This window comes from Paracoccus sp. NBH48 (genome assembly GCF_015390265.1).
Classification (GTDB): domain Bacteria; phylum Pseudomonadota; class Alphaproteobacteria; order Rhodobacterales; family Rhodobacteraceae; genus Paracoccus; species Paracoccus marcusii.
On the sequence record NZ_VUOJ01000011.1, the window covers coordinates 110,006 to 166,836 of the forward strand.

Annotated in this window: 55 protein-coding genes and 5 pseudogenes; 33 read left to right on the forward strand and 27 right to left on the reverse strand. The window is 57.8% G+C overall.

The window, feature by feature from the left end; all coding sequences use genetic code 11:
* Positions 1-84: 84 nt before the first annotated feature.
* From F1642_RS14435 to F1642_RS14470, 8 genes are all read right to left on the reverse strand, one after another.
* Positions 85-249 (reverse strand): hypothetical protein, encoded by a 165-nt coding sequence (locus F1642_RS14435; protein ID WP_194886555.1) that lies wholly within the window; start codon positions 247-249, stop codon positions 85-87.
* 104 nt (positions 250-353) lie between these two features.
* A complete protein-coding gene (gene phoB / locus F1642_RS14440; RefSeq protein ID WP_045982986.1) occupies positions 354-1,043 on the reverse strand; it encodes a phosphate regulon transcriptional regulator PhoB in 690 nt (229 codons plus the stop codon).
* A gap of 3 nt (positions 1,044-1,046) precedes the next feature.
* Positions 1,047-1,760, reverse strand: a complete 714-nt coding sequence (gene phoU, locus F1642_RS14445; protein ID WP_045982987.1) for a phosphate signaling complex protein PhoU — start codon at positions 1,758-1,760, stop codon at positions 1,047-1,049.
* Between the two features lie 15 nt (positions 1,761-1,775).
* A complete protein-coding gene (pstB, locus tag F1642_RS14450) occupies positions 1,776-2,573 on the reverse strand; it encodes a phosphate ABC transporter ATP-binding protein PstB (RefSeq protein WP_045982988.1) in 798 nt (265 codons plus the stop codon).
* A gap of 21 nt (positions 2,574-2,594) precedes the next feature.
* Positions 2,595-3,932 (reverse strand): phosphate ABC transporter permease PstA, encoded by a 1,338-nt coding sequence (gene pstA, locus F1642_RS14455; RefSeq protein WP_045982989.1) that lies wholly within the window; start codon positions 3,930-3,932, stop codon positions 2,595-2,597.
* Positions 3,929-5,134, reverse strand: a complete 1,206-nt coding sequence (pstC, locus tag F1642_RS14460) for a phosphate ABC transporter permease subunit PstC (RefSeq protein WP_045999716.1) — start codon at positions 5,132-5,134, stop codon at positions 3,929-3,931. The genes pstA and pstC overlap by 4 nt, the downstream gene beginning before the upstream one ends.
* Before the next feature lie 101 nt (positions 5,135-5,235).
* Positions 5,236-6,267, reverse strand: coding sequence for a substrate-binding domain-containing protein (locus tag F1642_RS14465; protein WP_045999715.1), 1,032 nt, complete (start codon positions 6,265-6,267; stop codon positions 5,236-5,238).
* Positions 6,268-6,699: 432 nt separating this feature from the next.
* Entirely contained in the window at positions 6,700-7,386 is a 687-nt protein-coding gene (locus F1642_RS14470; protein WP_084693709.1) for a ferritin-like domain-containing protein, read from the reverse strand.
* Here F1642_RS14470 and F1642_RS14475 point away from each other — a divergent pair.
* Together F1642_RS14475 and F1642_RS14480 are read left to right on the forward strand one after the other, a co-directional pair.
* Entirely contained in the window at positions 7,385-7,705 is a 321-nt protein-coding gene (locus F1642_RS14475) for a hypothetical protein (protein WP_194886556.1), read from the forward strand. The genes F1642_RS14470 and F1642_RS14475 overlap by 2 nt on opposite strands.
* Before the next feature lie 230 nt (positions 7,706-7,935).
* Positions 7,936-8,481: a hypothetical protein gene (locus F1642_RS14480; protein ID WP_194886557.1), complete on the forward strand. Its 546-nt coding sequence runs from the start codon at positions 7,936-7,938 to the stop codon at positions 8,479-8,481.
* Positions 8,482-9,534: 1,053 nt separating this feature from the next.
* Here F1642_RS14480 and F1642_RS14485 read toward each other — a convergent pair.
* Complete coding sequence (locus F1642_RS14485) at positions 9,535-10,116, reverse strand: histidine phosphatase family protein (protein ID WP_194886558.1); 582 nt, start codon at positions 10,114-10,116, stop codon at positions 9,535-9,537.
* 148 nt (positions 10,117-10,264) lie between these two features.
* Positions 10,265-10,894 (reverse strand): TetR/AcrR family transcriptional regulator, encoded by a 630-nt coding sequence (locus tag F1642_RS14490; protein WP_255522480.1) that lies wholly within the window; start codon positions 10,892-10,894, stop codon positions 10,265-10,267.
* A gap of 145 nt (positions 10,895-11,039) precedes the next feature.
* Here F1642_RS14490 and F1642_RS14495 point away from each other — a divergent pair, with 145 nt between their 5' ends.
* The gene (locus F1642_RS14495; protein ID WP_194886560.1) at positions 11,040-11,540 is read left to right on the forward strand and encodes a GAF domain-containing protein; all 501 of its coding nucleotides are present in this window, start codon (positions 11,040-11,042) and stop codon (positions 11,538-11,540) included.
* A gap of 835 nt (positions 11,541-12,375) precedes the next feature.
* On the forward strand, positions 12,376-13,110 hold the full coding sequence (locus tag F1642_RS14500; RefSeq protein WP_370582887.1) for a sugar transferase: 735 nt from the start codon (positions 12,376-12,378) through the stop codon (positions 13,108-13,110).
* A gap of 885 nt (positions 13,111-13,995) precedes the next feature.
* Here the strand turns inward: F1642_RS14500 and F1642_RS14505 are convergent.
* The 5 genes from F1642_RS14505 to F1642_RS14525 form a co-directional block, all read right to left on the reverse strand.
* A complete protein-coding gene (locus F1642_RS14505) occupies positions 13,996-15,975 on the reverse strand; it encodes a PhoX family phosphatase (RefSeq protein ID WP_194886561.1) in 1,980 nt (659 codons plus the stop codon).
* Positions 15,976-16,476: 501 nt separating this feature from the next.
* Positions 16,477-17,283 (reverse strand): IS3 family transposase, encoded by an 807-nt coding sequence (locus F1642_RS14510; protein ID WP_245008546.1) that lies wholly within the window; start codon positions 17,281-17,283, stop codon positions 16,477-16,479.
* Positions 17,168-17,485 (reverse strand): transposase, encoded by a 318-nt coding sequence (locus tag F1642_RS14515; RefSeq protein ID WP_194886563.1) that lies wholly within the window; start codon positions 17,483-17,485, stop codon positions 17,168-17,170. Before F1642_RS14515 ends, F1642_RS14510 begins: the two co-directional genes overlap by 116 nt.
* A gap of 550 nt (positions 17,486-18,035) precedes the next feature.
* A complete protein-coding gene (locus tag F1642_RS14520; protein WP_194886564.1) occupies positions 18,036-19,508 on the reverse strand; it encodes an ATP-binding protein in 1,473 nt (490 codons plus the stop codon).
* A gap of 234 nt (positions 19,509-19,742) precedes the next feature.
* A complete protein-coding gene (locus F1642_RS14525; RefSeq protein ID WP_194886565.1) occupies positions 19,743-20,954 on the reverse strand; it encodes a helix-turn-helix domain-containing protein in 1,212 nt (403 codons plus the stop codon).
* A 578-nt stretch (positions 20,955-21,532) separates the two neighbouring features.
* Here F1642_RS14525 and repA point away from each other — a divergent pair.
* From repA to F1642_RS14545, 4 genes and pseudogenes are all read left to right on the forward strand, one after another.
* Positions 21,533-22,726, forward strand: a complete 1,194-nt coding sequence (gene repA / locus F1642_RS14530) for a plasmid partitioning protein RepA (protein ID WP_194886566.1) — start codon at positions 21,533-21,535, stop codon at positions 22,724-22,726.
* Positions 22,710-23,642 carry a ParB/RepB/Spo0J family partition protein gene (locus F1642_RS14535; protein ID WP_194886567.1) on the forward strand — a complete coding sequence of 311 codons (933 nt, stop codon included), beginning with the start codon at positions 22,710-22,712 and terminating at the stop codon, positions 23,640-23,642. The genes repA and F1642_RS14535 overlap by 17 nt, the downstream gene beginning before the upstream one ends.
* Before the next feature lie 211 nt (positions 23,643-23,853).
* Entirely contained in the window at positions 23,854-25,071 is a 1,218-nt protein-coding gene (gene repC, locus F1642_RS14540; RefSeq protein ID WP_194886607.1) for a plasmid replication protein RepC, read from the forward strand.
* Positions 25,072-25,192: 121 nt separating this feature from the next.
* Positions 25,193-25,416, forward strand: a pseudogene (locus F1642_RS14545) (transposase); the annotation flags it as partial.
* A gap of 142 nt (positions 25,417-25,558) precedes the next feature.
* On the opposite strand, the gene F1642_RS14550 reads toward F1642_RS14545, so the two are convergent.
* The 3 genes from F1642_RS14550 to F1642_RS14560 all read right to left on the reverse strand — a co-directional run bounded on the left by F1642_RS14550 (position 25,559) and on the right by F1642_RS14560 (position 27,170).
* Positions 25,559-25,978, reverse strand: coding sequence for a hypothetical protein (locus tag F1642_RS14550; RefSeq protein ID WP_194886568.1), 420 nt, complete (start codon positions 25,976-25,978; stop codon positions 25,559-25,561).
* Positions 25,968-26,315, reverse strand: a complete 348-nt coding sequence (locus tag F1642_RS14555) for a type II toxin-antitoxin system Phd/YefM family antitoxin (protein WP_240542582.1) — start codon at positions 26,313-26,315, stop codon at positions 25,968-25,970. The genes F1642_RS14550 and F1642_RS14555 overlap by 11 nt, the downstream gene beginning before the upstream one ends.
* A 366-nt stretch (positions 26,316-26,681) precedes the next feature.
* Positions 26,682-27,170, reverse strand: a complete 489-nt coding sequence (locus F1642_RS14560) for a metallophosphoesterase family protein (protein ID WP_194886569.1) — start codon at positions 27,168-27,170, stop codon at positions 26,682-26,684.
* 455 nt (positions 27,171-27,625) lie between these two features.
* Between F1642_RS14560 and F1642_RS14565 the strand changes: the two genes are divergently transcribed.
* Together F1642_RS14565 and F1642_RS14570 are read left to right on the forward strand one after the other, a co-directional pair.
* Complete coding sequence (locus F1642_RS14565; protein WP_194886570.1) at positions 27,626-29,617, forward strand: HWE histidine kinase domain-containing protein; 1,992 nt, start codon at positions 27,626-27,628, stop codon at positions 29,615-29,617.
* Positions 29,618-29,631: 14 nt separating this feature from the next.
* A complete protein-coding gene (locus tag F1642_RS14570; RefSeq protein ID WP_194886571.1) occupies positions 29,632-30,015 on the forward strand; it encodes a response regulator in 384 nt (127 codons plus the stop codon).
* 101 nt (positions 30,016-30,116) lie between these two features.
* On the opposite strand, the gene F1642_RS14575 is transcribed toward F1642_RS14570, so the two are convergent.
* Positions 30,117-31,306, reverse strand: a protein-coding gene (locus F1642_RS14575; protein ID WP_194886572.1) for an IS3 family transposase whose coding sequence is annotated in 2 segments (ribosomal slippage) — positions 30,117-31,054 and positions 31,054-31,306 — 1,191 coding nt in all. Because the reading frame shifts where the segments join, the coding sequence is not laid out codon by codon here.
* 159 nt (positions 31,307-31,465) lie between these two features.
* A complete protein-coding gene (gene dps / locus F1642_RS14580) occupies positions 31,466-31,939 on the reverse strand; it encodes a DNA starvation/stationary phase protection protein Dps (protein WP_194886573.1) in 474 nt (157 codons plus the stop codon).
* 232 nt (positions 31,940-32,171) lie between these two features.
* On the opposite strand from dps, the pseudogene F1642_RS14585 reads away from it, so the two are divergent.
* Positions 32,172-32,904 (forward strand): annotated as a pseudogene (locus tag F1642_RS14585) (DDE-type integrase/transposase/recombinase); the annotation flags it as partial.
* 262 nt (positions 32,905-33,166) lie between these two features.
* Here F1642_RS14585 and F1642_RS14590 read toward each other — a convergent pair.
* On the reverse strand, positions 33,167-34,171 hold the full coding sequence (locus F1642_RS14590) for an IS110 family transposase (RefSeq protein WP_194886574.1): 1,005 nt from the start codon (positions 34,169-34,171) through the stop codon (positions 33,167-33,169).
* 89 nt (positions 34,172-34,260) lie between these two features.
* Here F1642_RS14590 and F1642_RS14595 point away from each other — a divergent pair.
* Together F1642_RS14595 and aqpZ are read left to right on the forward strand one after the other, a co-directional pair.
* Positions 34,261-34,497: pseudogene (locus tag F1642_RS14595) on the forward strand (integrase core domain-containing protein); the annotation flags it as partial.
* Positions 34,498-34,654: 157 nt separating this feature from the next.
* On the forward strand, positions 34,655-35,389 hold the full coding sequence (gene aqpZ / locus F1642_RS14600) for an aquaporin Z (protein WP_045999922.1): 735 nt from the start codon (positions 34,655-34,657) through the stop codon (positions 35,387-35,389).
* 22 nt (positions 35,390-35,411) lie between these two features.
* Here the strand turns inward: aqpZ and F1642_RS16640 are convergent, their stop codons facing one another.
* Positions 35,412-35,564 (reverse strand): DUF4113 domain-containing protein, encoded by a 153-nt coding sequence (locus tag F1642_RS16640; RefSeq protein ID WP_081403206.1) that lies wholly within the window; start codon positions 35,562-35,564, stop codon positions 35,412-35,414.
* A 777-nt stretch (positions 35,565-36,341) separates the two neighbouring features.
* On the opposite strand from F1642_RS16640, the gene F1642_RS14610 reads away from it, so the two are divergent.
* From F1642_RS14610 to F1642_RS14620, 3 genes are all read left to right on the forward strand, one after another.
* Positions 36,342-36,755, forward strand: a complete 414-nt coding sequence (locus F1642_RS14610) for a DUF3768 domain-containing protein (protein ID WP_194886575.1) — start codon at positions 36,342-36,344, stop codon at positions 36,753-36,755.
* A gap of 263 nt (positions 36,756-37,018) precedes the next feature.
* Entirely contained in the window at positions 37,019-38,893 is a 1,875-nt protein-coding gene (locus F1642_RS14615) for a ParB/RepB/Spo0J family partition protein (protein WP_255522469.1), read from the forward strand.
* A 537-nt stretch (positions 38,894-39,430) separates the two neighbouring features.
* Positions 39,431-39,649, forward strand: a complete 219-nt coding sequence (locus tag F1642_RS14620) for a hypothetical protein (protein ID WP_176695153.1) — start codon at positions 39,431-39,433, stop codon at positions 39,647-39,649.
* Positions 39,650-39,710: 61 nt separating this feature from the next.
* Here the strand turns inward: F1642_RS14620 and F1642_RS14625 are convergent, their stop codons facing one another.
* Positions 39,711-40,304: a hypothetical protein gene (locus tag F1642_RS14625; RefSeq protein ID WP_194886577.1), complete on the reverse strand. Its 594-nt coding sequence runs from the start codon at positions 40,302-40,304 to the stop codon at positions 39,711-39,713.
* 758 nt (positions 40,305-41,062) lie between these two features.
* Here F1642_RS14625 and F1642_RS14630 point away from each other — a divergent pair.
* From F1642_RS14630 to F1642_RS14675, 10 genes are all read left to right on the forward strand, one after another.
* Positions 41,063-41,320, forward strand: a complete 258-nt coding sequence (locus F1642_RS14630; protein ID WP_194886578.1) for a hypothetical protein — start codon at positions 41,063-41,065, stop codon at positions 41,318-41,320.
* A gap of 11 nt (positions 41,321-41,331) precedes the next feature.
* Positions 41,332-41,805 (forward strand): hypothetical protein, encoded by a 474-nt coding sequence (locus F1642_RS14635; RefSeq protein WP_194886579.1) that lies wholly within the window; start codon positions 41,332-41,334, stop codon positions 41,803-41,805.
* Complete coding sequence (locus F1642_RS14640; RefSeq protein WP_194886580.1) at positions 41,802-42,179, forward strand: hypothetical protein; 378 nt, start codon at positions 41,802-41,804, stop codon at positions 42,177-42,179. The genes F1642_RS14635 and F1642_RS14640 overlap by 4 nt, the downstream gene beginning before the upstream one ends.
* A gap of 72 nt (positions 42,180-42,251) precedes the next feature.
* Positions 42,252-43,691 (forward strand): DUF4942 domain-containing protein, encoded by a 1,440-nt coding sequence (locus F1642_RS14645; RefSeq protein ID WP_194886581.1) that lies wholly within the window; start codon positions 42,252-42,254, stop codon positions 43,689-43,691.
* Between the two features lie 188 nt (positions 43,692-43,879).
* On the forward strand, positions 43,880-44,083 hold the full coding sequence (locus F1642_RS14650) for a hypothetical protein (protein ID WP_194886582.1): 204 nt from the start codon (positions 43,880-43,882) through the stop codon (positions 44,081-44,083).
* Positions 44,084-44,206: 123 nt separating this feature from the next.
* Positions 44,207-44,452, forward strand: coding sequence for a hypothetical protein (locus F1642_RS14655; RefSeq protein ID WP_131573795.1), 246 nt, complete (start codon positions 44,207-44,209; stop codon positions 44,450-44,452).
* Between the two features lie 202 nt (positions 44,453-44,654).
* Positions 44,655-44,900 carry a type II toxin-antitoxin system VapB family antitoxin gene (locus tag F1642_RS14660; protein ID WP_131573794.1) on the forward strand — a complete coding sequence of 82 codons (246 nt, stop codon included), beginning with the start codon at positions 44,655-44,657 and terminating at the stop codon, positions 44,898-44,900.
* Positions 44,900-45,316, forward strand: a complete 417-nt coding sequence (locus tag F1642_RS14665) for a type II toxin-antitoxin system VapC family toxin (RefSeq protein ID WP_194886583.1) — start codon at positions 44,900-44,902, stop codon at positions 45,314-45,316. The genes F1642_RS14660 and F1642_RS14665 overlap by 1 nt, the downstream gene beginning before the upstream one ends.
* 87 nt (positions 45,317-45,403) lie before the next feature.
* Positions 45,404-45,640: a hypothetical protein gene (locus F1642_RS14670; protein WP_194886584.1), complete on the forward strand. Its 237-nt coding sequence runs from the start codon at positions 45,404-45,406 to the stop codon at positions 45,638-45,640.
* Positions 45,641-46,777: 1,137 nt separating this feature from the next.
* Entirely contained in the window at positions 46,778-47,665 is an 888-nt protein-coding gene (locus F1642_RS14675) for an ArdC family protein (protein WP_194886585.1), read from the forward strand.
* Positions 47,666-48,357: 692 nt separating this feature from the next.
* Here the strand turns inward: F1642_RS14675 and F1642_RS14680 are convergent.
* From F1642_RS14680 to F1642_RS14690, 3 genes are all read right to left on the reverse strand, one after another.
* Entirely contained in the window at positions 48,358-48,624 is a 267-nt protein-coding gene (locus tag F1642_RS14680; RefSeq protein ID WP_194886586.1) for a hypothetical protein, read from the reverse strand.
* A 100-nt stretch (positions 48,625-48,724) separates the two neighbouring features.
* Entirely contained in the window at positions 48,725-49,042 is a 318-nt protein-coding gene (locus F1642_RS14685) for a hypothetical protein (protein ID WP_194886587.1), read from the reverse strand.
* Complete coding sequence (locus F1642_RS14690) at positions 49,042-49,539, reverse strand: hypothetical protein (protein WP_194886588.1); 498 nt, start codon at positions 49,537-49,539, stop codon at positions 49,042-49,044. The genes F1642_RS14685 and F1642_RS14690 overlap by 1 nt, the downstream gene beginning before the upstream one ends.
* Before the next feature lie 1,339 nt (positions 49,540-50,878).
* Between F1642_RS14690 and F1642_RS14695 the strand changes: the two genes are divergently transcribed.
* The 7 genes and pseudogenes from F1642_RS14695 to F1642_RS14720 all read left to right on the forward strand — a co-directional run bounded on the left by F1642_RS14695 (position 50,879) and on the right by F1642_RS14720 (position 55,593).
* Positions 50,879-51,196, forward strand: a complete 318-nt coding sequence (locus F1642_RS14695; RefSeq protein WP_194886589.1) for a hypothetical protein — start codon at positions 50,879-50,881, stop codon at positions 51,194-51,196.
* A gap of 324 nt (positions 51,197-51,520) precedes the next feature.
* Positions 51,521-52,489: a relaxase/mobilization nuclease domain-containing protein gene (locus F1642_RS14700; protein ID WP_370582891.1), complete on the forward strand. Its 969-nt coding sequence runs from the start codon at positions 51,521-51,523 to the stop codon at positions 52,487-52,489.
* A gap of 433 nt (positions 52,490-52,922) precedes the next feature.
* Positions 52,923-53,192, forward strand: a complete 270-nt coding sequence (locus F1642_RS14705) for a hypothetical protein (protein WP_194886591.1) — start codon at positions 52,923-52,925, stop codon at positions 53,190-53,192.
* Between the two features lie 5 nt (positions 53,193-53,197).
* A complete protein-coding gene (locus F1642_RS14710; protein ID WP_194886592.1) occupies positions 53,198-53,581 on the forward strand; it encodes a hypothetical protein in 384 nt (127 codons plus the stop codon).
* 288 nt (positions 53,582-53,869) lie between these two features.
* Positions 53,870-54,229, forward strand: coding sequence for a type IV secretory system conjugative DNA transfer family protein (locus F1642_RS14715; protein ID WP_194886593.1), 360 nt, complete (start codon positions 53,870-53,872; stop codon positions 54,227-54,229).
* Between the two features lie 52 nt (positions 54,230-54,281).
* Positions 54,282-54,578 (forward strand): annotated as a pseudogene (locus F1642_RS16645) (type IV secretory system conjugative DNA transfer family protein); the annotation flags it as partial.
* A gap of 1 nt (position 54,579) precedes the next feature.
* Entirely contained in the window at positions 54,580-55,593 is a 1,014-nt protein-coding gene (locus F1642_RS14720; RefSeq protein ID WP_255522470.1) for a type IV secretory system conjugative DNA transfer family protein, read from the forward strand.
* Between the two features lie 279 nt (positions 55,594-55,872).
* Here F1642_RS14720 and F1642_RS14725 read toward each other — a convergent pair.
* Positions 55,873-56,406: pseudogene (locus tag F1642_RS14725) on the reverse strand (type IV secretion system protein); the annotation flags it as partial.
* Between the last annotated feature and the right edge of the window lie 425 nt (positions 56,407-56,831).

Genomic DNA, 56,831 nt, shown 5'->3' on the forward strand with positions numbered 1-56,831 from the left:
AATGCGAATGATCCATGCTCAGGGCGATGGACCAGTGCCCGCTTGCAGAGAGCGGCCCGCGCGTATGTCGCATATGGCCTGCTGTCACATGCCATCTTCAATCAGCCGAAGGCCAGAGGCATTGACGATCGCCTGCCGAAGCTGGTTCTCTCGATGCGACGCGAGAACCCCGGCATCACGCTCGCCGAGATCGGCCGGACGCTCGGCGATATGGGTGAAGCGACTCCGCGCGGTCGAAATGCGTGGCACCCCGCCAGTGTCATGACACTTCTCGCGCGTGCAGACAGATTGAATCGGTCCAGCCCCAAATAAGCAGGATTATCTATGCGGGGCTGGCGGCCTAGGTCCGGGCCTCAGCCCAGGGCATAGCCCACGCCGCGCACGGTGCGCAGCGGGTCGTCGCCGCCGTTCTTCATCAGCGCCTTGCGCAGGCGGCCCACATGCACGTCGATGGTGCGCGTGTCGACATAGATGTCGCGCCCCCAGACCCGGTCCAGCAATTGTTCGCGCGTCCAGACGCGGCCCGGCTTCTCCATCATCGTGGACAGCAGCCGGAACTCGGTCGGGCCCAGATGCAGCGTCTGGCCGGCGCGGAACACCCGGTGTTCGGCGGCGTCCAGGATGATGTCCGCAAAGGTCAGCCGCTCGCCCATCGTTGCGGGGCGGGTGCGGCGCAGCTGGGTGCGCAGGCGGGCCAGCAGCTCGACCACGGAATAGGGTTTGACCACGTAATCGTCGGCCCCTGTCTCCAAGCCGCGGACGCGGTCGACCTCCTCGCTGCGCGCGGACAGCATGATGATCGGGATGTTGCGGGTCGCGGGATCGGCCTTGACCTGGCGGCAGACCTCGATGCCCGACACGCGCGGCAGCATCCAGTCCAGCACGATCAGGTCCGGCTGCTCCTCTGCCACCAGCAGCAGCGCGTCCTCGCCGTTGTCGGCCATGACCACGTCGAAACCCTCGGCCTCAAGGTTGTAATGCAGGACTTCGCGCTGTGCGCCCTCGTCCTCGACGACCAGCACGCAGGGGGCCTGGCGCGCCATCCCTCAGACCTCCGCCGCGGGGGCCACGACGCTGCTGCTTTTCGGGCGCGCCTCGTCGGGCAGGTCGCCCGTGACCAGATAGACCACCTGTTCGGCGATGGACGTCGCATGGTCCCCCATCCGCTCGACGTTCTTGGCGATGAAATGCAGGTGCATGCAGGGGGTGATGTTGCGCGGGTCCTCCATCATGTGGGTCAGGAACTCGCGGAACAGCGCGTTGTACATCTGGTCCACCTCCAGGTCGCGCTGACGCACGTCATGGGCCAGGTCGGCGTCGCGGCGGATATAGCTGTCCAGCGCGTCCTGCAGCATCCGGTTCACCGCCTGGCTCATCCGGCGCAGCGCCATGCCCGATCCGGCGATGGCGGGCATCTGGGACAAGACCTCGGTGCGCTTGGCCATGTTCTTGGCGTAATCGCCCACCCGTTCCAGCGAGGCCGAGATCTTCATCACCGCCAGCACCATCCGCAGGTCGGTCGCGGTGGGCGCGCGCAGCGCGATCAGCCGGGCGGCGTCCTCGTTGATCTGGATCTCCATCGCGTCGATGGCCTTGTCGCGGCGGCGGACCTGGTCGGCCAGCTCCTGGTCGCGCGTGTCCAGCGCGGTCGAGGCGTCGGTGATCGCGGCCTCGACCATGCCGCCCATCTTGACGACCATCGCCTGGATCGTCTCCAGGTCGCGGTCGAAGACCGAGGAGATATGCTTGTCGCGGTTCATGTCAGATCCTTTCGATCAGCCGATCCGGCCCGAGATATAGGCCTCGGTCCGGCTGTCCCGGGGCTTCGTGAAGATGTCGTCGGTATCACCGTATTCGACCAGGTTGCCCAGATGGAAGAAGGCGGTCTTCTGGCTGACGCGGGCGGCCTGCTGCATCGAATGGGTCACGATGACCACGGAAAACTGCGTGCGCAGCTGCTCGATCAGCTCCTCGACCTGGCTGGTGGCGATGGGGTCCAGCGCGCTGCAGGGCTCGTCCATCAGCAGCACCTCGGGGGACGTGGCCACCGCGCGCGCGATGCACAGGCGCTGCTGCTGGCCGCCCGACAGGCCCGTGCCGGGCTCGGACAGGCGGTCCTTGACCTCGTTCCACAGCGCCGCGCCGCGCAGCGAGCGTTCGACGATCTCGTCCAGCTCGGCCTTGCCGCGGGCCAGGCCGTGGATGCGCGGGCCGTATGCCACGTTGTCGTAGATCGACTTGGGGAACGGGTTCGGCTTCTGGAACACCATGCCGACCTTGGCGCGCAGCTGCACCGGGTCGATGCGGCGGTCATAGATGTCCTCGCCGTCGATGGTGATCCGGCCCGCGATCCGGGCGCTGTCGATCGTGTCGTTCATGCGGTTGATGCAGCGCAGGAAGGTGGACTTGCCGCAGCCAGACGGGCCGATGAAGGCGGTAACGGTCTTGTCCAGGATCTCGACGTTCAGGTCTTTGATCGCCTGCTTCTCGCCATAGAAGACCTGCACGTCGCGTGCGGAAATCTTGATGTCCTGCTGGCTCACGGCGCTCTCCGATCGGATGGTGTCATACATGGTGGCTCTCCTGTGGGCCGATCACCAGCGGCGCTCGAACTTGCGGCGCAGGAAGATCGCCAGCAGGTTCATGCACAGAAGGAAGATCAGCAGGACGATGATGGCGCCCGAGGCGCGCTCGACAAAGGCCGGATCGCTGCGCTGCGTCCAGTTGTAGACCTGGACCGGCAGGGCGGATGCGGGATCGAACAGACCCTCGGGCGGGGCGGCGGGAAACTCGCGCACGAAGGCCACCATGCCGATCAGCAGCAGCGGCGCGGTCTCTCCCAGGGCCTGGGCCAGGCCGATGATCGTGCCGGTCAGGATGCCGGGCGCGGCCAGCGGCAGGACGTGGTGGAACACTGTCTGCATGCGGCTGGCGCCGACGCCCAGGGCCGCGTCGCGGATCGAGGGCGGCACCGCCTTCAACGCCGCGCGGGTGGCGATGATGATGGTGGGCAGGGTCATCAGCGTCAGCACCAGCCCGCCCACGATGGGTGCCGATGCGGGCAGCCCCGCAAAGTTGATGAAGACGGCCAGGCCCAGGATTCCGAACACGATCGACGGTACCGCGGCCAGATTGGCGATGTTGACCTCGATCAGGTCGGTCCAGCGGTTCCTGGGCGCGAACTCCTCCAGATAGATCGAGGCCGCGACCCCGATGGGCACCGCCAGCACCAGCACCACCAGCATCATGTAGAGCGAACCCAGGATCGCCACGCCCACGCCGGCCGATTCCGGACGCTGATCGGAGGCGTCGGGCAGGGTCATGAAGGCCCAGTTGAACCGCGTGACCAAGGTGCCGTTGTCGGCCAAGGCTTGGGCCAGCAACAATTGCTGGGGGGAGACATTGGAATCCCGTTCTGCCGTCTCGGCAGTGACGCGGCCCTTGAAATAGCCGTCGATGCGGCCGTTCACCAGGACGTTCACGTCCACCGTCTGCCCGACCAACTCGGGATCGGCCAGCACCCGATTGCGCAGCTGCGCCGAGGCATCGCGCGAGATCAGCTGATTTGCATCTCCGGAGCCCAAACCCTCGATCTCCAATCCGAGCGTTTCGATCTCGGTATCCAGCGCGCGGTCCAGCACCTGGCCATAGGACAGGGTCAGCACGCCCGCCATCTCGGCCGGGTCGCGGTTGCCCTTGGGGTCCAGCACCTGCGCGTCCAGCGCCACAGGGAGAGATAGATAGGTCTGATAAAAGGCTCCTGTGCCATTGCGCACAATCGTGAAGACCAGCACTGCCAGCATCGTGCAGGCGATGACGATGGCCGTCAGCCCATAGGCGCGGAACCGTTTCTCGGCGGCGTTGCGGCGCCGGGTGCGTGCGTCCTGGACATAGAGCGACTTGGCGCCGGTGGCGCGGGGATGATCGGTCATTCGTACTGCTCGCGATACTTGCGCACGATGATAAGCGCGATGACGTTCAGGCCCAAAGTTATGACGAACAGCGTCAGTCCCAGGGCAAAGGCCACCAGCGTCTCGGGCGAGGAGAAGTCGTTGTCGCCCGTCAGCTGGCTGACGATCTTGACCGTGATGGTGGTCATCGCCTCGAACGGGTTGGCGCTGATCGTGGCGGCGGCGCCCGCGCCCAGGACCACGATCATCGTCTCGCCGATGGCGCGGCTGGCGGCCAGCAGGATGGCGCCCACGATGCCCGGCAGGGCGGCGGGCAGCACGACGCTGCGCACCGTCTCGGAGGGCGTCGAGCCCAGGCCCAGGGCGCCGTCGCGCAGGCTCTGGGGCACCGCGTTGATGATGTCGTCGGACAGAGAGCTGACGAAGGGGATCAGCATGATCCCCATGACCAGCCCCGCGGTCATCACCGACGACCCGGAATTTCCCAGGCCCAGGGGCTGCGCGATCCAGTCGCGCAGCATCGGCCCGACCGTCACCAGCGCGAACAGGCCATAGACGATGGTCGGGATGCCGGCCAGCACCTCGACCGCGGGCTTGGCGATGCTGCGCAGGCGGGGGCTGGCATATTCCGACAGATAGATCGCCGCCAACAGGCCGATGGGCACCGCCACCAGCAGCGCGATGAAGCTGATGTACAGCGTCCCCCACAGCAGCGGCAGCATGCCGAGGCGCGAATTGCCCTCGAAGCGCGGCGACCATGTCGTGCCGAAGAAGAACTCCGTCACACTGTACTGGCGGAAGAAGCTGATCGTCTCGAAGATCAGCGACAGGACGATGCCGGCGGTGGTGGCGATGGCGATCATCGAACAGAAGATCATCAGGCCCAGCACCATCCGCTCGACCGAATTGCGCGCGCGAAACCCGCTATCAATCCGCGTCATGCCCCAGCCCAGGCCCGCAACGGACGCGCCAAGCGCAAGCAGACCGGCGACAGCGTTGGATCCTGCAGGGATTACCCCGGACATGCGTAGTCCGGACGCCAGAACCAGAACGACCAACGTGGGAAGCATGACGGAAAGTGCCACGTTGTAGCCATGATATGTCGGGCGGCTGTGGAGGGTTCGGACATCGCTGCCACTGGCCGACAGGGCGCGACTGCGTCCGATATAAAATCCGGCCGTCGCCAGCAGGATTGCGGCCAATAGAGCCCAGGACATAGGCATCGGGAAACCTCAGGAATGGCGACGGAAAAAATGACAGATGTCTTGGAAAGCGAAGCCCAAGGTTGCACCGGCGCATTTCCATGCGCCGGTGCAGGTGGCGATCACTGCATGGTGGTCTCGTCGGCCACGGCCTGCTGGACCGATGCCAGCTCGGGGTCCGAGACCAGGCCATAGGCGGCCAGCGGCCCGTCCGGTCCCGCGATCGCGTCCGAGACGAAGAATTCGGCGAATTCCTTGACGCCCGGGATGACGCCGATATGCGCCTTCTTCACATATATGAACAGCGGCCGCGACACCGGGTACTCGCCCGAGGCGATCGTCTCGGTCGAGGGGGTGACGCCTGACATGGTCGCGACCTGCAGCGTGTCCGTGTTGTTCTCGTAGAAGGACAGGCCGAAGACGCCGATGCCGTTCGGCGACGACCCGATGCGGGCCAGCGTCTCGGTATAGTCGCCGTCGATGTCGACCGACCGGCCGTCGGTGCGCAGCGTCATGCAGGCGGCCTCGGCCTCCTCCTCGCCCAGCTCGGCGGTGAACACCTCCAGCGCGCCGCTGTCCTCGCAGCCCTGCGCGATCACCTTCTCGTCGAAGACTTCGCGCGTGCCGTGACGGGTGCCCGGGACGAAGGCCAGGATCTCCTGGTCGGGCAGCTCGGGGTTCACCTCGTTCCAGTTGGCGGCGGTGTTGTCAACGATCGCGCCGTCGCGCACGACCTTGGCCGACAGCGCGTTGAACCAGTCGGCGGGGGTGAAGGCAAAACTGTTGCCCGACTGCGCGCTGGCGAAGACGATCCCGTCATAGCCGATGCGCACCTCCATGATGTCGGTCACGCCGTTGGCGGCGCATTCCTCGATCTCGCTGTCGCGGATCTGGCGGCTGGAATTGGCGATGTCGATGGTGTTCTCGCCCACGCCCTCACAGAAGCGGCGCAGACCGGTGGACGATCCGCCCGATTCGATGACCGGGCTTCCGAAATCGAAATTCTCTCCGAACAGCTCGGCGACGATCGTGGCGTAGGGCAGCACGGTCGACGAACCGGCCACCTGGACCTGGTCACGCGACTGCGCTGCAGCGCCGGATGCAGTCAGGGCGATTACGGACAGCGCGGTGGCGGCAAAGCCGGAATATCTCATGGGTCTTCTCCTGTGGAGTGAGCGTGCCGGTAAGCGGTACAACAGGATCATGACGGTAATAACGAGGAAATATGACGTTCATGTGACACCGAATGCGGCCCGATCGTCTTTGCCTCAGGACATGGATCTGCACGATTTGATCGGTGACAATGGCAACGCCGATAATCGTTGACCATCTCATGCTGAATCACGAGTTGCTCTGAAGCGCCATCGAGGCCCATTCAGACCATCACATGTCGCCGTGATGCTCCTCTTGAGGCAGCACCATCAGGATCGTAGGCGAGCAATGCCTTGCCGGGTAAGTACCCGCAGAAGTGATAGGCTCAATTCGACGACACCAAAGCCGTTTTAGCTGTCACCCGTGCGTCGACCGTTGGAGCGCAGCAGAAGGACCCCACATTGGGGTCCTTCGTTTCCGACGCTATGGACGGATCATGCCTTTTCGGACATGTCCTTATCATATTCGGCGGCAGCCTCGTTGATCGTCTCTTCGGCGATCTTCGACAGCGTGCCGTCGGCGGCACTCTCCTGGGCCAGAATAGTATCGAGATGTCCCTTTGCTTCATCCATGCCAAGCGCGTCGGCAAATGCGCTCATCGAGCCGTAGCGGGTGATCTCGTAATGCTCGACTGCCTGACAGCTGAAGATGATGGCGGCATCACCTGCTGCGGTGCCACCAAAGTCTTCGAGCAGGCTTTCGCTTTCTTCGAGAATGCCATCGATCGCATCGCATCTTTCTGCCCTGGCCCGTTTCTCAAGGAGCGCAAAGATCGCTTCCAAGGCTTCGATCTGGGTTGCCGTTTCCTCGCGATGCTCGGTGAGGACCTCGATCAACTTCGGATGCTTGGCCGCCTTGATCATCTTGGGGAGAGATTTGTAGATCTTCTTTTCGGCATAGTAGATGTCTGCCAGAGCATGCTCGAAGAGGTCAGCCAGACCTTTCGCCGGTTTGGCTGGGCCGGATGTCTTGGCAGATGAAGCCTTCGCGGCAATTGCCTCGGCACGTTTCGCACGCGTCTTGGAAGTTGCCTCTTTGGTCTTTCCATCGCTGGCTTTTGCCGTCTTCGAGGATTTGGACTTGCTCGCCTTGTCTTCTGCAGCCTTCTTGGTCTTCGCCATGGTCAAGGTCCTTGCGGTTCGAATGATTGTTGCAGGAATTGTGCAGCGAAACGCGGGGCTCAACCTGGCTGTTCCCTTGGCAGATCCGCAATCCGTGCCAGACATGTTTCGTGCGATGTCGCTCATCGTCGTCATCAGTGTCCGTTGCCAGATCGCCTGTCCTGGTGCAGAAGCATACGGAGAATTCGACTATCACGTGTTGATCTGGGATCTGCACCTAGGCGCTGCAATTCTGTCCATGGCGCCCACAGCAAGACTTGAGACGAAACCGCTTCACAGACGGCACATCAAACGTCCGAAGCCCGCTGACGCCCACTAAAGAAAATAAAAGGAGGACGGTGACGGAAATCGTCGTTTTCCGCGTGATTTGCAGCATTTGTCATACCCGCTTCACCATGCATCGTCACAAGGGGGCCAAAGCTGCTTCATAAGGCCCATCCGGTGCACCAGGTATCCCCACGGTCGTTTCTGACCAAACTGTCCCAGAAGCCCACCACGTCCCAAGCGGGTGGGATGTCTCGCGTTGCACGGAGTGATAAGCCGGACACAATGGGTACTTCAGCCAGCGATAGTGCGTTGAAGTCTATTGTCGATTCAAAGGCACGCTTGAATGAGATGTTAAACCGCGCTGAAGATGACGCACCTAAAGCGACAGATGCTTTGATTGCCTTCATTCAGCAGCGATACTCCTCCAGCCTTGTAGGCGACTTGAACGCGCTTCTTGGCCTTGCATGTCGTGCAGATCTGTTCCCCAAGGACCACATTGGGTATTCGCGAAGCGCCCTGCACATCCTTCTCCCCCTTCGTGCGAGGATCACGGCACAGATTCAGAACGAGAGATCCTTTCTATTCCCAATGATGCTGTCAGGAGCATGCCCGAAAATAGTCCATCTCCTCGATCAAGCGATCCTGGACCACCACTCTCAGCTTACGCTTCTGAGAGAGCTTCTTGGACTGGCAGAATGTTCACAGGACAAGGCTATTCAGCTATCTGCCTGGCGGGCGTTCAGCTTCGGGGTGGGAGAGTTCGCCGACGACCTGAAAGCATGCGTTCACCTCAAACAATCCATTTTATACCCACGCTTTTACTCTTGATGCGCGAGACTTCCACACGCTTAGAAATAGTGCAGGGACGACCCTTACGCGACTTACATTATCGCGATCATTTCCTTTAGGCTAGTGATTCCGGTTACATTACGACGGACCATACATTAAGCAGCACGACATCTAGCATTACGGCAGTGTGCTTTGATAGACCGGCAGAGTTGCAATTGCTGCTTCGCCCTCAAATTAATGACATGCACGAACGTTGGATCGGCACAGTTCCGCCGCTTAACGCAAAACATAAAACTCACGGCTATACGTTAGTCAGTCAGGTATGCTAAATCGCATTCGATTTAGGCACTCTGGGATCCCGAAAATTGAGTAAGGCTTTTGGTGGATCCACAGATCCAAAGCAATTGAAGAGGTTTATGCTACCGTCTGATGAACGAGAGATCGAGTGATGATGTCAGCCAATCTGGTATGTGCCCTCGGGATTTCTCTTGGGTTGAAAATCACACTTTTTCTCAGTGGCTTTTCACTATTGGAGTGCCTCGTTGCCTATGCCATTTGCGGCACAATTTCAATGCTGGGGTTTTCTTGGGCTGTGCTCGCAAGAGTACCCGCCCGTACAGACCAAGGGTCATGACGGACGGGCTTTTACCCGACTCGTGACTGATGACATCATCGACTGTGGCCATAGGCCCCGCCATAATCGACATGCCCGTTAATCGATACAACACTCAAAGTTTTACCTCTGCCATTACAATACGTCAATTTGTTATGTGCAGTGCCTCAGCCGCAATATTAAGCAGAGGTAGGCAATCGAGATCAAGATCTCCCATTTTATGTCGTCATGATGACATTCTCAATGTCCACCGACGTTGTTTTATGGAAAATAATGCATATTGGTCATAAGAGCATCTGCTTGCGAAAAGCCTGTACTTATTATGCACCAGCTCTATGCCCATACTTGAATTTGCACCTCCCTTGCCTCAGCCGATTTTGGCTGCTCTACCAAAATCTGTCGCCGATCGCGTTGTTAGGGCCCTGGTACTTTTTGTGTTCGCATTTTCCAGCGTGGCGATATCGCTTACGATGAGCCTATTATAACGCTTCCATAGGCTGCCAGTCGCAGAGAAGCTGCCGGGACTGACTGTCGAACTCGAACCAGAACCCGCCTCCCGGCTCCGGACACATGACTTGGTCAATCGGGCATTCTGAAAGACTGCACAACAGCAATGTTCCCACAACAGAATGACCTACGAACAGGACATCGCCGTTAAGCCGCTGATCGAGGCTGGCATCGACTTCATCGATGATACGCCGCTGCGCTGCGACTGCCGTCTCCCAGCCCCTGATACTCTTCTGCGGCCGAGAGAAGAAATCTGCCGCCATGCGCTCTAATTCCCGTTCTCGCAAAAAGCCCGTCGCAGACCGATCAATCTCGCAAAACCTTGCGCGGGAGTGGACAACAGTCCCAAGAGCATCGGACAATGGGCAGGCAGTCTCAAGTGCCATGGTTTCAGGGCTTGAGATGACATGCCGCGTCTGCTTCAGGATGCCGAGACGCGATGCCAGCCGTGCGACACGGGAGCTGCCGACGGAGTTGAGCGACCAGAGCCTTCTATCCTTGAGCGGTTCTATCAAGACCTGGGGATGTGTCAGGTAACGGACGGTCGGCGACATGGGTGCCCTGCCTGGGTGAGTGCCGGATTAACCTCGGACGGTAGCGTCATTAGTTCAAGAGTGGTGAGCACTGCCAAGCCATTCGCAGCATTAAGTTGTTAGAATCGTGCTGTCGCATCTGCCAGAAGCCTTACCGGAACAGGGATATTCAGCAGGATTTTCTGTTCTTGGTAGTATGTCCGCGCAGGAACAGACTAGCCGCAGCCTGGGCACATGCCGGTAATTGACCCTTCGTGAACCCAGAACTGGTCAGCATGGCATACTGCTGGACATGACCAATGATCATTGCCACGAGTTGACGCGCTGAATGATGGCTGTCGTGCGCATCGACCTGCCCCTGATCGATCCAGATATCGATCAGCGCCTTCAGGGGCTCAATGATGCGAGTGGCGAAGGCGTTCTCATACACCACGACCAAGTCTGGAAAGCGGACCCCTTCGGCAATGATGATGCGCACCATTCGAACCCTCTGCCCTGTCGCCGCCCAGTCAGCGAGAGACGTCAGTATCTTGGGCAGAATGTCAGGAGCGTTACCGTCGCGGAGTTTGTCGAATGGGCATTTGCCAAAAGCAGAACTGAGCTCAGCCAGCAAGGCTGCGCGGAACATCATCGATTTTTCAGGAAAGTAACTGTAGAGCGTCGCCTTGGACACCCGCGCCTCTCGGGTAATGTCGTCAACACTGGCGCCCGCGTACCCATCTCGAAGGAAAATGACTGCCGCACTATCGCGAACTGTCTCATATTTGCGGCCCTGCTTGGGTGCAGGTGCTTTTGTCAGCTAATCGATAAGCGTCATCGTTCTTTGCCTTTCAACGGGTAGAACTGCATAAAACGCGTCGGATCGCTAGAATGCAAGCTGCTTTGTGTGCTATAAAATCGCGTGTAGTGAGTATGGTTTGGCTATCCATATCCGGAGAACCGCCATGTCCCGACAGCCCGCCGCCATCTCCACTCTTTCTGCCAGCGCGGATGACAGCGCTGCAATCCAGAACACGCTGGATACCGTCCGCCAGACGCTTGGAATGGAGGTCGCCTACCTGTCCGAGTTCGTTGAGGAACGTGCTGTATTCCACGCCGTCAGCGCCCCTGGTCTGGAAGCGATGATCCGTCCTAGCCAGAGCATGGATTTGCGGGAGGTATACTGCAAACATATCCTGGACGGCGGCTTACCCAGTCTGATCACCGACACCAGTCAACACGCTATCGCAACCGATTTGCCGATCACACAGATGATTCCGATCGGGAGCCATCTGTCTGTTCCGGTCAGGCGGGCCGATGGCACCGTGTTTGGCATGTTCTGCTTTCTCAGCCGTCATGCTCGACCAGACTTGGGACAGGATGACCTGAGCATGGTCTTGGCGCAGTCGGAGACTGTCGGGATACGCCTGTTCGGGTGTCAAACCGTGCCGTCGGTGACGGCCTGACCAGCAGATTGCTATGACGCTGAGAAGCCTTCGGCTCGTAGCAAGAGCTATTTCCAATTTAGAGTAGATCTGTTGGCAACTTCCATGCGGCTAAGAGCGCCCTTGGCGGCAATGTGCCTATGGTTTTCTGCTCCGGCCATGAAAGCAGAAGGCGGTTTTCGCATCGAAGCGTTTGGTCGCTCAACTTCAGAGTTGTTGACGGCACCAAGCGCCGATCGGTTGATTCAGCAGCTTTGCGAGCGCGCCGGTCGCATCCTTCGGAAGGTCAGCATCGGTTCGTGCTGCTTGTTTCCCTCGCGGACATACCGAATGTGGCATCGTCCGCACGATTGGCGTATTCATGAAACTTCATCCTTTATTAACCAGTGTCCCTTAGTCTCGGATCTGATCGCGATCCAATAAACTTATCAACTTACCGAAATTCATCTTAATAATGACCGGTGACCTGCCTCCCAGCACGGGTAGCAGTGCCAAACTAATGCTCAGATCAACGTCATCCGTAGGGTTCCAGGCCGAGACATCGGCCTGGGCCCTCCAGGATGGGCACGCCTGCGGCTCGTGAGCCCAAACGTGATGAAAAACTGGCATCCTGGGTGATGTGTCATCGGCTCGTCGATTTGCCGCGTAGAACTTGCTGTTGGCCCTTATGTATCTGCGCCGCGCATGCTGCCGGCCGGCAAGGGCAGCTTGAGCGGAGCAGACAACATGAACAAGCAGCCATCATGATCTTCCATACGATGCCGCATTGTCGCGTAACTTTTGCCTGCCGCTGCTAATCATCCGCCTGAGATCGATAAAATCTTACCGACAATCTGCCGACAACAAGGGCTCTCAGGTGAACAGCGTTACCAATATGGGTGCCGTCCACGGGCCGGATGCGACAGACATGTTCCACGACAAGGCGAGGGACCATACAGGTCTCGAATGCAAGTCGCCGTTTGAAGCACACTGTAGACCTGTCGGAAAAATGGCCAAGCGCAGCCTGGACATCACTCTGGTTCTTGTGGCTCTGCCACTCGTAGCACTTCTGATGGTGGGTCTGGCATTGTTGGTCAAGTGCTCAGACAACGGGCCGGTGCTCTATGGTCATAGCCGTATCGGTTTCAGGGGTCGGGAATTCAGATGCTGGAAATTCAGGACCATGGCCGTGAATGGCGATGAGATTTTAGAACAGCACTTCCGGAAGCACCCGTCTGATCGAATGACTTGGATGACGCAGCGCAAGCTGAACAACGATCCGCGTGTCACACCTGTTGGAAGAGTTCTTCGCAAACTAAGCCTGGACGAATTACCCCAGCTGCTGAATGTCCTGAACGGCGAAATGAGCTTGGTCGGGCCCCGTCCGGTCGTGACAGATGAACTCTTGCATTATGGCAGAACGGCACGCTTCTACCTGGCAACTCGTCCAGGCCTTACCGGGCTGTGGCAGGTCAGCGGACGCAGCGACACGACCTATGCGCAGCGTGTTCGTCTGGACCGCTTCTATGTTTCTCGATGGTCCCTCTCCCGGGATCTTCGGATCATTGCCCTGACGATACCTGCGCTTCTCACTTCAAAAGGTGCTCGGTAAAAACCTGTCCATCATATGCATAACTGTAATGATGGATTGAAATTGTCGTGCAGCAGGGCGCTGCATGTATGCTCATGCTCAAATTATCATTTACGCCCTGTCGGCCTATAGCGGCGAAGAGTAAAGTGAAGCATCTCGGCTTCTGGCGAGTGTCTTTTACTAACCAGCTGAACTCGCGATGGGTAGGTCTGCTGAAGTCGTACCGCGGCAGGTTCGGTCAAGCGTCAATCTGGTTCGCGAATGGCTGGCCAGGCAGCTACCCCTCCCAGAACAGCTGCCTGACCGATAAGAACGATATATGCATTCGCTGCGTTAGGCGCCTGTCTTAATTGATACGTCTGTATGGTCAGTTGTCGGCCCCGGAAGGGGTCCGGGGGCCGTTCCGCAAGGATCCGGGAAACCCACCTAGTCGGCTGGTAACGAGAAACCCTGACAGCCGGTCAAACCTGGCGTTCGCGCAGATATATTGCGCAATTTCATGGCAGAATTGGCAAGGTACTTCCGCTAGGCCAATCCGATTTACGCAACGCTCTTATTAATGCCACCGTTCTGGTAACTCGTCGTAAATCTGCATAAATTACGGTCAAATATTAAGTTTAATATCCTCGGCAATCTTGCTGTCTAATACGGTACTCCGAGTTAGTGGCCTAATCCCGCCCAGTATTAATTGTCAAACGTCAGCGTTTGACGCGTGCTTTATGGATCAATCCACCATCTCCAAAAACACTATGCCTCATCGCTGTACGATCTTCAGAACTCCCCGTGTTCTGAAAGGAACGCTAAATAAAAGTCTTGGTCATATCGACGTGATTGAGCAGATCTCTCGCACCACGACCAACGGCGGCAAGAACCTCTTGCCGCCGTTTTGCTGCCATCATGATCTCGTTATCCGATACGTCCGCCGCCTTGTTTGGTAATAGCAACGACGGCCGGTCGGACAGGCATATCGGTTTGGAAGTCCGGCCACCGGGTGGATAAGTCTTCGTAATACGACACGCGCCCATGGCCCTCCCAGTCATCACCACCGTCCCCAGGGTGCTGAACCGCGACGAAGAATGTTGTCATGTCAGCGGTCGGACACGGCCCGCAAAGTTCAGCCCCAACCGGAACGCGATAGAAGAGACGCGATGTCCCTCGTGCTCCGCCCTCCGTATCAACGGCCCATAGCCCATCAGTCCGACCGGTATCAGCCATCGAGTTGCCGTCAGTGGAAACCCACAAACGGCCCTCGGCGTCGATCGCGGCATTGTCCGGCATTCCGAACCATCCGTTCTTTGACGTTTCCGTAGAGAACGTGGCGCCAACCTCAGCCACAGAAGGGTCTCCACATTGCAGCAAGATTTCCCAAGTACCCTCGGTAGCCGTAAAGTCCCCATTAGATTCTAAAATTTCGACGATATGTCCGAATGCGTTCTCGAGACGAGGATTTGCAGCATTCGCTTCCTCGCGCTTGGTGTTGTTCGTGAGCATCACGTAGGCGCGACCTGTAGAAGGATTGGGCTGAATGTCTTCTGGCCGGTCCATCGGCGTGGCCTCTAACAGGTCGGCAGCACGGCGTGTCTCGATCAATACATCAGCCTGACTTGCAAACCCGTTTTCGGCTGTAAGCGGGCCCTGCCCCTGAACGAGCGGCAACCATCGCATTGATCCATCCTCATCAAAGCGAGCAACATAAAGTATGCCGTCGTCGAGAAGATCCATGTTAGACGCGCGATCGTCGGGGTTGTATCGACCTGCTGTCACGAACTTGTAGACGTAATCGAACCGTTCATCGTCGCCCAGATAGAAGACAACACGGCCGTCGTTTGCTACCACACTCTCGGCACCCTCGTGCTTAAACCGGCCTAATGCCGTACGCTTTTTAGGAACCGAATTCGTGTCCATGACATCTACTTCAACGACCCAGCCAAAGCGATTGGGCTCGTTGGGTTCATCTCCGATATCGAAGCGCTTATGAAAGTTCCCCCACTGATAAGATGCACCAGGTATGCCAAGGCGCTTGTAGTTCTCGGCCTCAGGGTGCCCAGAAGGTAACTCCCCCAGAAAATAGCCGTGAATATTCTCTTCAGCCATGATGTATGTACCCCATGGGGTTACACCGCCCGCACAATTATTGATTGTGCCGAGAACCTTCGTGCCGGAGGCATCACTTGAGGTCTTCATGCGCTCGTGGCCTGCTGCAGGACCGGTCAGCTGCATCTCAGTCTTGGCAGTAATGCGGCGGTTTAGCGCGCCATCCGCTATGGGACGCCATTTGCCACGCTCGCGTACCAATTCAATGATAGTTCCACCATGTGCAGCCATTTCGATATTGGCACGTTCCTCAGTTGCGTCTGCGACGACCATTTCGCCGTTCTGCATAGTTACGATACCGGGGAACATCAGATGTTCATTCGTGTATTCGTGGTTCACCACAAGCAAACCGCGATCACCACCGTCATCCAAAGGAATGAAACCGACAAAATCGTTATTGTATCCAAACTGCCGCTCCTGAGAAGCTTCGGTTTGGTTCAGCGGATCAAATTCCGGGGCATCGGAGAAGACCTTGTCACCCCATCGCATCAGAATGTCGGCGTCATAGCCGTCTGCCACGTGATGATCGGCATCGACCCCAGCCTCCACCTCAGGGAAATTGAAAACGGACGATGCTTGAGCTTTTGCTTCTCCAGCAGCAAATAATGCGACAGGGGATACAGTCGCTGCGATTGCGGCTGATGCCATGGAGCCCTTAAGAAAGCCTCGTCGCGAGAAACGGGCGGCGATAATGTCGCCCATTGTCGGGTGGGCCGTCGGGTTTAAACCTGGGCCATCAGCTTCTTCAAGCTTGGAGGTCCGAAAGATTTGGCTTTGGCGCATGTCGCTCATGGCTGGTCCCTTGCACTCTCGTGGTCAGGAGCGTGGTACGCCGATTTCACGACAAAACCGTGTCGGTCGCGATGCAATTGGATGTACACTGATCCGCTGCTGCTCATTGGCAAGTCGCGGGACCTATTATTTTATACACGAAGCGTGCCTTGGTAATTGGTCCGCGGCACTGCAGCCCGCCGCACGGCATCATCGACCCCCAACATCGCGGCATCCAGTCCGCCATGATCCGGTCCAGTTGGCCCTCGTCGCGTCTTCCCTTAATCCGCTCCAACGCACTGATCTGTTGATTTCCACCCAGAACTGAGCCGGGTGTGGAGTGAACCCCATGGGCTGGACCACATCGTACCATTCGAACTAAGCCGCTTTCTGGGCAAACAGGGTTTCGAATTCCTCGGGGGTTCTGTAGCCGAGGGCTGAGTGAAGCCTTCTCGTATTGTAGATCTGCTCAATAAAAATCGGCAAGCGGACTGCCACATCGGCAAAAGTCTCGTAACCGGCTCAATAGACCTCCTCGACCTTCAGGGTCTTCATAAAGCTTTCAGCCTGCGCGTTATGATAAGGATTGCCGACGCTGCTCATCGAACCGCGCAAGCCTGAAGCATCAAGGGCGTCCCGATAGCCTTGGGATGCGTACTGACAGCCGCGATCCGTATGATGAATGCAGCCCTCGGAAGGCTTTCTGGTCATGACGGCCGCGCGCAGAGCTGCGAGTGCCAGTTCCGTATCCAGATGCTGTGACAATGCATAGCCTATGACTTTGCGGCTACAGGCATCCAGGATGGCGGCCAGGTAGCAGAAGTCTGTGACGACACGGATGTAGGTGAAATCCGCGACCCAGACCCTGTCAGAGCGATCGGGAATGAGGTTGCGATACAGGTTGGGAAAGATTGGAGAGTCATGCCGGCTGTCGGTCGTACGCACAGAGCGCTTGCGGGGCTTGATGCCCAGTCCCGCTACTCGCATGACCCGTGCTACCCTCTTGTGATTGATTGCAAAACCACGGCGCTGAAGCTCGTGAGTCACGCGTCTATAGCCATAGCAGGGTAGCTCATCCTGGACATCGTCGATGATGGCGGTGAGTTCGCCGTCTGTCAGCTCGAGGGTCCTGGCGGAGCGGTAGTAGCATGTGCTGCGTGGCAGGTTCATGGCTTTGCACCCCCGTCTGACGGAGCAGCCAAGGGGCCGCTGATCACGAAGGATCTTTCGCTGCCGCCCGCGGTCGACATCCGCGGTGTTTTTTTGCAAGATCCAGCTCCATCGTGAGCTGGCCGACCTTCCGCTCGAGCGCGGCAATGCGAGCTTCATACTCTCCAATGACACTGGCCTCGGCTTCCTCGTCGTTCAACTCGCCCCGGTCATATTGCGTGAGCCATAGCTGAATGAGGTTAGCGGAAAGATTGTGGCTGCGCTGCGCATCGCGCCGCCCAAGAGCACCGGTGCGGATGTCTAGGCAAAGCTGCAGCTTGAACGGCGTGGAATGCCGGCGGTAGGGACCTCGTGATGTCATGGGCCTTCTCCAATCAAGGCCCGTCCAGCGTATCAGTTTTCTAGGGGCCTGTGGTCCAGCCCATGGGGTTCACTCCATACCCGGCTCAGTTCTGGGTGGAAATCAACAGCACCGATCGGCTTCAAGCGTTCGCTCGGCTCCTTGCGGCTGGCAGGCGCACCGCCACGAACGGCCCCTGCCCCTCTCCTGTATGGCCCATCCGCGCGGCAAGAGAGGGCAGTGCCCAGAACCGGAAGGTGCTACGGGCAGTGAGGTTGCTGACGCAGCCGGCATCGACGAGCTCGCCGATCAGGGCTCATGAGGATCGGATCACTAGCCCGTTCACCGCGATAGAACGAGAAGAGACTGCTTCAAAACCATCCTCAACACATTTAACTCGGGCGATCCTTTAGTCGGGTACCTGCTTAACGTGAGGTAGCCCGATCAAAACCGGATCAACAAGATTCCTGCGAATACCCTAGTAACAAGTTATTGTTTTCAAAAGATTTATTTTAGACCAGTGTCTTCAACGCGGTGTTGCGATCAAAACCCGATCAAAACATGCCGGCACTCACGCCCAAAATGGGATGTAGCCGGCGCGAGGATGCTCTGGATCCGCTGGCCGGATGAAACCTGCTTGTAGAGCATGGCGGATGACCACAGAGGCTTGAGAAGCGTTCTTAGGGTCTACTCCAAGGCGTTCCCGCAGGGTCGCATTGGTCATTCGCTGGCCACTTTCATGCTTCAGCGCGGCATGTTGATAGCATGCGCGGAGGCGTTCTTCCGGTGTCATGTCCGCAAAGCGCCGCGGCGCAAAAAATACGACCCTGACAGCCTCACCTTCAGTTCTGAAGTCTGGTGGCGGCAGCTGATGGAGTTCCACCGCAGTCAGCACCTTATCGATACCAGTTCCTTGCTCTTCGCAGAGCCGCATCCTCCGCATGAGCGAAGCCAACGCTTCATTGCGCGAGCGCGGCGGCGCATCCAAGAACCTGTCCGGACTCACCAGCGGAGCTCCCGGATTGGTAATCTCCATCCGGTCGCTGAAGAGCTCGATCAGAGGACCAGCACCGGTGATCGTCATGTCCTGATGTATCAGAGCGTTCGCTACCAACTCTCGCAGCGCGATGGCTGGATAAAGCGGACGCTCTTCCCGGAAAGCCGAGCCAATGTGCTCGTTTCGGGGCAGCAGATTGTCGATGAAGTCCACCAGTCCTTGAAAGCCGGCTGCGTAGCCTCGTTGCCCATCTTGCCGGTGCGTAACCGTATCGGCGCGGCCTGGCCCGTCATAGGCGACGAACCGGACTGCCTTGCGCTCCACGGAGGGGCCAAAATCCGACAGCCGCTTGGCAAACAGGATGGCGCCGAGGTTGGTGACGTTCCAGTGGGATCCAACATCCCGCTGGATCAGCCGGTCCGCTTCGAGACGCTCAAAGATACCTTGGCGGTTGTCAGGCAGGCGCTGTCCGGTCAGGTCAAAGTAGTTAGAATAGTCAAGCTGGGAGAGCACCTCGTCGCCAGGAACGAACTGAGCAGCCAGTCCAGTTTCCCACACATATGGCTGCAGCCTTGACCACAATGCCCTCAGCCGCTCGGGATGATCCGAAAGCCGGGGCGTCGCACTGCCAATCCGCAGGTAACCACTTCGGTCGAACTCGACGGGAGCGGTCGCCGCAGCAGGGATGGTCAGAAGAACAAGCCGCTGGCCATGGTAATCAACTTCCTCGAAACGAAACTCCAGACTTGGTTGAAGCCGGCTCGCCAGCCAATGCTCGAACGGCTGTCCCTGTTCGCGTTTCACGCCAGGCTGGAAGCTCGTACCGACGGCGTCATGATCTCCGTCGCGTATGCCCCAGACCAAATAAGCGAAGTGCTGGTCCGCAAGCCGCGCCGCATTTGATAGCGCGGCGATCAGCTTGCCGACCAGGGGCCCGTCCGCGTTGTTTTCCTTGAATTCGACCCATGATGTTTCGGCCGGCATTGCGCGCAGGTCATCAATGAGCCGACGTGTACGTTCGAGGGTCTGGGTCGTTGTGAGGCTCATCATAGGTCCGGTAACGGAAGCGGTTATCATTCACCAGACGAGCCATACCTCAGATCGGCCACAGGGCACAGCTGCCACCGCGATCATTCTGTCGCCCCGTGGGCGGCTGTTTCGCTGCAAAGTCACGAACCTCTGCGGCTACCATTGTACCCGACGTTCTTGCTGCCGCCTTAAGGATGCATCTTCCGGACAGCGTGCGTCTCCAGTCATGCAAAGAATTGACCGCTGCAGGATCTACTCTTCTTTCCGCTGCCGACCCCCTGCCCGGCGCACGACATCATCAAGGCCCGACATCGCGGCATCGAGCTCCGCCATGATCCGGTCCAGTTGGCCCTCGTCGCGTCCTCCCTTCATTCGGTCCAACGCACCGATCTGCTTCATGCGTTCGCTCGGCCCCGCGCGGCTGACGAATACACCACCCCGAACCGCCCCCGCCCCTCCCGCATGTCCCATCCGCGCGGCGAGGGAGGGCAGCGCCCAGAACCGGGAGGTGCTGCGGGCGGTGAGGTTGCTGAGGCAGCCGGCATCGACCAGCTCGCCGATCAGCGACAAGGCCGTCCGGCGTGTCACACCCAGATGATCCATGACCATCGCCGAGCTGATCACCGGCTGCGCCTTTAGATAGGCGATCAGGTCGCCAAGGCGCGACCGCCCGTGTGCAGAAGACGTCATGGCCGTGAGACGCGTCAGCTCATGGCGCAGGGTCCCCAGATGACCGAGATCATGAGACAGGCTCCGCGTGGCTGCCTCCAGGAACGTGGCCAGCCCCGTCATCGGAGACCAGACCCGGAAGCCGGTGCGGGTCAGCGACACGGAAGGCGGCACGATCCACCCGGCAGCCGCCGGCATCAGCAGGCCCCCTGCCCTCTCGTCCAGCTCATCGCGGCTAGCCCTTTTATCAGGAGACAGCCCCTGCAGATGACGCGCGGCACCCTCCACCGCTATGAAGACCAGCCGCTCGGCCACTGGGCTGCTCCGTCGGGAGCGGAAGGCGTAGCTGGCCGCCGCGCGCCATCCCGCCAGGATCGGAACGTGGGACCAGGTGCGAGCGGCCTCCACGACCAGGGGCAGCTCCGCATCCTCGAGGCAATCGCCCTCGTCGCGCGTCTGACCGATGGGCGCAGCAGCCGCTTCGATCCGGCGCAGCGCCGCGACCGGCGCGCCGAATGGATCCCCGGGCCGCCGGATGACGGTCAGAACCTTCAGGGCCATCTCGGCCGCCCGGGCATCCTCGTCCATCGCCGTGCCGCTGGTCAGACGAAGCACCATCCCCTGCGTGGAGATGCGCTCGCCTTCAAGCCCGACCGAGGCGGCAGCCTCCAGAAGGCTTGTCTCCATCCGCCACAGTCCGGCCAGGGCGGGGTCAGCCAAGAGGATGCCCTCAACCCTCGCAGCCTGGGTCTCGGCACTCAGAAGAAGCGATCCGACATCCATCTGATAATCCATGATTATGATGCCAATAGTTTAGCATATCTCCAGTATTCTATAGTTGCCTAGTACTTTCAGATTTGGACCGAAGTCACTGCCATCCCGCCACTCAGACAGATGAGATCCCGCAGGCGTTGGAATACGGCCCAGAGAGCGCACGAAGCCGCCTATTTCCGTCCCCTGCTGAACGTAACGGATCTGGGCATCCGTACGGCAGACGCAGATATCGGCGTTGCATCTTTTTGCAAACGGTCATTTGGTAACGCTATGCGAAACTGTAACTCGGGCTTTTTGATGCCTCTGATTGCCTAAGGCGCTTGATATAGGATCAGAACCCAACTTCGCCGCCATACGTGCCGTTATGGATTGGCCTAGTACCAATGCTTTTCGACCTGACGTTCCGCGACCACCAGCTTTGGTAGTGCGACGCCCCTAGCTTGCCGAGAAAAGCTTGACCAACGGTGTCCACCGCCATTGGTGGCATGATTTTTTGGCCCATATCACGAAAAGACTTGCACGAATCTAATCGCCCCAGCAATAGTCACGAAAAATACCGCGCAGTCACATAAAAAACGCGCCCAAGAATCGAGGCAGGGATGAGCGAAGCTGAGCAGGACCTGGACATTGCCATTGGGCATTACGCAGAGCTTCTCGCGTCTAACCTTCACGCGCAACGTGCAGCCCATTTCCCTCCTGACGCCAAGAAAGCGATGCGCAGCCTGACCAGCGGTGAAGCGGCCGAGTTGCTGGGCGTCGATCATACCTATCTTCGAAAGCTTCATCGAGAAGGCAAGATCGCCGACGTCGAGACGACCGCGGGAAGTCATCGTCGGTATACGTTGGACGATGTTTGGGAAATTCGCCACGCCCTTGAGAAAAATGCAAAAAAGCCTGGGTCTTATGTTCCAGGGCGCCGTGCCGGGGACGAACTTAAGATCGTCTCCGTCGTGAACTTCAAAGGCGGCTCCGGCAAGACTACGACATCAGCTCATCTCGCGCAGCGCCTTGCGCTCAAGGGGTATCGGGTGCTCGCAATCGATCTCGACCCTCAGGCATCCCTTTCCGCGCTGCATGGCATCCAACCAGAACTGGACCTTATGGATGGCGGAACTCTCTATGACGCCGTGCGCTATCATGAGCCGGTTCCTATTTCGGAGGTGATCCGCAAGACATACATCCGCGGTCTCGATTTAATTCCTGGCAATCTTGAACTCATGGAATTTGAGCACGAAACGCCCGCTGCCATCCAGCGCGGCGGCGCACGTGCCTTTTTCGCACGTGTGCGTGACGCGCTTGATAGCGTCGAGGCGCATTATGACATCGTTGTTATCGACTGCCCGCCGCAGCTTGGTTTCCTGACCATGTCCGCCTTGTCAGCTTCCTCTGGGGTCCTTGTAACCGTTCACCCGCAAATGCTCGATCTTATGTCCATGTCACAGTTCCTGCGAATGACCGCTGATCTGCTTGGCGTCATCCGGGATGCCGGCGCAAACCTTCGCTTCGACTGGCTGCGTTTCCTGCCGACCCGATACAAGGTGGGTGACGCCCCACAAACTGAGGTCATTGCCTTTATCCGCGGCCTTTTTGGCAGGTCGGTGCTGACCAACCACATGGTTGAATCTACCGCGATTTCAGATGCTGGGCTGACAAAGCAGACCCTCTATGAGGCGGACAAGAAGGACTTCACGCGTCAGACTTTCGAGCGTGCAAGTGACTCTATGAACGCTGTCAACGACGAGATCGCTGCGATCATCCAGAACACGTGGGGACGTAATGGCAAGAAAGCCTAAGCTGGGGCTACCTTTACAAACCTTACGCAACGCGCCTGACGCGCTTGAGGGGCGGAGGCTCCGGGGTGGGATTTTCGAGATTGAAACCGGCGATATCGATACTACAGGTCGGCTCGACGACCGGCTGCACATTGAGATCGAAAGTCTTAAAGTTTCGATCTCCAAAAATGGCCAACGAGTCCCTATCCTTGTTTGTCCGATCGAGGGCGATCGCTACCGCCTGATCTATGGTCGTCGTCGGCTTGAAGCTTGTAGGGAGCTTGGGATCAAGGTCCGCGCCATCGTTACGGAAGTGGAGAGCGATCAGCCGCTTCGCGATCAGCTTTTGGAGAACCAGGAGCGGCGGGATCTGAGCTTTATCGAACGTGCACTAGTTGCCGCGGCCCTGCTTGATGGGGATCATCTCAACGCGTCCGAACGCACGAACAAGGGTATCGCAGAGGTTCTTAATCTTACCGAGGCCGGAGTTTCACAGCTGTTAAGCGTAGTGCGTACCGTTGGGGAGAACTTGGTTCTTGCCATTGGCGCAGCGCCAGGTATCGGTCGCCCCCGATGGGAAGAGCTCAAGAAGTTGCTTGGGACCGCGAAAGTTGATCGCGAATGGCTTGCTACCATGGCCGCCGACGTCAGGACCGCCCACCAAGGTGGCATTGACGAAAAATCTGATCAGGCATTTTTGGCGGTTCTTTTAGCCGCTGGTAAATCCAAACACGCAATGTCCTCCTCTTATCCGCGCGGGGGGACTGGCACTGTTATTCCGGGGGTCGGTGCCGCAACTGTCACCACCGGACGCCGTGGCCTTCAACTCAAACTTGAGTTGAAGGCTGAGGAGAGTGAATTTGTCAGCTGGTTAGAGGGCAATGCCCCGCGGCTGATAGCCGAGCTTCACGAGCGTTGGAAACGTTCGGAAGACTGAGTAAGAGCAACAAACAAAAGGGAGGCACGAAACAGGCAGAAAAGAAAAGGCCCCAAGAAGCAAGCTTCTCGAGACCTTTCTTAGGTTTCTCGCGGGGCCAGCCCGCTACAAAACTTAGTTTTCGCACTTCTGAGTGTAGCGATTTGGCCCCTTTCCCGCAAGCGCAAAGCGATTTGCGGGCCAGGGAAACTTTGCCTTCGTGAATGACATCATGGAGTACACACCAATTTCGCCGTTTATGCGGCCGATCTCGCACGCCCATTTGCGCCTGGTCGAGCGACCTGAGGGTTCTGTCTCTGGCAGACCGGTGAACAAATGGGAACTCTTCCGCGAGCTGTCTAAGGCGCAGGCCACATTTGGGATCTCCGAACGCGATTTGACCGTCCTGCAGGGTCTTCTCAGCTTCTTTCCGAATGATGCACTTGGTGAGAATGCCCAGATGGTCGTGTTTCCCTCGAACAAGGCAATCTGTGAGCGGCTAAATGGGATGCCCTGCTCTACAATGCGTCGCCACCTCGCCCGTCTGGTGGGAGCGGGCTTGCTCATACGGCATGACAGCCCAAACGGGAAGCGTTATGCCCGCAGGCGAGGCGATGAACGCGTGGCTTTTGGCTTAGATCTGTCACCACTTTACTGCCGAGCAGAGCAGATCGCACGAGCCGCAGATGCCGTGCGAGAGGCAGAGGTACGTGTGCGTCGCTTGAGAGAGGTCGTGAGCCTCATGCGGCGCGATCTCGCGGCCTTGGCTGTGTTTGGTAAGGATATCTATCCTGGGCTCGGGTTCTGGGATCAGATCCACAACACTTCTCTAGTCACGGCTCGCGCACTCCGCCGCAAGCTTTCACTCGAGGAACTCTTCGCTTATCGCGGGGATCTTCAAGTCCTTCTCGACCAGGCACGCAACATAATTGACGGACCTGAAACAGAAAAATTGAGCACCAATGGTGCCCACTCTGAGCGCCACCATCATAATTCAGATAAAGAATATATTGATTTTGAACCGGCCTTAGAAAAAGGTGGGGCCGTGGCCGCGGCCGCCGAACCTGAAAATTATCCTGATGAGTCTGAGGCTGACATCGTGGAAGCCGACCAAAGACTAGGGCCAAATATTCCCCTTCATTTGGTGATCGCAGGCTGCCCAACGCTGGCCACTTTCTACCAAGGAGATATTCGACACTGGCACCAACTTTATGACGCTGCTTGCAGTGTGCGACCAGCCATGGGCATTAGCGCCTCTGTTTGGGAGGAAGCACAGCGATTTATGGGCCCCGAACAGGCGTCGATCGTCGTAGTCGCCATGCTCGAGCGGTTTTCCGATATAAAATCACCTGGAGGATACTTGCGCGCGCTCACATCCAAGGCCGCTGCAGGTAAGTTCTCGTGTGGGCCGATGGTGATGGCGCTAATAAGTAAGAAAAATGCGGCTTAACAGCTGTTAAGTACAGAGTAGGGCGAAGAATTAGACCGGTGCGACTTTACACCTGTTAAAAGCGGCTCTGGTAGGCTCTGTTGCAAAAAATCGGTCATGGCATTCATTTCGCGAATCCCGCATAGTAGAAGGGGCAGATGAGCAGACCCACACCCCCTACAAGACCAGGAACTGGCCCATCTGTAACGAAGGTCTGAAGCGACGTGGCTCGCTGACAATCTGGTTCGATCCCGAGATAACGTGGAGGCCGAGCCAATTGGCAAATGTGGCCGACGGCCTGACTATAGTGACGCAACTATCCAGACCTGCCTGACGATGAAGGTGTTGTTCGATATGCCGCTCAGGTAGATGACAGACATCTTTGAACGGCTTCAACGCACCCGGCATGCCCGTCACTGAAGCCGTGGGATGAACTTGGCCCATGGAAGGGGGAACCTCGAACCTCAGCAGATTTGTGCAACAGAACCCAGCCAAACCATTAGCTTGTTTATGTGCGGCGCGTCAGGCGCAGCGCCCCTGCTTGGCGGACAGACTGGACCCCGCGCACAATTTTGTCGGTAAAGGCCGGGCTGAACGCGCCGCGTGGCGAACGTTCATCCAATGCATAGGAGGATTCCAGCACATCGGCATTCAGCTCGTTCACCATAACCCAGAGGGGAATGGAGACATCCAACTTGGCGCGCCGGGCCTCTGTTTCGGGAACAGCGATGCCGACCTGATCTGGTCTTGGCTCTTTGCTGGTGATAGCGGCAATAAACAAGACATGCTTGCCAGCTTCGTTGACGACCACAACTGCAACACAGCTCGGGCGTTTCTTGCGGCCTTCTGTCTCGCCGCGCGTGGCCTGCCATTTCCATAAGTAATGATAGCCGAATACCTGCCCGGCCTTCGGGAAATCATCGGCCATGAAAATGGCCCTCGATGCCCTTGTCCAAGAGGGTGCCCAGATCATCGGGCATGTCTGCCACGTCTACCGCAACCTGTGAGCCGTGATCGGATGTCATAGCCTCGTACTGCTGCATCGACATGACCACGAAACGTGGTTTGCGATGCTTGGTGATCGCGACCGGTGCCAAGGCTGCAGCCTCGAAGAGATCGCCTGTGTTACGAGTTAGATCAGCAGCACGAAACTCTCTCATAGCAACAGCCCCATAAATGTTGGTATTACCCATAATATACAGATATTCTGAATATATGGCAAGTGGTGCTGCCAGAAATAAAGTGCGGGTTAGGGCTTCTAGCATCTGTCCTCAACGGATTGCCGGCCGTCTACTCGTTAAGCCAGCCGCCCTCTCGGCTACTGTTTAGAGAAGCTAAGAGAATGTCAGAAGAACCAGCGCTATTCTTGCAGCCGCTTATCTGGTGAAGCGCAATGCAAACCTATCGCTTGCGGAAGTGACCTAGAGGTTCGTGTGTGGTCAGTCTTTGCTGCCCGTGGAGAGCGCTGCCAGAGAAGCGGTCGGTTTCCTTGCGGTCACGAGGTCGAGCGCCGTGACATCGCTGAACCACCAGAAAACTCGCTACAAAAATCAGCGGCAGGTTGTCGGGTATCGATAGTCTTTCCTGGCAATGTCTGGTGGCTCAAACTGCCATATCTCTCTGGAAGCCAGTCAGACGGGCAAGGGGTGGATCATCGCACGGGGGCGACCTGCCTCTTCCCAAAGGAAGGCCAGCGTGATTGGCAGGCGGAAGCGGCGGGGGCCGGCGGCGCCGGGGTTCAGCCAGAGGGTGCTGCCGGTTTCCTCGATGCCAGGCTTGTGGGAGTGCCCCGAGATCACGACATCCCAGCCCTCGGCCTCCGGATTAGCCTGCAAAGCCTTGCGATCATGAATCATGTGTATCTGCATGCCTCCGATCGTCAGGCTCACCGTTTCGGGAAGGATCTCAGCCCAGTGCCCGCGATCAATGTTGCCCCGGATTGCCGTCACCGGGGCGATGCGCGCCAGGGCGTCAAGATGGTCGGGGTCGCCGATGTCGCCAGCGTGCAAGATCCGGTCTACACCTTCGAGAGCCTCCAGCGCCTCGGGGCGCAGCAGACCGTGGGTATCAGCGATGACACCGATGCATTCACTAGGAGATGGCTGGCGGAGTGGTTGCATGAGGCAGCTCCAGATTATTTTGCATATCCCTATAAGCACATTGTTTTGTCCATCAAACGGACGTTTTACGGACTTGCCATAAAATTGTCCATAAAACCTTCTGCGATGAGTATTCGGACAACTTGATTATTGGACGGGTTTGTGGACACTGACTGCCAGAAACCGCGTTGATTGAGGAAAACAGATGTCACTCATTGGCTACGCGCGCGTTTCGACCTCCGAGCAGGATCTTTCCCTTCAGCTTGACGCGCCGTGAAGCCGCCGCACGCGTAAAGGTGAGCAAGTCTGCCCTCTATATGGCCCTGAAGGACAGCCCGACGTTGGCTGGGCAATCCAGGCGCTTGACAAGCTCTGCTGACAGTGGCCGTCATATCCGCTAATGCAGGGTTGAGATTATCATTACATGGATGTGCAACTAGCCTTGCAATCAAACGGTTACAGGCGGAAATGATATCGTGAAAGAGACCGATCGTCTCGATGCGCTGCATGCGCATGATATTCTCGACACGGCACCAGAAGTTGGTTTTGATGACATCGTCCGCCTTGCTTCTCGACTCTGCGATAGCCCGGTTGCGCTGATCAGCCTGGTCGCGGCGGATCGGCAATGGTTCAAGGCCAAAGTCGGATTCGAGCCTTGTGAAACCTCAATTGAGCAGTCGATCTGCAAGCATGCCCTTGGGCATCATGACCTCTTGGTCATTCCCGACCTGACCCTGGACATTCGAACCCAGTCAAATCCGCTGGTCCTCAATGACCCTCATTTACGGTTCTATGCGGGAGCGCCCTTGGTCTCGCCGGAAGGTCTGACGCTCGGAACGATCTGCGTCATCGACCATATCGCGCGTCCAGAGGGATTGACCGATGCTCAAGCCGATGACCTACGAGCACTGGCACGGCAGGTCATCGCTCTTCTGGAGATGCGGCGCCCGATTACCAGCCGAGATGACCTGCTCCTCCAAGTCGAAACGCACCGAAAAATTTCGGAGCACAAGCATCTGGAACTGGCCGATATGTTCGTCCAGGCGCCAAGCTTTATGGCGCTGTTGAAGGGCCCCGATCACGTCTTCGACTTGGTCAATCCTGCCTATTTCCGTCTGGTCGGAAACAGGCAGCTCATCGGGAAGTCTTTTGCCGAAGCTCTGCCGGATGCCGCAGAGCAAGGATATGTGGACCTGCTTGATAAGGCCTATCGCTCGGGAGAGTCGTTTACGCAAAGAGGTGCACGTTATGCAATCCAGAGTAATCTCCAATCTCCGGTAGATGAACGATTTGTCGATTTCGTTTGTCAGCCGACGAGGGATGAAAACGGGATCGTGACTGGCATCTTTGTGGAGGGATCGGATGTCACGGAGCATGTTCGCCAAACGAGACGCGTTGCGGCTCTCGCAGACCTCAGCGAGCAGCTGCGCGATCTGATTGATGCTGACGACATCGCTCGTGCGGCGGCGGCATGCGTGGCTCAGGCCATAGGCGGCAGCTGCATCGGTTTCGGGAAGGTCGATCTGGCAAATGAGACGATCAACGTACCGGTCGACTGGTGCGACGCATCCTGCGTGAGCGTTGTCGGCTCTCATCAATTTAGATTATTCGGCTCCTATATCGAGGACCTTAAGCGCGGTGAGACTGTCGTCATTTCAGACGTGGAGATAGACCCCAGGACAGCCAGCCAAGCCGATGGCCTGAAGAGGGTCCATGCGAGGGCACTTCTGAACTTGCCAATCATGGTGCGCGGCGCTCTCGACACTGTCATCTTCGTCCTCAGTGCCAAAGCCCGGAAATGGACCCCGGACGAAATCACTCTTGTAGAGCAGGTAGGGGACCGGACGCATGGGGCGATTGCCCGGGCACGGACCGAACGGGAGCAGCATATTCTGAACGAAGAACTCAGCCACCGCATGAAGAACACGTTGGCGATCGTTCAGGCCATTACGACTCAGACACTTCGGGAGGTTTCCGAAAGGGACGCCGTCACGGCACTCACGCAACGCATCGGGGCGCTGTCCCGCGCTCATGATGCGCTCTTGAAGACGAGATGGGTTTCCGCCAGCCTGGAGGACGTGGCCAAGGCCACCTTGCTGGCGTTTGATCAATCTGGACAATTCCATCTGGACGGCCCCGCCCTGCAAATCGGACCCCGGGCCACATTGTCCCTATCCCTTTTGCTTCACGAATTGGCGACCAATGCCATCAAATACGGTGCCCTGTCCGTACCTGAAGGAAAGGTGACGATTACCTGGAGCATCGAAAAAGGCATCGAGGAAGACAGTTTGCGGATGTGCTGGACGGAAAGCGGCGGTCCTCCCGTGCAGCAGCCATCCGGGAGAGGGTTCGGATCTCGACTGATCAGCATGGGATTGATTGGAACCGGCGGTGTTGAGCTTGGTTACAACCAAACGGGGCTGCTCGCTTCGATGGAAGCCCCGCTGTCACAGATGCAGCAGCCTTGAGACGGAAAGACCTGATGGCCCAATATGCTCCGTTGAAACGCCAACTGGTTCTGGTTGTGGAAGATGAACCGATCCTCAGGATGGCCGCACTCGACATGGTTGAAGATGCGGGTTTCGAAGCGGTTGAGGCCACTGACGCTACGGATGCAATCAGGATCCTGGAATCGCGCCCGGATATCCGTATCGTCTTCACCGATGTGGATATGCCGCGCGGGGTGGATGGCCTCAAGCTCGCCGCGCTTATCCGAAAACGTTGGTTGCCCATCCATGTCATAATAACCTCTGGAAAAGTGGAAGTTAGCCGGATGAAACTGCCAGTCGACTGCGTGTTTTTCGGCAAGCCTTATGATGAACGACGCGTGATTGCCGAAATGCACCGCATGAGCAGAGCAAGCTGATACACCTACTTAAGTAGCAAGGGTCACATTGTTCTGCAGTCAGAGCGAGGAAAATTGTATAGAAACTGAGTGGTTATTTATGATGACCTGCCACGGGTCTTTCATCCAGCCGCGACCGGAGTCCAAGGGTTGTTTACGTCGATTGGCGCAGGTTGAGCAATCGCCCGACGCGCGGAGCTTTCATCTCGCGCAGCGGGGCGGGCGATTGCGGTGGTCAGAGTCCGCGCGTAGTCGGCCGGGGTTTCGTAACCCAAAGTCGAATGCGGGCGTTCGGTGTTGTAGTCGGTGGCCCAGGCCGAGATAAGAACCCGGGCGTGGGCCAAGTTGCGAAACATGGTTTCATTGAGCAGTTCATCGCGCATCCGCCCGTTGAAACTCTCCACGAAGCCATTCTGCATTGGTTTTCCAGGCGCGATGTAATGCCATTCGACCCTGTTCTCGGAGCACCACCGCAGGATGGCGTTCGAGGTCAGTTCCGTCCCATTGTCCGAAACAATTATGCCGGGCTTCCCGCGCCGCTCGATCAGAGCCGAAAGTTCACGGGCAACACGCCGTCCTGAGATTGAGGTGTCCGGGATCGCCGCGAGGCATTCCCGGGTGACGTCGTCGACCACGTTGAGCACCCGAAAACGCTGGCCACTGGCGAATTGGTCATGGACGAAATCCAGCGACCAGCGAGCATTGGCACGGGCTTCGACCAAGATAGGGGCCCGTGTTCCGACCGCCTTACGCCGGGCCTTCCGTTTGCGCACCGTCAGGCCTTCCTCGCGGTAGAGCCGATAGATCCGGTTAATCCCGGACGGCTCGCCCTCGCGGCGTAGCAGCACGAAGAGCCGCCGATAGCCGAACCGCCGACGGTCGTTGGCCAGTTCGCGCAGACGGCCACGCAGCTCCGTATCCGGAGCACGCTGCGCCTGATAACGGACCATCTTACGATCCGCCCCGGCAATCCGGCACGCCCGCCGTTCCGAGAGCCCGAGCAAGGACCTCAGATGCGCGACCGCCTCGCGCTTCACGGCAGGCGCTACCACTTTTTTGAAACCAGTTCCTTCATCGCCGCCAAGTCCAACATATGCTCGGCCAGCAGCTTCTTCAGCTTGGCATTCTCGTCTTCGAGCGCCTTCAATCGCTTTGCCTCCGGCACTGTCATGCCGCCAAACTTGGCCTTCCAGTTGTAGAAGGTCCCTTCCGACATGCCGTGCATGCGGCACAGGTCTGCGCACTTCGCGCCGGCCTCATGCTCGGCCAAGATGCCGATGATCTGCTCGTCCGTAAATCTCGTTCGCTTCATTGTCCGTCCTCAAGTTGGATCGGACTCTAATCGATGGTGGAGGAAAAATCCCGTGGCAGGTCACTAAGGGTCGTGCTTATCTGCTTACCGAATTACCCTACCTGACGCTGTTCAACGGCCGGCTGTAGCATAAAGGCAAGCCGGCCGCTCAGGTTCACATCATTCCAGATGGCTCTCCATGAACCACAGGTCCTTGTCCGCCGTTCGCGAGGCTGCTGTGAAGATGTCTGCCGTGTCCGCGTCACCTGCGTCATCTGTGGCGTCGATAGCAGCGCGCAATTTCTCACCGTGGTCGCGCATCCGGGCGCAGATCTCTCTGATATGGTCCTCGGATTTGGTTTTGTCGGTTGGGTAGGCCGCCAGCGTGCTTTCCCTGGCGACGATCTCGGCCGTCCCAAGAGCCACCCCGTCCAGAACCTGCACCCGCTCAGCCATGACGTCCAGATGGCCTAGTAGGTTTTCATGCACCTTATCCAGCAGCTCGTGAACGGCGATGAAGTTCATTCCCTTGACGTTCCAATGGGCCTGCTTGATTGCCATTCCTAAGGCCAGGCCATCGGCAAGGCGGGCGTTCAATTCGGACACGGCGGTCTTGCGGGCGTTATCGGTCAGACCCTTCACGTTGACGGGCATTGTCATCTCCTATTTGAGGTTCGACCAAACAACACGGGGGCGCAAGCGAGGTTCCTTTTCCAAGAACGGCTTCTCTTGCTCCGGGGCGTAAGTAATCTGCTGTCTCAAGTAACGGAGCCCTCAGTACTGCCTCATTGGCGGTGCAAATGCTTATAGTACAAAGCGGTGCAGCTAGGTGTTTGATCCCACGGTTTGATGGTGAGATCCTTTTGAAGGAATGGAAGGATGCCCTATGGGACAGGTTCGCCACGGAAGCGCCACGACCACGCACGCCGTCAGAGCAGCAATACAGCGATCGCAAGCTTCGGTCGCGACGCTGAGCCGGGAGTTGGGGATCAACCAGAAAACGGTGGCGAAGTGGCGCAAACGACAGACGGTAGATGATCTCAAAACTGGCCCAAAGGAGCCACGTTCGACGGTCCTCACGGAGGCTGAGGAGGCGGCCATCGTCGCGTTTCGACGCCACACGCTGCTGCCGCTTGATGACTGCCTTTACGCCCTGCAGCCATCGATCCCACATCTGACGCGCTCTGCACTGCATCGGTGCCTGCAGCGTCACGGCATCTCTCGACTGCCTGACGTGGAGGGCGACAAGCCAAAGCGCTAGAAGTTCAAGCGTTACCCCATCGGCTTTTTCCATATCGACATCGCCGAGGTTCAGACTGCTGAGGGCAAACTGTTTTTGTTCGTTGGCATCGACCGCACAAGCAAGTTTGCCGTGACCCAGCTCGTCGACAAGGCGGACAGGAAGACGGCCTGGGAGTTCCTGCAGCACATGCTCGAAGCATTCGCCGGCATGCGGCTCATCCTATCAGGTCCATACCATTCTCACCGACAACGGCATTCAGTTCGCCGAGCAGCCGCGAAATCGCAACACCATCTCTTCCCGGCCCATGCGCTTTGACATGATCTGCGAGGCCAACGGTATCGAGCACCGCCTCACGAAGCCAAACCACCCTTGGACCATGTATGGATGGCTCCCGCGTGGCAAGAGGCTTGTGATATTCGGCATCTGGTCGGGTGCGGCCATGTATTCGGCGTCTGATTTGCGGTAATCCGCGCGCCCTGATGAACGTCCGCCTGAGGTATGGGTCCCTATCAATGGCACGCGCTCAAGGCGCTCCGGTTCAAACGGGGTGTCCCTGCCTATTTTCCGTCAGTTTGCCATCATCTCACTGTGCCCTCGCCATTTCGGTCAGGCCGCGAGCGGCCTGTGGTTCAAATCGCTCATGTTGGGCGCCAGACTTCGCCCGTTTTCAACATGGCCCAGATGGCCCGCGCCATGCGATTGGCCAAGGCTATGGCAGCAACCTTGAGCGGCTTGGTCGCGATCAGTCGTCCCAGCCAGTCGGTGCCGGGGTCAGAGCGTTTGCGAGCGGAGATCACGCCCATGGCGCCAAGATAAAGCAGGCGTCGGATATACCGGTTGCCCATCTTTGAGATCGACCCAAGCCGTTCTTTGCCTCCGCTGGAATGGGGCTTTGGCGTGAGGCCCAGCCAAGCCGGTAAGTCACGGGCTGATCTGAAGCCCGACACATCGGGCAGCATTGCGGCCAGCACGCTGGCGGTAATGGGTCCAATGCCCGGCACAGTCTGGAGACGGCACGCGGTCTCGTCTTTCTCTGCGTCGGCTTTGAGCTGACCGGTCATGACATCGATGCGCTGCTTCGTGTCGCGGAACTGGCCGGCAAGCAGATCGAGTGGCATCCGCGCCTCGGGCGGCAGATCGGCTGTTTCCGCCTCGGCAATGAGGCGGCCCATGTTGTGAACGCCCTTTGGGACCACGATGCCGAACTCTCCCAGATGCGCGCGGATTGCGTTGACAAGCTGCGTCAGCTGGCGAACGAGAAAGTCACGCGTCCGGTGCTGCATCAGCACCGCCTGCTGCCTCTCGGTCTTGACCGGCACGAAGCGCATGTTCGGACGGGTTACCGCTTCGCAGATCGCCTCTGCATCAGCCGCATCCGTCTTACCCCGCTTGACGAAGGGCTTGACATAGGAGGGCGGGATCAGCCGCACATCATGGCCAAGCTTTGCCAGTTCCCGTGACCAGTAATGGGCTCCTGCGCAGGCTTCCATGCCAACGAGGCAAGGTGGCAAGCGTGAGAAGAACAGCAGGACTTGGGCTCTCCTGACCTGCCGCCGCACGAGGACGATGCCTTTGGCATCAACGCCATGAACCTGAAACACGTTCTTGGCCAGATCCAGGCCGATTGTGGCAATCTCCTTCATGGATGGCTCCCTTCATTGGTAAGTGTGACAGCACCCAATGTGGCACATTACGATGCCGGGAGCGGGAGCCATCCACTCCATCAATGGCCAAGGTCGAGCGGATGAACCGCACGATCAAAGACGCAACGGTAAAACGCTTCTATTACGAAGACCACAACCAGCTCCGCACCCATCTCGCCGACTTCATGGACGCTTACAATTTCGCCCGGCGGCTCAAGACCCTCGGCAGCCTCACGCCTTATAAATACATCTGCAAGATCTGGACATCTGAGCCAGACAGATTCATCCTAAACCCGATCCACCAGATGCCGGGACTGAACACCTAGACATAGAGAACCTGCGCAATACGTCGATGTTCCGGTCAATAAAAACGACCACGGGATGGCCATGAAATTCGTGTAGTCAGAAATGAGGCACAGGAATAGACATAAGTTTGAGGGGCTTCCCTGACTGATCAACGATTTATATTACAGGAACGAAGTGATGCAGAATTCGCAGAAATACGCGGCGGAGCTGATCGGAACATTTTGGCTAACATTCGGCGGTTGTGGCTCCGCCGTTCTGGCTGCCGCCTTCCCGGAACTAGGCATCGGCTTCATGGGCGTGTCTCTTGCCTTTGGCCTTACGGTGTTGACCATGGCCTACGCCATTGGACACGTATCGGGATGTCATTTGAACCCCGCCGTGACGGTTGGCCTCGCCGCAGGCGGGCGCTTTCCAACATCGCAGATCCTGCCCTATGTCGTGGCGCAAGTTCTGGGCGCCATTCTTGGAGCTTTGGTGCTTTATGTCATCGCAAGCGGTGCGCCGGGATTTGATGCCGCAGCAAGCGGCTTTGCCTCGAACGGCTATGGTGAGCATTCGCCAGGGGGTTATTCCATGGGTGCGGCCTTCGTGGCCGAGGTCGTGCTGACGGCTTTCTTCCTCTTCATCATCATGGGGGCAACCCATGGTCGTGCGCCTGTGGGCTTTGCCCCCATCGCCATCGGGTTGGGGCTGGTACTTATCCATCTGATCAGCATTCCGATTACCAACACCTCTGTGAACCCGGCACGCAGTACAGGTCCGGCGCTTTTTGCCGGAGGCTGGGCCTTGGGTCAGCTCTGGATGTTCTGGGTTGCCCCGCTGATCGGAGGGGCGGCAGGCGGGATTCTCTACCGCTGGCTTAGCCCGCAGCCTGAAGAGCCGGTCGTGGGCGGTATCCGCAGCCCCGGCTAAGCGATGGTGTCTCGATTAGAGATTAGATGAAGATCGTTGGCAGTTCGCTGATCCTTGTCGTGTAACGCGATGATCGGTGACCTGCCTTCGTCTCCCAAAATTCGGATACGCCCTCCAGGTCGGCCGCAGAGTTGAACCTTTGGGCATTTAGCTTCCCCTTTGTCGCAGAACCCACGCCCTAGATTTCTAGGATGAGAATAGGGCGTATCTCATAGTCTCGCATGTCCTGGTCGATCAAACTTTAGATCACAGACCAAAGCGCATTCCTCTTGGTGGCATAGCTTGCACGCTTTGTAAGGGTCTTGGTCGGCGCGATAAGTCCTTTGCGTCGATCTTCCCAAACCGCCGATAGGCTACTTTTCAGAGATATGGTGATCGCGGGCACCGCGATCGCTGATCCAGAGGACAGCCGCGCCTCCGCTTCGCTCTGGCACAGCTGACAATCTTTCATTTCATTTTTCCGCCTGCCATCCGGCCGGCGATCCGAACACGGGCTCTGGTGCCGCTGCGCGTCAGCCTCCACGGAAAAATCCGGTTCCTCCCACGCGCGGGGCGCGCGGGTCCCTCCCAATTTAACCGCTCCGGCCCCGTGTGTCAGATCACCGTCCGGCCGCAGGTCGGGCTGCGCCCACCCTGCTTTGCCCTTCGGATGACATGAGGTCATCCAAAGTGAAAAGCAGCGATGGCTTCGCCACTGGCGGAACAGGAAGGAGCGCCACGACATGTCGGACCAGCTCGGAACACGGGCCAGAGATTGGGCTTCGGCCCGTCAGAGGCAGACCTTTGTGACAGGAAAGGCAAGCCCGCCTTCGCATCGGAAACAGGCCCCACTGATTTCACGCAATTTTCCCCACCGCTGAAGGCAGGACTATCTGCCCCCTGCCAGCCCATTTTGGGCACCCGACTACGGCACAAAGACCGGGCGGGATCGTCGCAAAGAAAGGAAAGCCAAATGACACAAGCAATCCAGACCGACACCGCCGCCGAGCAGGCGCGCGACCACATGCTGCGCCTGCTGATCGCAGAGCAGAACGACGCTTTCCGCCGCTGCCTGGGCTTCGCAGCCCTGTGGCGGGACCATCATCTGAAAGGCCGCGCTGTCGTCACGCCGGGTTTCGAGGCCCTGCCACTGGCGACCAAATCCGCGCTGATGGAGAAGGTTATCAACTTCACCGACTTCACCGAGGAAAACGACCCTTGGGAGGATCATTCCTTTGGTCGCGTGGAGGCCGAGGGTGCAGCGATTTTCTGGAAGATCGACCTTTACGACACCGCCTACACCTACGGGGCAACGATGCCCGACTGTGCCTGTGACCCCGACCAGACGCGCCGTGTCCTGACGCTCTACCTGCCGTCCGAACACTGACCGGGGATCGGCCTGCTTCGCTCCGCAAGCAGGCCGATGCTTCCCGCAGCTTCAACCGACAAGGGGATGAACACATGAGCAATGCAGTCTTGGAACAGCGCTTCGCAGAAGCATGGGCGCTGGTCAGGAAGGGCGATGATTTTGGGATCGGCCGCCGCTTCCTGAGGCAGCACGGGGCTGGTTAAGGCCCCTCCCGCTTTGTCCTGCCCTCACAGCCGGACGCCACAACAGCCAAATAATCGTCGCAAACAGGAATGCCACCCATGAAAACCGAAATCATCACCGCCGCCGCCATCCAGTATTTCCCGCTGGCCCAACTCTATGTCTCCGACATGAACCCGCGTCAGGATGCGGACCCGGAGGGGATCGACCTGCTGGCCGACAGCCTTGCCATGATCGGCCTGATCCAGAACCTGTCCGGCACCGTCGATGCGGATGGTCGCGTCGGCATCGTCGCGGGGGGCCGCAGGCTGCGCGCCATTGCCCGCGCGGTCGAGCGTGATCCGACCGTGACCAAGCGGCACCCGGAACTGGCCTCCGTTCCGGTCCGCATCGCCCCTGACGAGGCCACCGCGCGGGCATGGGCCAGCGCCGAGAACGCCGCCCGCGAGGACTTGGCACCCGCCGATGAAATCCGGGCCTATGGCCGGATGAAGGATGCAGGCGCAGACGTGTCCACCATCGCCCGCAGCTTCGGCAAGACCGAGGCGCATGTTTACCGCCGCCTTGCGCTGGCAGCACTGCCCGCCGCTGTTCTGGACGCCTTGAAGGCGGGGCAAATCAGCTACGGGATGGCAAAAGCCTTCACCGTGTCCCAGGACGAGGCCCTGACCTTGCAGGTTCTGGCCGAGGTGATGGGCCGCGACGTGTCCGAATACCGCATCAAGCAGGCTTTGCAGCCAGAAGCGATCAGCGGCACCGACCGTCGCGCCCTGTTTGTCGGGATGGACGCCTACACCGCAGCGGGCGGGCGGATGAACCGTGATCTGTTCAGCGACACGACCGCGCTTCACGATGGCGATCTGCTGGCACGCCTGTTCACCGAGAAGATGAACGAGGCAGCGGCAAAGATCGGTGAAGTCTGGAAGTGGGTCGAGGCCATGCCCGACAGCTATGTCCCCTACGGGACTGCCGAGAAGCTGGACCGCATCTATCCTGTTCCGGGCGTCCTGAGCGAAGAACAGAGCGAGCGTTACGACGAACTGGCGGAGCTGGCCGAGGGCGACGTTCTGGACGAGGCGGGCCAAGTCGAATTTGCCGACCTGACGAACATCGTTGAGGGCGGCTTCACCGACGCGCAGCGCGCGGTTGCCGGGGTGTTCATCTATGTCCGCAATGATGGCACCCTGGGCGAAACCGCCGCATGGGTTCGGCCCGAGGATCGCGCCGAGGCAATCGAGGCAGAGGTTCTGACCGGACATGCCGCAACGCGCCATGGCGCGGCCAGCGTCGAAGACGCGCCCAAGTCGCCCTATTCCGGCGCGCTGGTCGAGGACATGAAGGCCGTGCGGCTGGCCGCGATCCAGACCGCGCTTCTGGACAAGCCGGAAATGATCTTTGACCTGCTGGCCTTCGGCATGTCGCTGGCATCGGGTGTCAGCACCCATGTGTTCGACCTGTCGCCGGGACGCCCCAACAACTGCCCGAGCAAGCCAGAGGGGTTGGATTTTTCCGAACGGCTGACCCATGCCCCTGCGGGACATGAGGCATGGAGCCGCCCGGAACTGCGGATTGACGATCTGGCGACCGCCTTCCGCACGTTCGTCGCTGCTGGCAAGAAAGCCCGCAACGCGGCGCTGGTCGAGAGCGTGGCGCGGACCCTGCCCTACGGCGCAGGAAGCGCGGAGTTTTTCGGACTGATCGAGGCCGATGCGGGGGCCGGTATCCGCAAGGTCTGGACACCCACCGCCGAGAACTTTTTCAGCCGCGTCAGCGCCGACTATCTGGACACGCTGCATCTGGACCTGACCGGCTGCGATCCGCAGGGGAACGGCTTCAAGGCGCACAAGGCGCAGAAAAAGGCCGAGAAAGCGCAGTGCATGGAGCGTCTGTTCAGCGATGCCGAATATCAGAAGGCATGGAAGATCGACGCGGAGAAGAAGGCCCGCATCGAGGCTTGGACCCCGGACTGCTTCTGATTCATACCGGACCAGAGGGGCGGCGTTAGCCGCCCCATCCCAAGCATTTTCGAACGAGAGAGAATTTCATGCCCCTCTATTTCACAACTTACTGGACGGGCACGGCATGGGTTGATCTGCATGCCGACCCGCTGCCCTTCAAAGAGGCGCAGCAGAAATTGCACAACGCAGCCTGGACCCATCAGAGTGTCCGCTTGCGACCGGCCCCAGCTGCCACCGAGTTTTCCGCCGCCGCTCCTGTTCAGTAGAGCGCGGCACCGCCCATCCTTCTGCGACGAAGGTTCAACTGGCCCCGCATCTGGCGGGCCTCTTTTTTGGCCGGGGAAGATGACCTGGCGGTGGCGGCCGTCTGCGCCGGCCCCGCCTCCAGGCCCGGCCCTTCGGGCGGAGCTGCGCCTGACGGCGCAGCGGGTAGTTGACGCCCATGTCAACATAAAATCGCAGAGTGTCTTTTTAGACTGACCTTTTAGCTAGTGTAGTGCCAACCACAATTGTACGAGCTATGAGATTGCGTAGTTTAAGTGGGAGATATTTTAGATGCTTTCGACGCGTGAGATGGGACAGGACGCTAAAGCGGAGATTACCCGTGAAATGCTGGAGGGCATGCTGTCGGATTTCGACCGCCTGTCTGACAGCGATGGGGTGCTGACCGTCGAACTGCGGGGCAACGGCCTATTCGCACTGAACCCTGCTACGGGGACATACGAGGTGGTTGGCCTGGCGCGCATGTCTGCTGCGATGAGTTACATTCGGTAGGCAGGTGTCAGCGAAGGCAAGATTTGAGGCTCCGGCTGCTAAGCAGCCGGAGCCTTTTCAATCAGGAAAAGTCAGTGCCTTTGTCAGGATTAATGACATAAGAGAAAGTTACCTCATTCTTATTGTCAATACCATCCTGGGTGGATTTAATATCAATGATCTTGATGCATGCGTAGTTTCCTGAATCATTTTCTACACAAGCAATATCTCCCTCGGAAAGAGTTATGCTGTCGCTAGAATAGTGAAAGGCGGATGCATCCTTAATTTCAGAAATTCTTCCTACGTCACGCGCTACCGTTATGCGACGAATGTCACTGTTGTAATTATAAAGATGTATGTTCTCATGATTCGCGTGCGTAAAATGTAATGTGAAGCTAAGTTCTTCGCGACCTATTGAAAAATCACCATTATTGGTAGTGTAATCAAATGTGACTTTTGAGGATATTCTTCGATCCATATATGTTGGTCTAAATGGCCAGAAAACCGCAAATAGAGTCGCTAGCCCACCAATTAGGACAACAATTGGTTCAAAAGGAAATTCACTCTCTGATAATTCTGCTAGAAACCATATAAATGAAGTTATAACAAATAGAATACCTAAAAAAACCAATGTAAAGTATTGTTTTTTCTGTAGGCGGTAGAGAGTATTGTGCATCATAATCGACCTATCTCCGAATATTTCAATCTTAGCCTCTGATCCGGGCGTCCCCTTTGGGCCGCGCCCCCGGTTCCGGCCGGCAAGACCGGCCTCCACCCGAGCTGGTCGGGGCGATGCGCCCGGCTGCGCTGTACGGCGGAATGTCTCTCCGAGCCATCCCCCCGCACACCGGTCCTGGGCGCCCTGCCCCGTCCATCTCGTCCCTGACGGGCGGGACCGCTGACGCGAGGCGCATCCGGTTGTCCAGGCGCGTGCCGGGAACGACCTCGGGAGTGAAGGCGGGCGACCGCAGCAGGCCCGCGCGAGACGTCAAGGATCGAGCAAGGGCCTGTGGGCAACCGGGTGCGGCTTGCGGCAGCTGCGGCACAGACCCACCGCGGCCTCTTTCAAAATAGCGAGATCCCGCGCAGGCGCGTGATCGAGACGCAGGGGGGATTTGGACAAGCCAAACGCCCCCTGCCCCTGCTGGGCCAGGCGCTGCGCGCCTGTCCGTCAGGGGACCGCCGGTCCCCCACCGCAACAGGAAAATGCTGCACGTCCTGCGGGGCCGTGTCCTCGCCTTCGGCTGCGGGCCGCACCACCCCCTTGTCCGCTGGATTTTCCCATTGCGGCGGTTCCCCCCCTGCCCTCGGCCGGGAGCAAGGGTTCAGGAGAGGGGCGCGCTGCGCGCTTCCTCGCCTGACCCCTCGCCCATTTTGGGCACCGGCCACAGGGCGAAGTCCGGGCCGGGATCGTCGCAAAAGAAGGAACGCCAAATGGCACTTTTTGAAATCGTCACCATGACCGACGACAGCGGCATGAGCCGCGTTGTGACCGATGACCTTGCCGCATGGGTCGATGACATGGGCACCGAAATCATCGGGACCGAGACCCGCGCGAGCCTGCGCACCGAGTTGCAGGGCCAACCCAAGATTGCCGGTTTCCTTGGCCCCTTCTGGGGCGGCCTGTCCCAGACCGGCGATGCCATCATCCGCTATGAGGATGAAGGCACCTATTCGGCACTGAGCCAGTGAAGGAGCCGCAGATGACCCGTTTTTCTGTCGTGCAGACCGATATTCACCCCGCCCCTTATGTTGCAGCAACGGGCAGCGCGCGGAGTGCCCAAATCCTGGCCCGCCTTGTGCGGGAACGTTGCCCCGGAAACTCGTTTGGTATCCGCGAAGGCGCGGCCTTTGGCGGGCCGAAAAGCAATGGTTTCATCCGCGATTGCGCCCGATCCTTGGAGGTGCAGCGGATCGCAGCGGAAGAACTGTTTGCGGAAGCCGACGAGAACCCCGACCAGCTGGTGAAGTGGCACGTCTATTTTTATGACGCCGGGACCGGGAAGTTCCGCTTCACCGTGAACGCCTATCTGGATCACGATTTGCCCGTTCGGGCCAAGTGCGAAGCCGACCCCGAACTTGTCGGGCGCACGGTCGTCTATGGCGATCCGCCCGCGATGGAGACGCTTTACCTGATGCTCGATGCCTTTGCGGCAAAGCAGGAGGCAACGGCATGAGCGGGTTTTCCTTCAACGGCTTTGTGGCGGGGGATACCCCCGCCACCTTCACAGACTTTCGCGTGTCGCCGGTCAGGATGATCCGCGAGAGCACGGATGCGGAAGCCATCGAGGTTTGCAGCCCTGCAGGCCGGGCTTTCTGGTCGATCTATGGCGACACCGACGCAGGCTGGCGGCTTGTCCATGACGGCGAGGCCGACGACGCGGGCCTTGCTCTGGCCGCCTTGTCCGAGAACGCGGCAGCCCGGTTCGAGTATGCCGACCTTGAGACTGTCACTGTCGCCGGGACGTTGGCCGATCTTGCCGACCGTCTGGCCGAACGCATCCACGACGAAATCCCCGGATACGACAACCCGGAGGATTTTTCGCGGTGACGACTTCGACGCGCACCCGCTGTCCGAGCTGCGCGAGCAAATCCTTGAAGCCATCGAGAGCGAGGCAGCAGCATGAACACCCGCACCACTTTCAGCGCCGGCGCACTGGTCGCACCGATGAACATCATGAGCATTTGCGCCGCCCGTGAGGCCGCGCTGACGCAGATGCAGGACGCCATCGGCACCCTGTCGGACGGCTACAGCCGGGCACTGGACGCGGCCGAGACGGCCAAGGGCGCAACCGCGGGGCATTCCTGCTATCTGCACTACAGCGACAACGAAGCCGTGAAATCGGACCTGTTTTCTGCCTTCGATCCTGTTGCCGTCCTGGCCCGGTATAAGCGCACCCTCGATGCCGCAATCTGGCTGCGGATCGTTGAGGAAAGCCGCCTCAAGGAAATCATGGACCGCACCGAGCGGGACCAGCTGGACAAGCAGATGGGGGCGGATGACATGCCCGAGCCGACGCTTGAGAACATCCGCGCGACCTTGGAACGCCTGACCCTCGATGCAGACCTGATTTTCATGCGGGGCGTGGCCCGCGCCTTTTCCGAACTGGACCCGGCTTTCAAGAGCCACGACGCGTTCAAGATCGGAAAACGCATGATCTTCACATGGGTTTTTGATGATGGCGGCTATTGGTCCTATTCCGGCAGGGGCGAACAGATGCGGCGCACCCTGGCCGATGTAGAGCGGGTGTTTTCGCAACTGTCCGGGCAGCGGAGCTACGGCGATCTGGAAGGCGCGATCAATGCTGCCCGGCGCGGCGGATGGGGGGCGCGTCAAACCGAGATCGAGACCGAGTATTTCACCGCCCGATGCTTCAAGAACGGCAACCTGCACCTGTGGGTGAAGGATGCCGACCTGCTGCGGAAGGTCAATCAGGTCCTGGCAAGCTATTACGGCGAAGTGCTGGCCGATGCCGCCGGGTCCGACGAGCAGCCCGCCGACTTCCGCACGGGAACTGCCGTTGCCAAGGATCTTGCCTTCTACCCGACGCCTGCGGCGACGGTTGAAGAATTGCTTTCTGATCTGACGATCAAGGCGGGCATGCGCGTTCTGGAGCCGAGCGCCGGGATTGGCGCCATCGTCCGGCCCGTCTTGAAGATGGGCGCGACCGTGGACGCTATCGAAATCAACCCCGACCGGGCAGCGGCATTGCGGGGCATGGCTCACACTGCGCTGAAGGTTCATTGCGCAAACTTCCTGAAGGTCACGCCTGCGCCGGTCTATGACCTGATCCTGATGAACCCGCCGTTTTCAGGCACCCATTTCATGGATCACGTCAAACATGCGTGGGACTTCCTTGCGCCGGGCGGCGAGCTGCGCGCGATCCTGCCCGCGTCCGCCGAGGTCGGATCGACCGCTAAGCATGAGCGGTTCCGGGCATGGGCAGCACAGCATTCCCCGCGCGGCTATCGGTGCCACCAGTGGTGCGATCTGCCGCCTGAGAGCTTCGCCAGCGTAGGCGTCCGCATCAATACCGTGGTGCTGACCCTCCGGAAGTTTTAGGCAAACCCTACTTCGTTCAGTGTCAGAGTAGCTTAGGCCCCGCTTCGGCGGGGCCATTAAGATTTGTCAACCAAAAACGCTAAATAGACCTTTTTGCCTGTCCTTTTGGTCTTGTCACTATCCTTGTTCGTTGTCGCCTCTAAGAGTTGCGCCAGTGTTCAAGAGGGCTACATTTTATGTTGGGATCAATGAGACTAGAGCAGTCGTGCAAGGCAGAGATCAGCCGCGCCATGGCCGAGGAAATACTTTCTGTTTTTGAAAAAGCAGGGCATAGCCTTGATGTTCTTGAAGTCGAATTGCGTGGGAATGCGCTGTATGTTCTGAACCCTGTAAGCGGCATCTATGAATTAATTGGGTTGGCTCGAATGCCTCCGTCAATGTCGCATCTATGAATCAGGACTTTATTGTCTGATTAATTATTTGGTATATGGGATTTCTCTACCTAATAAGATAAACAATGAGGGTGGATGGGGTGACCTATCACCCATTGAAATTCGTTACTTAGGAGTCCGCTAATGGCGCAAAATCATTCAAATCTGATGGCCGGGAATGAGGGCCAAGCGGAACCTAGCAGCGCACCAGCCACTCATTCGAAGATTATTTTTGAAATGCTGACAACGCTCTATCCCGAGGTAAAAGGGCATGTCGGAGACCTTCTGGAATTTGCGCTGTGTGATCTGCGGCACTTTGCAGACCACCACCAGCTTTCTTTCTCATCGTCCGATCAGGCAGCGCAGCAAACCTACCTTATGGAAAAGTGACCTTATCCATGCGCCCGCCTCAATGGCGATCATCGTCTGACACGCCCAGGATCGAGCTTTGATTGGCCGGTGCGGTAGGGTCCAAGAACCCTACCGCACCGGCCCGGCGCTTGCGCGCCGCAGCACGGCCTTGCGGCCGCGCGCACCTAGACGGCAGGATATTCGTTTGCTAATATCCGGGATATGCAACGAGGGATATTCGATGCCGCTCTACATTCGTGACGACAAGGTTGATGCTCTTGCTGAGCAGGTCATGCGCATCACAGGTGCCAAGACCAAAACAGACGCAGTGCGAGAGGCGCTACAGGCTGCGCTTGATGCGAAGCTGAACCAAACCTCGATCTTTGATAAAATCAAGCCTTTGCAATCTCGTGTCGCAGACCTTGGTGCAGTGAATCCAGACTTCGACATGAAAAAATTTAGTGATGAAATGTGGGGTGACACCTGATGTTTTTGGACGCGTCCGTGATCGTTGCCATCCTGGGCGATGAGCCAGATGCCACAGCCCATCTTCAGCACATCGAGGGTTTGCAGGGGCAGCTTTACTGCTCACCGCTGGCGCGGTTCGAAGCATCGCTTGCCATCGCTCGACGCCTTGAAGGGGACACGGGCCGAAATGCTGAAACGCACGAACGTGCCGAGCGGATCGTCAATGACTTCCTGGACGTCATAGGCGCGCGAAATATTCACATAACGGGAGGCATTGGACGCTTGGCACAAGAGGCCGCGCGAACCTACGGGAAGACCGTGAACCATCCGGCTCAGTTGAACTTTGGCGACTGCTTTGCGTACGCTTGCGCTAAAGCCTATCATGTCAAGTTGCTCTACAAGGGCAACGATTTTTCGCAAACGGATCTCAAGTGACAAATCTCTGATTTTGTGATAACCACTTCATCCTATTGCGCCAGGAGCTTTTGATTTTTGAAAAGATTGCCGCAAAGGAGATGAACGATGGGTTATTCTCAGAACGGCGCTGCGTTCTTTTACTGGGCGCACAAGCGCCGCAAGACGGCTGACGAAGCACGGCGCGTTGCAGGCAAAGGCAGCTCACTTTCAGACGGCATGGTGGTTTTCCTATTCATCGTATTATGCGGTTTGGTTGGCGCTGCGGTTCACGCTTTCAACTATGCAATGTTCCATGCTGCCAAACTTTTCGATGCAGCTTTTTCGCTAATACCCTTCATGTGAAAGGTTTCGGACCGGTAATTCATCCTTCTTTGATTATCCACGCGGGGGCTTAAAGCCGGGGGCGGTAGCGCCTCTATCATGGCGGCGTCCCTCGCGTTGGTCGGTCTAGGGCTGATCGCCCTGGACCGCCCGCCCCGAGGGACCGCGCTCTAGGCTTGGCCGGCTGCACCGGCCTGCGCCCCGAGCCTATCCCCCTGCCCCTCCTTTGCGCCTGATCCCGCGCGGCCTGTCTCTCCGAGCCAGCCCGCGCGGGGGCGCAATAGTCGGCCCAGGGCGATAGTCTCGGCCCTTCGGGTCACGATCGCTCGCGCAAGGGCCAGCCTGCCCACAGGACGCCTCGCCTTCCTTCGCTCTATGAAGGCGCGTCCAGCTCGACGCCTGCAAGGCCCTGCCCTTCCGTTCGTCGGTCAGGGCTGGACAGGGCTGGCATAGGGCACCCGGTTGTCCAGTCGCGCGCCGGGAACGACCTTGGGAGTGAAGGCGCGGGACCGGAGCAGGCTGTAAGCGAGACCACAGGGATCGAGCGTCAGCCTGTGGGCAACCGGGTGCCCTGTGACAGCCGATGCAGCAGAGCTACCCCCCTTCCTTTTCCAGAATACCGAGATCCCCGCGCAAGCGCGGTGATCGCCCCTCCGGGGGGATTTGGACAAGCCAAACGCCCCCTGCGTGGCGTTCCTTATCGCGACGGGACGGGCCTGACTGTCACCCTTCGGCCTGGTCGCGTCCTGCGCCTGACAGATCGTCCCCATCCACCCAAGGGGCTTTCGCGGCATATCCTTGCCCCTGCGGGCCTACGGTATTCCACGGTCCCCTTGTGCGTCTGTGACCGATCCGTCCTGCTGGTCCTTGCGCGACCGACCCGAAGGCTGACGAAGAAGTCAGGCCAGGCGCCGATCCGCGACCGTCACCAATGCGGACACCGCGTTGCGGTGACAGTTTCTTTTTTGGCCCCTTACGGGGCTGTGCGCTCCCTCCCCTCAGGCATCAAAAGAAGCCCGAAGGGGGTGCCTCGGTCAAGCTATTTAGTTGCCGAAAACGGCAATAAATAAGTAGGAAAGCGTTGTTATAAATAGTAAAAAGGAGGTGCGGAAGGGGCGCAGCAAGCGAACCACGCCAACCACCACAAGGAGGCCAGACATGGCTAAATCTTTTGACCTCTACCAGCACGTCACCGACAGCATCATTGCCAGCATCGAGTCCGGCACCCCCGCATGGCGCAAGCCTTGGACCGGCGAAAAGGGTGGCGCACCGTTCCCGCTGCGCAGCAACGGCGAACCCTATTCCGGCATCAATGTCCTGATGCTGTGGCTTGCCGCAGACGCCAAAGGCTATCGTGCCCCGTTCTGGTTTACTTATCGCCAAGCTCAGGAGGCAGGCGGAAACGTGCGTAAAGGAGAGCGTTGTGCCACGGTTGTCAAATACGGGACGTTTGACCGCGAGGACAAAGAGACCGGCGAAGAACGTCGCCTGCCCTACCTAAAATCCTACAGCGTGTTCAACGCCGAGCAGATCGAGGGCCTAGCCCCGGAATACTATGGCAGCCCCGCCGAGGCCGCGCGTGACCTTGGGACCGAGGCCGACCCGGCGCTTGATGCTTTCTTTGCAGGGATCGGGGTGGAAATCCGCACCACCGACGACCCGCAAGCCTACTACAGCCCCGCCGACGACTATATCCACATGCCGCCGATTGCCACGTTCCACAACGCGGGAGGCTATTATGGGACGTTGGCACATGAGGCAGTGCATTCCACTGGTCATAGCACCCGCCTTGATCGCTTTTCGCGCTTTTCAGACAAAAAAAGTTACGCTTTTGAAGAACTTGTGGCGGAATTGGGAAATGCCATGCTTTGCGCCAAGCTTGGCCTGATGCCTGATTTTGGACAGTCTGGCGCATATATCAAGAGCTGGCTTCGCGCCTTGAACGACGACAAACGGATGATCTTCAAAGCCGCCAGCGAGGCACAGAAAGCCGCCGACCTGCTGACCAAGCGCCAGCACGTCGAAGAAGAAAGGGCGGCCGCGTGAGCGGCCCCCTGCCCGACCTGTCGTGCCGCAAATGCGGCACGACCAATCCCCCGGTTTATCTGGCCCCTGTCACGGTCGGGGGAGCAGGAACCTGCATCTGCATCGGTTGCGCGGAGGCGCGGGGCTGGCTGGACCGGGATGGAAACGTGAAACCTGGGATCGCGTTGTGACCTATGAAATCCGCGACGACCCGACGACCTGCCAATCCCGTGCGCCACGTTGGCGGAAGCGGAGCGGCGCGGCAGACGCCGCGCCGCCCGGATCGGATCGCCCGTTCTGATCTACGAGATAGACAGCCGGGGTGGCGAAAGGTTTGTGGGGGTCTGCTGACCCCCCTGCCCTGCCCCTCTGTCCTGGCGCGCAGGGAGAATGTCGGGCGGGCGCGCTGGCAGCTTCGCCGCCAGCGCGCCCGCCCGAGGCTTCGCCTTACATCGCAGCGCGGCAAGCCGCACCACATGATCCTTATGCGTTTCACGCAGACGCCGCCTGACGGCGGCTTTGGGCGCCGGCTGCGCCGTCGCGGGTGCGTGGCGAAAGGTGCCGCTTTACAGGATGGATTTGACCACAGCCCACTCACGTCCCTTAGCTCTATGGGGGCCGTTCCGTTCGCGGTCTGCAAGCCCGTGGCCGCAAGATAGGCCACGGGTGGACAAATCCATCCTGGTCGAGATTACGTTCCCGCCAATGGCAGACTATTTTGCGGCTCGATTCAGTTTTGAAGACAGCTCGGCCACAGCCTCTTTGAAGGCAGCGAAATACATAAGGCGGCAGCAATCAGCGATAGAATAGATTTCCAAAGGGTCGTGGACTTCGCGGAAGCGCGCAATCTGTGACTTCCTAGCGTAGTGTTTTTTTCTTTGGATCGGCTCTAGGCTCGCCGGAACCTCTGCAGGGATCACAATGGTTGCTACATCCATTGTTCCCATGATCTTAAATGAAACAGAAATCAGCCGCTTCATAAGAAAGTCTTCAGTAACACCACTTCTTTTTTTGAGTTCGTGATACTCCGAAGATGACGAAGCAGGGACGCCAACCTTGAAATTTACCGAGAATGTTTCGCTAGCTTGAAACATTGTCCGTTAATTCAGGCTTTGCGGCACTCTCTTGCTCACCCTGAGATACCTTCAGAAGATCTGCGTTGCTATCGTCAGTGCCAGCAGTATCAGCACTATCAGAAGGCACCTGATGGGCCGCAAGTGACCCGCTGTCATGAGCTGCGGGTCGAGAGACATCCGCTTGAGAGGGTTTCTGACCCCCCTTCTCAGCCTTCTTTTCGGAAGGAACGCCCTCATCATCTTCGTTCCCGACCTTGAACTTGTTCAGGATGCGGGACTCAGGGAGTGGTGTTTCAACAATCTCGAAACGTCTTTTTGCCATCATTCCGCCTCCTCAAACAGTTCATTAATGACAGCTAGACCTTCTTGAAGAACCTTCATCGTGTTTTTGGCGTTTAGAGCCTTCGCTCCTTCAACCGTATTTTCCTCACGCTTAAAACGTGAATGTAAAGGACCTTCATCTGTCCAAAGTTCGATAATTGGCGAGTTGCTAATATAAGCGTTCAAGCACAAAGGATGTTGCCCTAGACGGTCAAAATTTTCGCTATGCCCTTTGCGCCTGTTGGACAACGTTGGAATGTTGCACCGAACCACCCTAACAACTGCCTTTTTGCCCTCGTCTAACTGGTCGACCATCTGTGTAACAACTGTAGCTGTTTCCAGAGTGGTCCCAACAGAGTCTGATCCAAGCATGATTGGAAGGATAACAAAGTCACTGTTGTTGACCATGTACAATGATGCTTTGTCGCCAAATCCTGCGGTATCTACAAAAACCAAACCATCGAAACCTTCATCTGTAAAGCTGATTAAGAGCTTCAACAATCTCTTTGGCAGTTCTCGCTTCGAACGCTGCGGCGTTCGAAGGCCAGTTTCCCGGCCTCTTTCGCTTTATCGACCCAACCCATTAAGTTCTGCGTAGGGTCGCAATCAAAAGCGACAACTTTCTGCCCGGATGCCAATGCCGCGCTGATAAGAACTTTGGTGAGTGACGTTTTTCCTGCGCCCACCCTTAGCGTTTATCACCGACACCACATCGAATCCGTCGCTCATACCAACCTCACTAGAATTTTTTAGCCCTAAGTCTGCTTGTTGCCAGGCTATGACAGCCTGAGACATTGTGACAAGTGCGAAAGTTGCGAAAGTTGCTACTTAAGATACTACTGTGACCGATGTGCCCAGTACTACTAGTGCAACCATCGTACCCACCCATGCTAGTGCGACTATGATGCCCAAAGGCACTATTGTAGCTATAGCTACTATTGTGATGTTTGCGAATTTTGTAACCAATGCACCCAACGCACCTATCGCACCTATAGCACCTTTTGCGCCTAACGCACCTAATGCACCCATCTCGCCTAGTGAAACCCGTCCACCTAACCGACCCATAACAGCCAATGCATCCAGTGCGCCTAATGCACCTAATGCACCTAATGCGACCATAGCGCCTACTGAAACCAACGCACCTATCGCACCTAGTGGTACCAGTATGACCACTATGCCGAGGAAGGCCGGTCCTTCTGCCAAGCCATGTGCTTTGAAGCGACCTGGCAGAGAGCTGCGGGCGCGAGGTGGCGCATCCGAAGGTCAGGCGCGATTTTTAGCGCCACAGGCCCACGATTGGGCCTTTGCGGTATCTAGGTAGCCGAAAACCTGTTTTGTGGCTTCCACGGCTCTCTCCGGCGCTCTCAGGGGCATTGAAGGTTGCGTGCAACCTGTCCCGAAATGCCCTGCGCCCTTCGATCTGCGATCTTCGGGAAGGAAATTGCCCAAACACTACCCGCATTCTGCCCCCCACATTCCCTTTTTCGACGCCTGCGGCATCGAGGGATTGTTTTTGAGGGGGTCAGAGGGTAGTGTTTGAGTTGCAGGATATGTCCAATGTTAACCAAAATTGCATTTCGGAGCCATTTGTGTGAAACCTCTTGAGCGCCGGAACCGCATTCGGACCCTTCTTTCGCAGGGTCATTCAGGCCGCGACAATCGCGCAGCAGCTTGGCGTTGCGCCATCGACGGTCTACCGGATCAAAAGCGGCCAGGGCGCTATCCTCGGAGACCGCGCCGCCTACGTGACCGTCGGAGCGAAGGTGACGACCCATGAGAAAGGCTGGCCTAGACAGGCTTGTTCGGGAGAATGTTGCGTCGAAGCAGGGCCGCTCTCTTGCGCAAAATGACACGGGCGGTCGGCGGATTTTACGATTCCAGCCCTGCTGAAGAACAGTTTCTTGCAGAAGCCATGAGGCACCTGACCGCTTTAGGCGGCAATTTTAACCAGATCGCGGCGGCTCTGTCGGTGTCTGTGAAGAAGACCGGGACTGCAAATCCATCACCGGAGCAGATCGAACGCATCCGCCAGGCGAACGACGAGGTGGAAAATCTGAAGAAGGTGGTCGGGGCCATGCTTCGCAACATGCAGGTGAAGGCTGCAACCCTGCATGGCAGACTGTCTGCTGACGAGGCGGGTGGACACCCTCGATGAGTAAACATTACTCTGCAATCGAACAGGTTATGGGCCGACTGTTCGACAGGGAGCAGTCAAGCCGCAACGGATCGCCATGGCGCAAAGGCAGCGGGTCGTCGGGCGGTAAGTCTTCGAGAGGGAAGGGGCTTTCTGTCAGCCGCATGAGCCGGGTCGGCGCACGCCACGGTCAGGCCATTTTTAAGCTCGTGCGAACGGGTGGCGTTGACAGCAAAAGCGGACTGAAGGGCCAGCTCAATTACATTTTTCCGCGACGACAAGGTTGCGGAGGTCATTGATCCGAGCGGCATTCTTAGGGCGCACGATGAGCCAACAAACAAGCAAATCAACAGGCTTGTAGACAGCCTTTCCGATAACTGGTGGGCGAATACCCGGAACGGTCAGACATCGCACATGATCCTCAGTTTTCCGGAGGGTACGTCAATCAAGGACGTGACAGAGATCGTCCGCGATATATGCGCCGAGAAATTTGAAGATGGTGATGTGCGTTTCAAGTATGTCGCGGCCATTCACGACGACCAGGAACACCACCCCCACGCCCATATCGTCTTGAACCGCCGTGGCAGCGACAACAGCCTGTTCAATATGCGGCGGGGGACCGATTACAGCTATGAGGCATTCCGTGAAGCGATGGCGGAACATGCCGAACGGCGCGGTATCATGCTCGATCCAACTTCGCGCTTTGAACGCGGGATTACCGATCGCCAGCCGACGCAAACCGAGCAGTGGAATGCAAGCCGGGAAGGCCGCGCACCGCAGCAGCGGCCTCGGACTGGGACCGATCTCTTGTATGCGCAAGAGCAAGTGAGCTTCGCTAAAATTGGTTACGAGGCGATGGCTGTAATTGCAGCCAACGCAGACTGTCAGCGCCTTGAGAACGCATATGAGGGCGTTGCGAACATGCTTATGTCGAACAAAGGAGATTACAAAATGCCTGCCCTTAGCGCCGACGAGCTGGAGAAATTCGATCAGTACGCGTCTCTTTTGAACGACGCACTTGCAAGGTCGCAGGAGGTTCTTCTGACGAAGGATGCGACCCAACGTGTTCCTTACGAAAAGCAGCTTTCCGAAAATATGGCAGCGTTCACCGCGCTGAGTCCTGATGCCGGGTACGCCAAAGGTTTGCACGAAGACCCGCGCGGCATGTCGATCTACATGCACAAGGCCGATGGAAAACGACTTCACCTGGTCGAAGGCAGCGGAGCGGATCGAAGAATACACCCGAGACACAGGATTGAATGCACAAGCTATCACGACGCGCCTGCAAGCAGGGGCAGGGAGCTTGTACCTTGAACAGATGTGGATGCAGGACGATCTACGTCAGGTCGCAAAAGCTGCCGATCTAAGCCTGTCCGACCCGGAGCAGCGTCAACAGGCGATTGCCGAGCTGACAAACGTGTACCAAGAATCCGCGAGGATCTTCAGGCACACTACGATATACGGCCAGTGCCTCAGCTCGAACGCGATTATCTTGACGCTAGCGGGCGTCCTACGTTGACGGCCGCAGAACGCGACAGCATCGAACACCAGTTCAGCCGCACCGATTTTAGCTATGGCTATTCTGATGACAGCGAAGCGCGGAGTAGGGGACAGGATCAGGTTGAGGCTGCGCAAACCCGCTTCACCGAATTTTCGCAGCAGTCGCGCGAACACGCGATTTTCGCATCTGCTCTTTGGGACAGGTCAACCGATGTTGTCATGCCCCCGGAAGGGTACGTGCCTGCGAATGAGCGTGATGCCGCATTGGAAGCCCCGCAGCCTCGATGCAGTGGCGGTTACTGACGCCGAACGTCAGGACATTGAAATGTCGTTCCAGCGTCAGGAATGGGATGCTGCGGAACGGTATAGCAACGACACAGAGGCATATGAGAAAGCCAGCAATGAGATGGATGCCTTCGAGCCGCAGGTTTCAGAGTTCGCCGAGAAGTCGCCAGCCCACGCAACATTGGCGTCTGAAATGTGGGATCGTTACGCCAAGGACAGAACCCGTTCGTAGGCTACTTGGCCGAGGACGAGCGGGAGCGTGAGGGGCCGGAACAGCGTGCGGCTGCGGTAGACGCATTTGCCGACCTCAGGGCAAAGAGTGGCAGCGACTACTCGCTGACAGACAGCGCCGAGGAACACCAGGAAGTCATTCGCCTGCTGAAAGAGAACACCACCGAGGCTCAGTACGACCGTTTCCGCCGCGGCGATCTAGGCGCCATCGACCACATCACCAAAGATCAGGTCTTTGGCCGACAGCTCATGGTGCAGGCGGAAATGAACAACCGTAGCACCGGCTTTGTCATGTCGCATGAAACCGAGCGGCTCATGTCGGATCACCGGGACTATCTCAAAGAGACTTTTGACAAAGATCGCGACCGCAGCAACGAGTACGAAAGGTAGCAGACATGCAACGTCAACTTGCCTCTGGGCTATTTTTCACGATGGGCGGGGTAATCCTCGCCTATATCTTTGCAACGCTGTGGGTCGATCAAAACCTATATGGGACCATAGGTTACGACTATCTCATAATGAATGCATTCGATCTTCGGACGCAGGACGAGGGTCTTTTCACGCAGGTCTGGTTGATATTTTCTGTTTCTTGCCATAGGCGGTTTCGCCTTTGGCGCACACTCCGCGTCTGAGGCTCTGACAAAACAAGGCACGTCTGAATGGCAGTCGCGTTGGGAAATGCGGCGCAACAAATTGTTGGGTAAGCCGGGCAAAGGCTTCATTCTTGCAAAGACTTCTGCGCCTGAATCTCGGGGCCAGTTTATAACGTCAGATAAATACCCCAACTGCTTGATCGTAGCACCAACAGGCGCAGGTAAAGGCGTCGGTTTTGTCTACCCCAACCTTTTTACCTTCGAAGGTTCTACAGTCACACTTGATGTTAAGGGGGAGAATTTCAAAAACACCGCCAGATGGCGGGCACATATGGGCAATAAAATCTATAAATTTGCCCCTGTAGAATTTGGAAAACCATCGCATCGGTACAACCCGCTTGAGCGAATTGGAAACGCTGACAGACTACGGACAGATCAACTTTGAACTCCGCAAAATCGCTACTTTGTTTCTTCAGGCTGATGGGGCAGGGGAGTGGTTGAAGGGTGCGATTCAGCTTTTCAGCGTTATGGGTGGCGTGGCCTATGAAAGAAAGGACTTCACCCTCGGAGGGATTCACCGTGCCCTATCAGAAGGTGAAGGCGATCTTCAAAAGCATATCAAAAACCTTTCTCAGACTGCCAAAGAGCCAGCCCTGCGAACCGAATTGGCAGGTATGGCTAAGCTTGAGACGAAAACGCTTAGTTCCTACAAGTCTGTCTTGAATAATGCCGGATTTGACCTTTGGGCCAACCCGCATATTGACGACATGACCTCGGCAAGTGATTTTACTTTCAATGATCTTCGCCGTGAAAAGACTTCGATTTATTTTGTTGTTGCTGAAGCTGATCTTGAGCCGCTTGCAGGATTGGTCAGGCTGTTTTTTCAACGAGCTTGTTGCGACGATCCAGAGTCGGATGCCGGAGAAAGACGAGCCCTATCATGCAATGATAATTCTGGACGAGTTTCATCTTCTCGGAAAGATGACTGCTGTTGCACGTGCGATGACGACCATTCGGGGTTTCCACGGTCGAATTGCAATTATTACTCAGACAATCCCTGTGCTGGACTCAATCTACTCCTACGAAGAACGGCTCTCGATACAAGGCGGTGCGGGGTTGAAGCTCTACATGACGCCATCCGAGGAAATGACGATCGAGGATCTTTCCAAAGCTTGTGGCATGACGAGCAAACGGGCGATCACGCGGTCTCGACAAGTCGGCCTTGGTCAGCGGGTTACGTTGACCGAACGAACCGATGAAAGGCCGCTGCTAACTGAGGACGGAGCAAGACGCTTACCTGAGGACGTGAGCATCATCATCGTCAACGGCAAGCAGCCGTTGAAGGTTAAAGCTATCGTTCACCACAGGGATCGGCATTTTGCGAAAATTCTGGAAATGCAGAACGAGTTGAGCTGGGAAGCTGTTGAGAAGTCACTTCTACAATCGCGGATCAATCACCTTGAACGCAAATCACTGAAAGCGCAGCAGCCGCCGCCGCCGGTGAAAGATGCGCCTGCCAATAAGGCGGAACAGCCGAGTGAACAGGACGGACAGAAGCCGGCGGACCTCGCCCGGATCGGCAGAGAACGCGGATCAGCCCGCTACACAGGCGCACAATCACCAGTGATACCGACCGGGAAAGCCGAGCAAGCGCCTCAGGACGAACCGCAGACCTTGAGATTGCCTTCGGTGAGGGATCTTACGACTGACGACATGCAGACCGTCGCGGCCTATGTAGCATCATCGCTAGACCTTTATGATGAAATCCGAAAACTAAAGGACGCAGAACCTGTGCCCCGCGGTCGTTGATCGGACCAGAAAGAAAGCAAAGCGGGACAAGCTGAATCTCGGACAGCAATTTCAGCTTGAAATTGGTAAGCGACATTACTGACGGTCCCGTCGAAAGCGGCGATGTAGAGAAGATTGACGAAGACAAAAAAAAAGCCGCCAGAGGCGACTTAGCTAGCAATAGAGAAGGGGGCAATGCCCCCCTTTTTCATTTTCGTCGCAGCCTTGCCAATCGCTCAGACGCTCGATTGATCTGGTTAGCGCGAAGTTCACCGCATCATTGGTATTGCTGACGGGTCTTCATGTACGACGCGGTATCTGCGACCACGCCCCGAGCTGCTTGTCCTGCGTAGTTGCCCGCGCGGGCTGAAACGCTTGCGCCTGTTGATGGCTCGATGCCAGCAGCCCCGTTACCAACCCACGTGCTGCGGCACCACCAGATCGCAGCGCGCCAGCTCCTGTCTTCATCGCCCTTGCAGACACAATCGCCGTGACCGCCCCCAGGGCGAAGTCACCAGCGACCATCGTGACGATCAAAGGGCTTAGAAGGACGAGGAAGGATGCGAGGACGAGTACCATCAGAACAGGCGTGATCTGACCGATAGTATCAACCGCCTCGGGGTCGATACTGGCAATCGTCGCGTTGCCCATACCCAAAATCGTCGCAAAAATGCCGATCAGGATAAGCGGATACATCAAGACCTTAATCACACCGCTCAGCCACGTATCAAAGTAGGATCTTGTTTGCGCCGTAAGCGTTGCGAGGATTGCGAAGGGGGCCAAGCCGACAAGCACAGCCAGGACGACCCTAGATGCGACCATTGCCAATGTAGCAAGTGCGCCAAAAGACCGCGATAGCCATGAACATGAGGGCGTTAATCATCCCACCAGAATGTTCAAACGACCAGCAGTGACATTGGCGTAGTTCCCATGTTTTCTGCAAGGTTGTCCAATTCCCTAGGAAAACTTGTCTCTGTTTCCCCAACGCCAAGGCCCCCGGCCAACATGGCGTTTCCAATTGCTCCAAAGCCGCCCTCAATGGCTGAAAAGACGCCATTAAAGTCCGCCCAAGCTCTGCATGAACAGTGCGACCAGAACGAGCTTGAAGATCAGCCATACCGAAGTTCCCAACTTCAAATATGTCTGACTTGCAGAGCCATGTTCAGAAGAACCAGAACCGCGATAAGAGCCGAAACCAACTGAGCTGTCCCGGCAATTTCTGATGCGACCGCTTCGAATTGAGATTGGCCCCAGTGACG

Excerpts from the sequence above, each read along its gene's own strand:
- phoB (WP_045982986.1), bottom strand. The coding sequence starts at position 1,043 with ATGGCGCGCCAGGCCCCCTGCGTGCTGGTCGTCGAGGACGAGGGCGCA.
- phoU (WP_045982987.1), bottom strand. The coding sequence starts at position 1,760 with ATGAACCGCGACAAGCATATCTCCTCGGTCTTCGACCGCGACCTGGAG.
- pstB (WP_045982988.1), bottom strand. The coding sequence starts at position 2,573 with ATGTATGACACCATCCGATCGGAGAGCGCCGTGAGCCAGCAGGACATC.
- pstA (WP_045982989.1), bottom strand. The coding sequence starts at position 3,932 with ATGACCGATCATCCCCGCGCCACCGGCGCCAAGTCGCTCTATGTCCAG.
- pstC (WP_045999716.1), bottom strand. The coding sequence starts at position 5,134 with ATGCCTATGTCCTGGGCTCTATTGGCCGCAATCCTGCTGGCGACGGCC.
- F1642_RS14465 (WP_045999715.1), bottom strand. The coding sequence starts at position 6,267 with ATGAGATATTCCGGCTTTGCCGCCACCGCGCTGTCCGTAATCGCCCTG.
- F1642_RS14475 (WP_194886556.1), top strand. The coding sequence starts at position 7,385 with ATGGTCAAGGTCCTTGCGGTTCGAATGATTGTTGCAGGAATTGTGCAG.
- F1642_RS14470 (WP_084693709.1), bottom strand. The coding sequence starts at position 7,386 with ATGGCGAAGACCAAGAAGGCTGCAGAAGACAAGGCGAGCAAGTCCAAA.
- F1642_RS14480 (WP_194886557.1), top strand. The coding sequence starts at position 7,936 with ATGGGTACTTCAGCCAGCGATAGTGCGTTGAAGTCTATTGTCGATTCA.
- F1642_RS14485 (WP_194886558.1), bottom strand. The coding sequence starts at position 10,116 with ATGTCGCCGACCGTCCGTTACCTGACACATCCCCAGGTCTTGATAGAA.
- F1642_RS14495 (WP_194886560.1), top strand. The coding sequence starts at position 11,040 with ATGTCCCGACAGCCCGCCGCCATCTCCACTCTTTCTGCCAGCGCGGAT.
- F1642_RS14505 (WP_194886561.1), bottom strand. The coding sequence starts at position 15,975 with ATGAGCGACATGCGCCAAAGCCAAATCTTTCGGACCTCCAAGCTTGAA.
- F1642_RS14510 (WP_245008546.1), bottom strand. The coding sequence starts at position 17,283 with ATGAAGCTCGCATTGCCGCGCTCGAGCGGAAGGTCGGCCAGCTCACGA.
- F1642_RS14515 (WP_194886563.1), bottom strand. The coding sequence starts at position 17,485 with ATGACATCACGAGGTCCCTACCGCCGGCATTCCACGCCGTTCAAGCTG.
- F1642_RS14520 (WP_194886564.1), bottom strand. The coding sequence starts at position 19,508 with ATGAGCCTCACAACGACCCAGACCCTCGAACGTACACGTCGGCTCATT.
- F1642_RS14525 (WP_194886565.1), bottom strand. The coding sequence starts at position 20,954 with ATGGATTATCAGATGGATGTCGGATCGCTTCTTCTGAGTGCCGAGACC.
- repA (WP_194886566.1), top strand. The coding sequence starts at position 21,533 with ATGAGCGAAGCTGAGCAGGACCTGGACATTGCCATTGGGCATTACGCA.
- F1642_RS14535 (WP_194886567.1), top strand. The coding sequence starts at position 22,710 with ATGGCAAGAAAGCCTAAGCTGGGGCTACCTTTACAAACCTTACGCAAC.
- repC (WP_194886607.1), top strand. The coding sequence starts at position 23,854 with ATGGAGTACACACCAATTTCGCCGTTTATGCGGCCGATCTCGCACGCC.
- F1642_RS14550 (WP_194886568.1), bottom strand. The coding sequence starts at position 25,978 with ATGGCCGATGATTTCCCGAAGGCCGGGCAGGTATTCGGCTATCATTAC.
- F1642_RS14555 (WP_240542582.1), bottom strand. The coding sequence starts at position 26,315 with ATGCTAGAAGCCCTAACCCGCACTTTATTTCTGGCAGCACCACTTGCC.
- F1642_RS14560 (WP_194886569.1), bottom strand. The coding sequence starts at position 27,170 with ATGCAACCACTCCGCCAGCCATCTCCTAGTGAATGCATCGGTGTCATC.
- F1642_RS14570 (WP_194886571.1), top strand. The coding sequence starts at position 29,632 with ATGGCCCAATATGCTCCGTTGAAACGCCAACTGGTTCTGGTTGTGGAA.
- dps (WP_194886573.1), bottom strand. The coding sequence starts at position 31,939 with ATGCCCGTCAACGTGAAGGGTCTGACCGATAACGCCCGCAAGACCGCC.
- F1642_RS14590 (WP_194886574.1), bottom strand. The coding sequence starts at position 34,171 with ATGAAGGAGATTGCCACAATCGGCCTGGATCTGGCCAAGAACGTGTTT.
- aqpZ (WP_045999922.1), top strand. The coding sequence starts at position 34,655 with ATGCAGAATTCGCAGAAATACGCGGCGGAGCTGATCGGAACATTTTGG.
- F1642_RS14610 (WP_194886575.1), top strand. The coding sequence starts at position 36,342 with ATGACACAAGCAATCCAGACCGACACCGCCGCCGAGCAGGCGCGCGAC.
- F1642_RS14615 (WP_255522469.1), top strand. The coding sequence starts at position 37,019 with ATGAAAACCGAAATCATCACCGCCGCCGCCATCCAGTATTTCCCGCTG.
- F1642_RS14620 (WP_176695153.1), top strand. The coding sequence starts at position 39,431 with ATGCTTTCGACGCGTGAGATGGGACAGGACGCTAAAGCGGAGATTACC.
- F1642_RS14625 (WP_194886577.1), bottom strand. The coding sequence starts at position 40,304 with ATGCACAATACTCTCTACCGCCTACAGAAAAAACAATACTTTACATTG.
- F1642_RS14630 (WP_194886578.1), top strand. The coding sequence starts at position 41,063 with ATGGCACTTTTTGAAATCGTCACCATGACCGACGACAGCGGCATGAGC.
- F1642_RS14635 (WP_194886579.1), top strand. The coding sequence starts at position 41,332 with ATGACCCGTTTTTCTGTCGTGCAGACCGATATTCACCCCGCCCCTTAT.
- F1642_RS14640 (WP_194886580.1), top strand. The coding sequence starts at position 41,802 with ATGAGCGGGTTTTCCTTCAACGGCTTTGTGGCGGGGGATACCCCCGCC.
- F1642_RS14645 (WP_194886581.1), top strand. The coding sequence starts at position 42,252 with ATGAACACCCGCACCACTTTCAGCGCCGGCGCACTGGTCGCACCGATG.
- F1642_RS14650 (WP_194886582.1), top strand. The coding sequence starts at position 43,880 with ATGAGACTAGAGCAGTCGTGCAAGGCAGAGATCAGCCGCGCCATGGCC.
- F1642_RS14655 (WP_131573795.1), top strand. The coding sequence starts at position 44,207 with ATGGCGCAAAATCATTCAAATCTGATGGCCGGGAATGAGGGCCAAGCG.
- F1642_RS14660 (WP_131573794.1), top strand. The coding sequence starts at position 44,655 with ATGCCGCTCTACATTCGTGACGACAAGGTTGATGCTCTTGCTGAGCAG.
- F1642_RS14665 (WP_194886583.1), top strand. The coding sequence starts at position 44,900 with ATGTTTTTGGACGCGTCCGTGATCGTTGCCATCCTGGGCGATGAGCCA.
- F1642_RS14670 (WP_194886584.1), top strand. The coding sequence starts at position 45,404 with ATGGGTTATTCTCAGAACGGCGCTGCGTTCTTTTACTGGGCGCACAAG.
- F1642_RS14675 (WP_194886585.1), top strand. The coding sequence starts at position 46,778 with ATGGCTAAATCTTTTGACCTCTACCAGCACGTCACCGACAGCATCATT.
- F1642_RS14680 (WP_194886586.1), bottom strand. The coding sequence starts at position 48,624 with ATGAAGCGGCTGATTTCTGTTTCATTTAAGATCATGGGAACAATGGAT.
- F1642_RS14685 (WP_194886587.1), bottom strand. The coding sequence starts at position 49,042 with ATGGCAAAAAGACGTTTCGAGATTGTTGAAACACCACTCCCTGAGTCC.
- F1642_RS14705 (WP_194886591.1), top strand. The coding sequence starts at position 52,923 with ATGAGCGTGATGCCGCATTGGAAGCCCCGCAGCCTCGATGCAGTGGCG.
- F1642_RS14715 (WP_194886593.1), top strand. The coding sequence starts at position 53,870 with ATGCGGCGCAACAAATTGTTGGGTAAGCCGGGCAAAGGCTTCATTCTT.
- F1642_RS14720 (WP_255522470.1), top strand. The coding sequence starts at position 54,580 with ATGATCTTCGCCGTGAAAAGACTTCGATTTATTTTGTTGTTGCTGAAG.